Source organism: Veronia nyctiphanis, from assembly GCF_004116385.1.
GTDB lineage: Bacteria > Pseudomonadota > Gammaproteobacteria > Enterobacterales > Vibrionaceae > Veronia > Veronia nyctiphanis.
Genome location: NZ_PEIB01000012.1, coordinates 57,672 through 115,342, shown reverse-complemented (window position 1 = coordinate 115,342; position 57,671 = coordinate 57,672). Strand labels below are relative to the sequence as shown.

The following is a 57,671-nucleotide window of genomic DNA, read 5'->3' as shown; positions in this document are numbered from 1 at the left end:
TTGCCGCTTGAGCAACAGCCTCTCTTGGAAGTTCCTGTGTTGATGGATACGCCGCAGCCTCTTCTGCGTGAGAAGATCCGCACAGCGTTGGAAGGTAAATCGGTCAGGCTTGCCAAAATTACCCCGCATTATTCGCAACAGCGGCAGAGCACACCGCTTGATCATAAACGCCTCGATGAAGTCTCGCCGCAACAGGTCTTTCTCTATGGCTGGCAAAACAAGTTTGAAGGTGAGCCATCGGAGGCGATTTCACAAGCGTTCAACAGTTTGCTGGACAATCTGGAAAACGAGGAGCCGTCATAATGAAAATTCTGGCATTACGCGGGGAAAACCTCGCCAGTATTCAGCACCCGTTCGAGATTGATTTTGTTCACAGTGCGCTCGGTAACAGTGGCCTATTTGCGATCACCGGTAAAACGGGGGCGGGTAAATCCACCTTATTGGATGCGATTTGTCTCGCGCTGTTTGACCGCATGCCACGCCTGCAAGCCAACAAAAAGAACGATGCAGAAATTGGCCTTGGTGAGGATGCAACGCGACTGAAAGCCAATGATGTGCGCAGTATCTTGTCTCGTGGCAAAGCAGAAGGTTTTGCGGAAGTCGATTTCATGGCGACAGACGGCACGGTTTGGCGTGCACACTGGCATGTTCGCCGTGCAAGAGGTAAAGCCGACGGGAGAGTTCAACCGTCTGAACAATGGCTTGAAAGCCTTGAGTCCGGTCAGCGCTTTGCGGGCAAAAAACAGGAAGTGATGGCTGAAATCGAGCGTTTAGTTGGCCTGAGTTATGAGCAATTTAGGCGCGCGGTGATGTTGCCTCAAGGTGATTTTGCGGCATTTCTCAAAGCTGGCGCTGATGAGAGAGCGGCGCTCCTTGAGCGAATGACGGGTGGTGAGATATACAGCCGACTTTCAATGGCCGCGCATGAACGGGCCAAAGAAGAAAAAGAAAAACTGGCGACGATTCAGCGCCAAATTGGTGATATTCGTATTCTCACTGACGAAGAAAAAGAAACCTATCAAACGCAGCAGACAACAGCGGCCAGCCAGTTAGCTGAGACGGAGAGTTCACTCAAGCTGTTGGAGAGCCACGGTAAAACGGTAGCGCAGTATGAAACGCTATCGACGTCTTTGACTGAAGCAAGAGAAGGGCAGCAAGCGGCGCAACAGGCGTTGGAAGAAGCGTCTCCCCGTCGTGACGAACTTGGGCTTCTCGATAAAGTGCAGCCTGCGCGGGCTGATTTCATCCAGCTTCAACAAACGGAATTATCGCTGACACAGCTCAAGAAAATAGCCGCTGATAAAGAGTCGGCTGTGGCTGTGTTAGAAAATGACACCAAGGCTGCTGAGCAAGCGAAGGCAGCAGCAGAAAAAATGCTTGCGGAGAGTGAAATCAGCTGGGAAGACGCTGAGCCACGTATTCGTCGGGCTGCTGCGTTAGATACAGAAATTCAGGCGCTGACGTCGCAGCTGTCTCAGGTCTTGTCGCAATCGCATTCCGTGACCTCCAGTTACAATCAGGCCAACGCTGAGCACGATGACCTTGATAAACGTCAGGCTCAACTGACCAGCCAGCAACACCAAATCCAACGCGAGCTTGAACAGTACGGTGACTTTGCACAGGTCGCTGAACAATATCAGCCCCTGTTCGATAATCTTGAGCAGTATCTGGCTGCACGCGAAAACCTTGATGGTGCTGAGCGTGAAATTCGTCATCTCACGTCGCTGCAACAACAAATTACCATGCAATTGACAGAAGCTGATTGTCACCAGCTTGCCGTGACCAAAGAAAAACAGGCCGTGGAAGCGGCTCTTTCTTCTCTGCAGCCAGAGGAGCTGGAGCGTCAGCATCAGCAGGATTTAGAGCGTTTTAACGGCCTACAAATAGAGCTTGAGAAGCGCCGTCAACTGCAGATGAGTGGTCAGAAATGGCAATCGGTTCTCACTGATAAAGCCCGACTTGATGCGGATAAAACCCGATTCCAACAGGTTTTGGTCGAATCTGAACGGGCACTGAAAGAGCTGGAGCCTGTCATTGCGCAAAAGGCGGTGCAGTACGAGGAAGCGGAACATGCCTACAATCAGAGCCTCAGCATTGTAAATCTCAGTGAATTCCGTGCCGAACTGCAAGACGGTGATCCTTGTCCGCTATGTGGTTCAGAACATCACCCTTACGCAGAGAATCATCCGGTGGTAGAGGGGGTGTTACAAAGCCAACGTCACCGCCTGCAAGTTCTTCAAGAAGAACTTCGTCAGCTAGACGGTAAAAAACGTTTTGTTGCTCAGCAATACGCTGAGTCAGAGCATCACCTTTCAAAGCTGGAACAACCACTGGCTGAGCTTCATTACATTGAACAACAAATTCGGGAAAGCCTGACCTCGCCCTTGTATGAATTCGGATGTGAACATTTACTGACTGATAACCTCAATGCTGAACAGCTTTCAGATTGGTTAACTGAGATGCAGCGTCAGGGTGTCGAGCATGCCCAGAAAACGGAAGAACTCTACAAAACCATCGAATCGCGCGAGGTATCTTTCAGGCAAATTCGCCAGCAGCGTGAAAGTCTTGAATCTTTGCAGCGTTTCGAGCAGCAGCTTCAAAAGGAACGCCACGAGGTAGAGCAAAGTGAAACCCAGTGCCGGGAACGCCTCGACGCGCAACGCACATTGGCAAGCAGTGCTGGTGAGCAGGTGACGTCTCGTCATCATGCACTGAATGAATTGCTGGGCGATGATAGTTGGCAGGCGATGCTCAATCAGTATGGCGCAGAGCAATACGTGGTGACGATGAAACAGAAAATCGCCCACTTCCGCACTTTGGATGAACAACACAAAACGATTACTCAGCAACTGACCGGACTGCAACCCGAGATTGCTGCGCTTCAACAGCAGCTGTCTTCGCTCTCAGGGCAAGTCAATGAGAGCAATAAGCAGCGACAGGCGCTTCAAACCGAACTGGACGGTAAATCGTCAGAACGAAGACAATGGGTACAGGAAGAAGATTTGCAGGGCTTTGAGGCACGTTTGAAAAAGCAACGTGAAGATGCTGAATCAGAGCTCAAAGCACAGACTCAGAGATGTAATCTGCTGGCAGAGCAGCGAGCGGCAAATACCGCCTCGTTGGCTTCTGTGACTGAACAAATCAAGCAGCAAGGGCAGTCACACCGGGAAATCGTTCATCGTTGGCTTAACTGGCAAAAGTCGTTTGAATTGACTGAATCCGCGCTGATGCAGCTACTCAGCAAAACGCCTGAATGGGTTGATGAGGAACGTAAAGCGTTGGCCGGACTGGATCAAAATGTTCATGCTGCCATCACTCTGGTCGCTGAGCGTCAACAGCAACTCGTCAATTTGGAAAATGATACAACCAATCACTATGTTGGCTGACTGAAAATGGTGATTTGAACGATGCGGAAAGTGCGGATCGACAGCGGATCGATTGGCAATCAGAAAAATCAGGGTTTGAAGAGCAAATCTTCACTGCTCGTCAGGCGCTGGCTAACGGTGAAGAGGCGGAGAAGCAAGCAGGTAGCTTGCTAGAATCGCTTGAAATGCAGCAAGGGCAGACAGAACTTTGGCTCAAACTCTCTGAACTTATTGGCTCAGCCACTGGCAGTAAATTCCGTAATCTCGCTCAGTCTCTGACGCTACAGCAACTGGTGCTGGCCGCCAATGTCCATCTTCAGGATCTTGCGCCGCGTTATGCCCTGCAAACGGTACCAGGTAGCCCGCTGGCCTTGCAGGTGGTCGATCATGATATGGGGGATGAGGTTCGAAGTGTTGAGTCTCTCTCCGGCGGTGAGAGTTTCCTCGCCTCGTTGGCTTTGGCATTAGCGCTGGCTTCACTGGCTGCTGACAGCCGTCTGCTTGGCTCCCTGTTTATCGATGAAGGCTTTGGTACACTTGACCCTGACAGCCTTGAGATGGCGCTGGCGTGCCTAGATACTTTACAGGCTGATGGTCGGCAGATTGGTGTGATTTCTCACGTTGGTACCTTGGTCGAACGAATAGGTACGCAGGTGGCCGTTGAATCACTGGGCGGAGGGGTCAGTCAGGTCCGGATCCGGGAAGCTAGAATGATTGACAGCACTGTCAAATAACTGAAACGTAAAATGAGTTGCATTTATGGTCAAAAGTCACAAAAGTGTCATAATTGAATCACATAATGGCGTCCCAGATATGTTTGGCTTGTTGGGTAAAATTGAAAATGGCTAGAAGGATACTTGTCGTAGAAGACGAAGCACCAATCCGAGAGATGTTGTGTTTTGTTCTGGAACAAAAGGGATACGAAGCAGTTGAGGCTGATGACTATAACAGCGCACTTGAAAAAATCTGCGAACCTTACCCTGAACTGATTCTGATTGACTGGATGCTGCCTGGTGGCTCTGGTATTAATTTGATTAAGCACCTGAAGCGCGATGAGCTGACACGCCAGATCCCGCTTGTTATGTTGACAGCGCGCGGAGAAGAAGAAGATAAAGTTCGCGGTCTGGAAGTGGGTGCTGATGATTACATCACCAAGCCTTTCTCGCCTAAAGAGCTGATGGCGCGTCTGAAAGCGGTAATGCGCCGTGTGTCGCCGACATCACTGGATGATGTGATTGACGTACAAGGCTTGAAACTGGACCCGGTTTCTCACCGTGTAACAGCCAATGAAAGACCGCTGGACATGGGGCCGACGGAATTCAAAATGCTGCACTTCTTCATGACGCATCAGGAGCGTGTTTACAGCCGTGAACAACTGCTCAACAACGTCTGGGGTACCAATGTGTACGTTGAAGACCGAACTGTTGATGTTCACATTCGTCGACTGAGAAAAGCACTGGAAAGTGAAGGACATGATAAGCTTGTTCAAACTGTTCGCGGTGCGGGGTATCGTTTTTCTACCCGAGTATAGGTTTGCGCTCAACGTGTTTTTTGCTGCGCAAACGTTGTCGCAGCATATGGAGTAATGCATGGTCGAACGACTGACTTGGAAAAAGCTGGCTCTGGAGCTGGCTTTTTTTTATTTGCCCTGGGTAGGTATTGGCCTGCTGGTGGGGAACTTAGCCTGGTGGTTACTGCTCGCCAGTGTTGTTGTACTTTTCTGGAATTTCTATCATCAGCTGAAGCTTTCTGACTGGCTTTGGAAAGAGCGTAGTTTGACACCGCCTTCCGGCGCGGGAAGCTGGGTGCCACTATTTAGTGGCATTTACCGCCTTCAAAAACGCAACCGTCGCCGCAGACAAGACCTTGCTAACCTTATTCGCCGTTTCAGGAATGGTGCAGAATCGTTACCTGATGCCGTTGTGGTGTATGACTATGACGGATCTATAGTTTGGTGTAACAAGCTGGCAGAAGAGCTTCTGGGGCTTCGCATGCCGTCTGATGCCGGGCAGTATATCGGTAACCTTATTCGGACCCCTGAATTTATCAGCTACCTCTCTGCGTCCGATTTTGACCATGCGCTCGAAATGCGCTCGCCAGTCAATGCCGCCTCTACTCTTGAATTCCGGACCATGCCTTACGCAGAAGGCGAATACCTGATGGTTGTGCGTGATGTTACTCAGCTCAAACAGCTGGAAGGGATGCGTCGTAATTTCTTTGCCAACGTATCACATGAACTGCGCACTCCAATGACGGTGTTACGGGGTTATCTGGAAATGTCGGAAGACCCTGAGATGATGGTTGGACCGATGTGGGACAAGGCGCATGGCGTAATGACAGAGCAGCTGACGAGGATGGAATCTCTGGTTAACCAGCTGCTTACGCTATCGAAAATTGAGGCTTCCGCCAAGCTTGAACTTGACCATATTGTGGACGTTCCGGCGATGCTTGATGTGCTGCAAAAAGAAGCGCAGACACTGAGTGGAGAGCATGACCATACGCTGAACTTTGATGTCGATAACAAACTCAAAGTCTATGGTGACGATGATCAGCTGCGCAGTGCGATTTCGAATCTGGTATATAACGCGGTCAAACACACACCAGCAGGTGCTGCCGTCAATGTGAAATGGTTTGATACTGCGAACGGCCCTCGTCTTGAAGTCATTGACAGTGGTGAGGGGATTGCACCTCAGCATATTGACCGCCTGACTGAGCGTTTCTACCGCGTCGACAAAGCGCGCTCCCGTGAAACGGGGGGCAGTGGTCTGGGGCTAGCCATTGTTAAGCATGCTCTAGGGCATCACGAATCCAATCTGGAAATCACCAGTAAAGTCGGCGAGGGGAGTATGTTCTCATTTACCTTGCCGGAGCGATTAAGATGCTGAAAAGCGTCGCGTTTACACTCACTGTAGCTGCGGTGGTCTTCTCCACTGCCGTTTTTGCGCATCATAAAGATGAATACCAGCGGGTGCAGGGGCTTTACGGCAACCTATCGATTGTTGGCTCTGATACCTTGTCGAACCTGGTCATCAATTGGAGTAGCGCGTTTGAGCGTCACTATCCCAATGTGAATGTACAGATTCAGGCGTCAGGTTCTTCCACCGCAGCACCTGCTCTGATTGAGTCCACGGCACAGCTTGGCACTATGAGCCGTCCTATGCGCACGGGTGAGCGAGAAGCGTTCGAGGAACGTTATGGTTATCCTCCTGTTGAACTCAAGGTCGCGATCGATGCGATGGCGATATATGTTCATCAGGATAACCCTATTACTGGGTTAAGCCTTGCTCAGGTTGATGCCATGTTTTCAGAGACCCTGCGCTGCGGCAAAAACCGTAAGTACGAGAGCTGGGGAGAGCTTGGGATGACGGGGAGTTGGCAGCGCAGAGATATCCAGCGTTTCGGCCGTAATTCCGTGTCAGGCACTTACGGGTATTTTAAAAGTCGCGCTCTCTGTCGGGGCGACTTTCGTAATGATGTGAATGAGCAGCCGGGCTCTTCGTCGGTTGTTGAATCGGTAGCCAGTTCATTGGGTGCTATCGGTTATGCAGGGGCGGGTTACAAGACGGCGGGTGTGCGTATGGTGCCACTGGCTAAAAACCGCGGTGACAAGTTTGTGCCTGCGGGTACCCAGCATGTCACCAGCGGCGAATATCCTCTTGCTCGTTATCTATACATCTACCTGAATAAAGTCCCTGGGAAACCCTTACCACCTGTTGAGGCTGAATTTTTAAGGCTAGTTTTCTCGGCTGGTGGCCAGGCGTTGGTCCGTCAGGACGGACTGGTAGCGTTGCCAGATGCGTTGATTCATCAACAGCTTGATGAGTTAGGGTTGGAAAAGCGCACTGACTAAAACGTAAAAAGCCCGTATAACGGGCTTTTTTGTATTCTGAGTGTGCTTCAATCTTATTGATCTTTTTCGCTTTCTATATCATCCGAGATGGCTTCTGCAATCGACAGGCTCCAACCTGCTGATGTCCAGTAATCTTGTTCTGTTTCCAAATCGGCTGCCAGCAGTCTGTTGTCACTCAACCATCCTGACGGGAAGGTCAGGGTCCAGTCTTTATCATCTGCGTCCAGAGTAACGTCTGGCAGCGGTTCGTCAGTGCGTTGAACGTTCAAGACACAGGCAAGACGAATGGCTCTGATCAAGGGATGAAGCTGCTTGGGTTTGAAGAGAACCAATTCCGGCATTTCATGAAGTTTAAGCGACTTGCGGTGGAAGCGTGTTAATGATACCAGAACCGTCTGCTGTTCCTGATTAAAGCCGGGGAGGTTAGTATTCTGCAGGATATACGCGGAATGCTTGTGGAAACCGGAATGAGAGATACTCAGTCCGACTTCATGCAACAACGCAGCCCAGTTAAGCAGAACGCCGAGCTCAGCTTTCTTGGTACTTGGGTTGGGTTCGCATTGGGCGTAAAGGTCTGATGCCATGAGTTGAACTCTTGCGGCATGTTCCAGATCGACATGATATCTGGATGCCAGATCGCCCGCTGTGCGTCCACGAATATCAGAGTGCTGGAACCTGTCTTCCATTTCGTAGAGCAAGCCCTCTCGCAATGCTGCATCCGAGAACACCATCTTTTCAATTTTCAGCGCTCTAAACACACCAGATAAAATGGCCACGCCCGCAGCGAAAACAGGAATGCGTTCTTCAGGTAATCCCGGCAATTTAATCTCATCGACGTATTTGAATACCAATAACTTCTCGATGATCAGTTCTAGTCGCTTTTTGGTTATTTCACCGTCGTCAAAACCCATGGAGATAATGACTTCTTTGATGGCTTTGATGGTACCTGATGAGCCAACTGCTGAATCCCAGCCTTTTTTGATGTAATTCTGAGCGATGCTCTCGAGCTTACCTTCTGCTGATAACTCAGCAGCGGCGAAGTTTTTCGGCGTTATTTTTCCCTTCTGGAAATAGCGTTGGTTGTAACTGACGCATCCCATGTGTTTACTGGTGAGCTGTGACGGTTCAAACTCACTGCCAATGACTAGCTCGGTACTGCCCCCGCCGATATCGACGATCAGTCTTTTCCCCTCGCCGGGTTGAGTGTGGCTGACGCCGAGATAGATCAGGCGAGCTTCTTCTTCACCGGGGATCACTTCAATCGGATAAGGGAAGACGGTTTCAGCACGTTTAAGAAATACGTGCGCATTGGCAGCTTGCCGCAGAGTGTGGGTAGCCGCCACTCGCACATTTTCAGGGTCGAACCCTTTCAGGCGCTCTGAAAACATGGCAAGGCATTCCACACCGCGGGTAATAGAAGCGTTATCGAGGTTATTTTGTGCGTCGAGCCCGGCGCCAAGCCGGACTCGTTGTTTGTGTCTGCTTACAATTTGCAGTCCTTGCCCGACGACACGGGCAACCACCATATGAAAGCTGTTGGAACCCAGATCTATCGCTGCGATTTCACGGGGACGTTCAGTTGTCGTCGTTTCGATCATTTCTTTGCTTTTCCACCAGACGTTTTTCTTGTCTCTCTACATGTCTAAGGTAATCGTAAATTTCGATCTGTGAACGAATTTTTTTGCGATTTCCGCGTTTAACGTAGTTATTTGACATGTCTTTGTCGAGAACGCGAGCTTTGGCACGATCGGCAAACTGCAATTCAAGAATGTCCATGATCCTGTCTTTTAGACGCTCATCGCGAATTGGTGTGGCAACTTCGATACGATTATCGATGTTTCGCGTCATCCAGTCGGCAGAAGAAATATATATATCCCTCTCGCCGCCATTTTCAAAAGCGAATACTCGCGGGTGCTCCAAAAAGCGGTCAACAATACTGATGGCTTTGATGTTCTGACTGACGCCTTTGATCCCCGGTACCAATGAACACATACCGCGAATAATCATCCGAATTTTCACCCCCTCACTACTGGCTTTATAAAGCATCGAAACCAGCCCTTTATCGACGAGGTTATTTACTTTGAGAGTAATTCCTGCTTTACGCTTGGCTTTTGCATGTTCAATTTCACGCTCAATCAGTTTGTAGATGCGTGTGCGAGCGTTGCGTGGAGAGACCAACAGGTGTCGGAATTTAGCCGGTTTATACGGATTTTCGATGAAATCGAAGACCTGACGAACTTCAGATGTGATGGGCTGTTCTGCGGTAAATAGCGAGAAATCAGTGTAGATACGTGCGGTTTTCTCGTGAAAGTTACCTGTGCCTATGTGTGCGTATTCGCGCACACCGCCTTCTTCACGTCGAGTGATCAAGCAAAGCTTAGAGTGGATCTTTAAGCCCGGAGCACCGAAAACTACCTTGACGCCAGCATCAGTCAGGACGCGCGCCCACTCAATATTCGCTTCTTCATCGAAACGAGCCTGCAGTTCAACGACAACAGTGACGCGTTTTCCGTTATTCGCCGCGTCGATCATCGAGTTAATGATCCGGCTGTTTTTCGCGACACGATATATATTGATTCGAATACTTCGTACTTTGGGATCAAACGACGCCTGACGCACGAATTCAGTCATATGTCTGAAGGTATGATACGGGTAGTAAAGCAATACATCACGATTTCGTATCGCATCAAAGGCGTTATCGTAGAGCTGGAAGTCAGCGGACTCGATTGGCGGTAGCGATGGATTTTCGAGGTAACGCATCCCGACATTCGGGAAGCCAATAAAGTCACGGAAATTATGGTAGCGAGCACCCGGGAGTACACTGTCGTAGTCGGAAATTTTGAGCATTTTTGTCAGCTTTGTGATCATATCTTTCGGCATGTCACGCTGATAAACAAAACGCACCGGGAGTGCAGTTAGGCGCTGGTCAAGGCTGTCTGACATGTTTTCAAGCAGACTATGATCAACTTCATTCGTCAGGTCATATTCTGCGTCACGCGTCATTTTCATCGCATAGGCTTCAACGGTGTCATAGTCAAAGAAGCCGCGGAAAATTTCATCTAGGCAGAGGCGAATAATGTTGTCGAGCAAAATGATGGTTTTTCTACGGCGGCGTCCTTTAGGCTCTGGCACTTTGATGAACCGTTCAACATCATCCGTTGGGATTTCGATAAGCGCGTATTTGGGCGCTTCACCTTCTTTTTTCAGGGTAACGGTGAGATATGAATTCGCATCTTTAAGGAAAGACAGCACGTCCATATCGTCAGTCAGCATGATCGGCGTGATATGTGGCAAAAGCTCACTGCGGAAGAACTTTTTGAGCCAGGTTTGCTGATATTCAGTTAGCTGACGTTCATTCACTAAGAAGATATGTCGTCGGGCCATTTCGAGCAGTATTTCATTATACAGATGATCAAAATCCTGATTTAACTTGAGGATCTTTTCCTGAACTTTGGCCAGAAGTTCTTTCGCGGAGTTGTCACCACCCTGCGCTTCGTTGATGATGATGCGGCGCTTTATATCAGCAAATCTGACTTGATAAAACTCATCAAGGTTACTTGAGAATATTCCTAAAAACCGTACCCGCTCGATAATAGGTACGGTTCTGTCTGCGGCTTCTTGCAGTACCCGTTCGTTAAAAGATAACCAGCTTAATTCTTTATCGATATAGTACTTGTCGACGCTCATTGTTTTTTGTTTTTCCTAATCACTGACTTTCTTCTTGGTCAAACTCCACGATCAGATCGTCTGACAGTGCCTCAAGTGCTTCTTGTAAGTCACTTTCTGATACCGATGTCGGCATCGTCAGTTTGAACTGTGCAAGGAAAATCATGGTACCTGCATTCGCGGCGCTCTGCGCGTGGGTTTCCATTTTGCTGATATTGATGCCAAACGTTGCCAAGGCTCTGCTCACTTCCTGAACAATACCCGGGCGGTCGTTTCCTGTAACAGATAACGAACAGGCTTGATGCATGGTAGAAGATTGCTCTGCACCTTCACTGATCATTACGTCGAGACCATCGATTTGTGAGAGAGCGTCACAAAGAGGATTAAATTGGTTTTCAGATACCTGAACCAAAATAATACCGGTGAACATACCAGCGAGGTTCGACAAGCTACTTGCTTGCCAGCTGGCGTGGTGAACAAAAATGACATTGGAGATCTGGTCTACCAAACCGGCCCGATCGGGACCTATAAATGTTACAACCAGTTGTTTCATCGCTAACCTCGGACAGTGTTGTTGGGGGGAGGTTTATTATTGAAGTCCCTCAAATCCCTGTCTACTACTGCATGATAAAGGAGCATTAAACTGTGTCTTCCATCAACGTCGGGAGGTTAGTAAGTGTGCATTTCATTTTTATTACAATTGACAGAAATAATAAAAAAATGAGCGCTGTAACATATATGTCATCAAAAAGTCATATTATGATCGGCTGAGAAAATGTGCTGAGGTATGAATGGCTGACGCCGCAGAGTTAACAAATCAGGGAGATGTGGTAAGACAAATTAAGGACAGAGCGACCAGTGTGACCGTGAAGATGGGCGGTACATTTGTCCTTGCCTTATTGTTGCTTATTTTCGTGTACCTGTTTGCCGTGACGATGCCGTTGCTCAAATCTGCCTCTGTGGAACAAAAACTTGCGTACAGTTTATCTCTTCCGGGTGAGACTGTGCATGTCGGTGTTGAGAACAATCAAAAGTATGTTTACCGATACAGCGCTCAGGGGCAGCTTGCTGTTTTTGATCCTTTCTCTCCGTCAACCACTCGGCAAGAAATTACATTAACAGACACGCCATCGAGCTTTTACAGCTTGCCCGGTAAACATCACATCACCGCCTATGGGCAGACAGATGGACGTGTTGTGTTTCACCAGCTGTCATCATCGATGAACTCTCCGAGCTTTCGTCCTGATATTAGTGCCTTTTTTCCTGATACTTCGTTAGAAGAAGGGCTCCCTGTTTCTGCCCTCACTTTTGGCCTTGAACAAAATGTACTCACTGTTGCGGGACAGGTTGGCAGCCACATTGTGATTGTTCGCATGATAAGCGTCGCGAGGTTTTGAAAAGTACGCTTGCTGCAGCCGGTGTAAAGCAATTTGTCATTACACCTGATGGCAGCGTGCTGTTTGTTTTGCGTAACAATACTATCGAGCGTTATCAAATTTCAGATACACAGGTAAAGCGCACTGATAGTGTACCTGTTGATGGTTTTACTGGCAGTGAACCCGTCAGTATCGCTTTGCTGCCCGGTGCGAGCTCCGTTATTGTCACGTCAAAAGATGGTCAGGTCAGCCAGTGGTTTCAAGTATTGAAAGAAGGAACGCGAGATTTAGCCCTAATCCGAACGTTTAACGCCGACGGTAGTATTGCTGCGCTTCAGTCTGAGGTACATAGAAAGTCACTTGTGGTGCTCAATGATAAGGGAACATTGACGCTGTGGAACGCGACCAGCGAGAAAACGGATCACTTTGCACTGCCTTCTCTGGCCGGCGTCACTCATATTGGCCTGTCTGCATCGTCGAAAACCTTGGTGAGTGAAAAAAATGGGCAATGGGAACTGTTTGCCGTTAACAACCCCCACCCAGAAGTCAGTATGCGCTCGCTTTGGCAAAAAGTATGGTATGAGAATTACCCAGAACCTGCTTTCGTTTGGCAATCGACGACGGCAGACGATGACGTTGAAGTAAAGTTAAGTGTTATCCCAATGTTCTTTGGGACCATCAAGGTTGTCTTGTTCTCAATGTTTATCGCTATCCCTTTGGCTATCGGTGGCGCGATATATACGGCATACCTGATGCCTCGGGGGTACGAAAGGCCATCAAGCCAACTATTGAGCTGATGGAGGCGCTGCCTACTGTCATTCTTGGCTTCCTTGCGGGTCTATGGTTGGCACCCATTGTTGAGCAAAACCTTATTGGGGTGTTGCTACTGTTTCCTCTCTTGCCTCTGGTATTTGTCAGCATCGGGGCTTTTTGGGGGGCAATGCCAAAAACATTGCGCAAGAAGATGGGGCTCGGCGGGCATGTGTTTCTGCTGCTTCCTGTCATTGCATTAACAGGACTTCTTGCCTTCAAGTGCGGCACGTTTATCGAACACCATTATCTGCAAAGCGATGCGAGCACCTTTGTCACGCTCTCCCTAGGTATCAACTTTGATCAGCGGAACGCGCTGGTTGTTGGTATTGCAATGGCGTTTGCCATTGTTCCGACGATTTACACGATTGCAGAAGACGCTATCTACTCTGTGCCTAGGCACCTTACTAATGGTTCGCTGGCCTTAGGGGCAACGCATTGGCAGACATTGAGAAATGTGGTGTTACTTGCAGCAAGCCCCGGTATTTTTGCGGCGATTATGATGGGGGTTGGCCGAGCGGTGGGCGAGACCATGATTGTCTTGATGGCGACGGGCAATAACCCGGTAATGAATTTGAATGTATTTGAAGGCCTGCGTTCACTTGCTGCCAATATTGCGATAGAAATGCCGGAATCCGAAGTAGGCAGCTCTCACTTCAGAGTTCTTTTTCTGACTGCGTTTGCGCTGTTTGCGTTTACGTTTTTGTTTAACACGATTGCTGAAATTGTCCGCCAGCGTATGCGGGAGAAGTACAGTGCGCTCTGAGACGGATAAGGTGTTATGAATATTGGCAGGGGAGTGACGTCGACCCCTTGGGTATGGTTGACAGGTGGCATGATAAGCCTCTGTATATTTGCCGTACTTGGCGTTTCATTGCTGATTGGTTGGCAAGGTTTACATTATTTCTGGCCGAATATTGTTTACAAGTTCGAAGTCAGAAATCAGTCAGGCGGCACGGATACGTTTTATGGCGAGATTTATCAGGAATCAGATGTCGCTACCCGTCAACTCATTGAGGCTGGAGTCGATGTAGCAAAGCCAGAGGCGCCGACACAGGCTCGCTATTTAATACGAATTGGTCACCGTGAAAGTGAACAACACGATTTTCTCTCCGTTCTGGCTCAGGATGTGAGCAGCATAAGAGCGCCCGCACAACTTGCAGTGATTGAACGCTCACGAGGTGGGGTGATGTACGGTCAGCCTGTCAGTTTTCTTAATGATGGGGCTCTTCATACTCGGGTGTTTGATAACGATGAATTGCACAATATCCTAGCTATTACGCACCTGCAACTTGATACGATTCGGCATATCGAGAAAAACCAGATTGGTAAAGTTAACTATCAGCTGGAGCAACTCCGGTTGAAGCAACGAAGCGTTGAGCAAAAAGGCCAGCAGCCACCCGTTGAACTTTTGGCAGAAAAGACGCGCCTTGATGAGGAATATGCTGAACTCGAGAGGCGTTTACTCGAAGCGCGCAAGGTACTGAAAGATGACCGTCTCAACGTAAAAGTTCGCACCGGTGCAATGATACAAGTGCCGATGGCTAACATTGTCGACGTTTGGTACCCCAATAATATGTCTGCCCCAGAAAAGCTTCTTCACTGGATGAAGCAGGTCAAACGGTTCATCATTGGTGAGTCGCGGGAGGCAAACTCTGAAGGCGGTGTGTTTCCGGCCATTTTTGGTACGGTATTAATGGTACTGTTGATGTCTATTTTGGTGATGCCTCTCGGTGTGCTTACGGCGGTTTACCTTCATGAATATGCAGCAAAGAACCGGTTTACAACGACCATTCGTATCGCGATAGCTAACCTTGCGGGAGTCCCCTCGGTTGTCTACGGCGTGTTTGGTCTCGGTTTCTTTGTGTATTTTATCGGCGGCAGCATAGATAGCCTGTTTTATTCTGAGTCGTTACCTGCGCCGACATTTGGTACGCCAGGCATTTTGTGGTCTTCTTTAACACTGGCATTGCTGACGCTGCCCGTGGTTATCGTCTCCACAGAAGAAGCTTGTCGCGTATTCCCACGCCGGTTCGCCACGGTTCTATGGCTTTGGGTGCAACAAAATCCGAAACGCTTTTCAGGATTGTTTTGCCGATGGCAACGCCCGCGATGATGACCGGATTGATTCTGGCCGTTGCCCGTGCAGCGGGTGAGGTCGCCCCATTAATGCTGGTGGGCGTGGTGAAGATCGCGCCGAACTTACCGCTGGATGCAAACTTTCCTTACCTACATTTGGAAAGAAAGTTCATGCACCTTGGATACCATATTTATGATGTTGGCTTTCAAAGCCCGAATATTGAGTCGGCAAGACCGCTGGTTTACGCCACATCATTTTTACTTTTGACAGTCGTAGTGAGTCTGAATCTTTTTGCTGTTGCTATACGCAACCAGCTGAGAGACAAGTACCGTGCACTGGAGCAAGATATTTAGCAGGACAACTGAGATGATTTCGTTTGATGCCAGTGCAGGCTTTCCTAAACCTATTAACCTTTCGTCACTGCCGGATGAGCAGACGGCATTGGTCATCAAAAATCTCAACCTGTTCTATGATGGCACACAGGCGTTGTCTAATATCAACATGCGCATTCCGAAAGGAAAAGTCACCTCTTTTATCGGTCCTTCCGGCTGCGGTAAATCAACATTGTTACGATGTATTAACCGGATGAATGATTTGGTTGACGGTTGTCAGGTGGAAGGTGAGATACTGCTGAATGGTAAAAATATTTACGATGACAATATTAATGTGCCTGCCTTAAGGCGTCAGGTGGGCATGGTGTTTCAGCGACCGAATCCTTTTCCTAAAACCATCTACGAAAATGTTATTTATGGGTTAAGGCTTCAGGGTATCAGTAACCCACGGGTATTAGATGATGCAGCTGAGCGATCGCTTCGTGCTGCAGCGCTCTGGGATGAAGTAAAAGATAGGCTAAATGATAATGCGTTCGGCCTTTCTGGCGGTCAGCAACAGCGGTTAGTGATAGCCAGAGCCATTGCCATAGAACCTCAAATACTGCTGTTGGATGAGCCACATCAGCGTTGGACCCGATTTCAACACTGACCATTGAAGAGCTGATCAATGAGCTAAAACATAAGTACACTGTGGTTATCGTGACACACAACATGCAGCAAGCCGCGCGCGTGTCAGATCAAACCGCGTTTATTAACTTGGGGAAGGTGGTGGAGTATGCAGATACGGATACCTTGTTTACGACACCAAGGCACAAACAAACAGAAGATTACATAACAGGACGATATGGATAGGGGCAAACACACCATGAGCAATAGCAATATCAGCCGACATATTTCAGGACAGTTCAATATCGAGCTTGAAGCGATTCGAACACATGTACTGGCAATGGGCGGGCTGGTTGAACGACAGCTCTCTGATGCGTTGCATGCTGTCCACTATCAGGATTTAGAGCTGGCCAAGCATGTGATCAAAGAAGATCACAAAGTGAACTCGATGGAAATCGCGATTGATGAAGCCTGCACTCGAATCATCGCCAAGCGCCAGCCAACCGCGGGTGATTTAAGGCTGGTAATGGCAATCATCAAGACCATTACCGATCTCGAGCGCATTGGTGATGTGGCAGACAGTATTGCCCGAACCACACTTGAGAACTATTCGACTCAGCAGCAACCTTTTCTGGTTTGCTTGAGGCGCTGGGTCGAAAAGCGGCAAAGATGCTGCATGATGTACTAGACGCCTTTGCAAGAATGGACGTCGATGCCGCGATGAAGGTCTATCGCTCAGATGATGATTTAGATAAAGAGTACGAAGCGATTCTTCGTCAGCTGATGACGTACATGATGGAAGACCCGCGCTCTATTCCTAATGTGCTCAAGGTGATGTGGTCAGCAAGGTCGATAGAGCGTGTTGGTGATCGTTGCCAGAACATTTGTGAATACATCATTTACTTTGTGAAGGGCAAAGATGTTCGACACACCAACCAGGAAGAAATGGAAAAGCTGCTCAAATAAGTTTCACAAATAGTTTTTTCCTGTTGATCTCATGGCACCCACACGGCAGATAAACGTAAAAAAGCCCGCATTGCGGGCTTTTTGATATTTCGCTCAGATACCTAAGTATCGTCGGCAATTACAGGTCGTCAGTATGCTCGCTCAGGAACGCAGCAACACCTTTAGGTGACGCGTCCATACCTGCTTTACCTTCTTCCCATTGTGCTGGGCAAACTTCACCGTGCTTCTCGTGGAAGTTCAGTGCATCAACCATGCGCAGCATCTCGTCGATGTTACGGCCAAGAGGCAGGTCGTTAACAACTTGGTGACGTACGTCGCCGTTTGCGTCGATCAGGAAAGAACCACGGAAAGCAACGCCATCTGCTGGGTGCTCAACGTCGTATGCTTTACAGATTTCGTGCTTAACGTCAGCAACCAATGGATACTGAACCTGACCGATACCGCCGTCTTCAACAGCAGTGTTACGCCATGCGTTGTGAGAGAACTGAGAATCGATAGAAACACCGATAACTTCTACGCCTTTCTCTTTGAAGTCAGCATAACGCTTGTCGAAAGCGATCAGCTCAGAAGGACATACGAAAGTGAAATCCAGTGGGTAGAAGAAAACTACTGCTTTCTTGCCTTCAGTGAAAGTTTTGAAGTTGAAGTTATCAACGATTTCACCATTGCCCAGGACTGCCGCTGCAGTGAAGTCTGGGGCTTGACGGCCAACTAGTACCATTTCTCAGCTCCTAAGTGTAGAAAAAACAGGCAGAATTGCCTAAGTCCATAGTTATTCGCGACAAACTATAATGGAATTGCTAAATTGAAAAAAGTGGAATTAATAGATTAATGTAATCGGAAATAGCGATGACCAAGTTTCCATCTCTCAAGCAGTTACACTATCTTGTCACCCTTTACGAAACACGGCATTTTGGCGAGGCGGCCAAGCAATGTTTCGTCAGCCAATCAACATTGAGTTCAGGTATTCAAAACCTCGAAGATTTAATCGGTACTCGCCTAATAGAAAGAGACAACAAAACGTTAGTTTTTTCGGCTATCGGCGAGGATGTCGTTAAACGAAGCCGAGAGATCTTAGCGCGGAGTCAGGACTTACTTGAAATCACCAAAATTAGTGAACTTCCAATGCACGGTAATTTGAGGCTGGGTTGTATTCCGACCATCGCGCCCTTTTTATTGTCTGATTTGGTCCAGCGGGTCAATACAAGTTTCCCTGAACTTAACCTCTTGCTTCGTGAAGACACAACGGCAAACTTATTGAGCGCCTTAAAGCATGGCGATCTCGATATTCTCATTCTGGCGTTACCGATGGACATTGGTGCAATGGCCAGCCGGAAAGTAGGGCGTGACCAGTTTCGGATGGTGTTGAGCCGAAGTGAGGCGGAGAAATTGCGTTTACCCATGAGGTATCGGGATTTACCTGATGAATCCGTGTTTCTTTTGGATCGGGAACATTGCTTGACGGACCATGCTGTTTCAGCTTGTAAGCTCACCAGTAACGAGAAAATAAATCCCTTTGCCGCCACAAGCCTTCATACGTTAGTGCAGATGGTTGCGAATGGATTAGGAACAACATTTATCCCGCAAATGGCGATAGACCATGGCTTATTAGACAACCTTGATTTGGTCGTTTTAGACCCACCGGGTAAAGAGGCTTATCGTGAAATTGGCCTTGTCTGGCGGCCCACATCAAGTCGAAGAGGGACATTTGAAGCACTTGCTAAGGTAGTTGAAGAGCTCTTGTGACCCACTATTTCACTCATAATCCACAAGTTGGTTTTTTATTCTGTTTTCAAGTCTTATTTGTAGAATTAATCACTTATTTTTCATCAAATAACTACGTCGTACCTGAAAGCAAATTCGGTTATCTGGCTACAAATGTCATGATGAGCTTTCTTTGTATGAAAATGCACTTTTTGATTTATTTTAATGTGAAAAATTCATTTTAAATACATCATTATCAATGACTTATTATTATTTTGTGATTTTACTCCCAGTTTTAAACGCCTTTGTATGGGTGTTTTTTTACCGCTCAAAATGTAATTTAATTACGTAATGACTTACAAAAACACCTTTTTATCGCTAAAAATGCCCAGTCGATATAACAATCTGAAATTCGTTTTAATTCGGCGTTTTGAGTTATTACTCTAATTACATTTAAGTTATTGATTTTAAATTATTATAGAGCGTGTTGTTATTTTGTATTTAATTTTTTTTTTGTTGATCTCTTGCTAAAATTACGGCAGTTTACTAATTAATCAGCTAGGCGGGTAAGGCACTCTTTGCCTAGCTAAAAACAATAAATGTCGTGATTAAGTTACATTTGGTCAAGGAGAGAAAATGATGGGTACACAGCCAGTATCTTCCCGTCACGCTTTGCAGTTAGATCCGGAAATCACCAAAAATCATCAAGATGTTTTAAGTGAAGAAGCGCTGATATTTTTAAGTGCATTGGTTGAAAAGTTTGCCGACCGTGTACCTGGACTACTTGCAGATCGTGTCGAAAAACAGAAAAAATTTGATCAAGGTGAGTTACCTGATTTTCTGCCTGACACAGCATCAGTGCGCGAGGGCGACTGGAAAATACGCGGTATTCCCGATGATCTGCTTGATCGTCGCCTCGAAATTACCGGCCCGCCAGATCGCAAGATGGTCATCAACGCGCTGAACGCTAACGTCAAAGTATTCATGGCCGATTTTGAAGACTCTTTTTCTCCGACTTGGAGCGGTGTTCTCGACGGTCAGCGTAACTTGACAGATGCAATCAACAGAACGATCACCTTCACCAACCCTCAAAACGGAAAGCACTACGAGCTGAACGAAAATCCAGCGACGTTAATTTGCCGTGTTCGTGGTTTGCATTTAACGGAGAAGCACGTTGAATGGCAGGGTAAAGCAATCCCTGGTGCACTTTTCGACTTTGCACTTTATTTCTTCCGCAACCACAGAACATTACTTGAGAATGGTTCAGGCCCTTACTTCTATGTGCCAAAACTTCAGGCATATCAAGAAGCGGCATGGTGGGGTGAGGTATTTAGTTTTGCTGAAGATCATTTCGACCTTTCTCGCGGAACCATCAAAGCAACGGTACTGATTGAAACGTTGCCTGCAGTGTTCCAGATGAACGAGATCCTGCATGCAATGAAAGACCACATTGTCGCGTTGAACTGTGGTCGCTGGGATTACATCTTCAGTTATATCAAAACATTGCGCAACCATCCTGACCGTATCTTGCCTGACCGTCAGGTTGTGACAATGGAGAAGCCGTTTCTTAATGCGTATTCGAGACTTCTCGTAAGAACGTGTCACCAGCGCGGTGCGATGGCAATGGGTGGTATGGCAGCATTTATTCCTGCCAAAGACCCAGAGCAGAACGCGATAGTGTTGGAAAAGATCAAGAATGATAAGTCTCTTGAAGCGAATAACGGGCACGACGGTACATGGGTTGCTCATCCGGGTCTTGCTGGAACAGCGAAAGAGGTCTTTGATGCTGCATTGGGTGACCGTATCAACCAAATGGACATTTCACGTTCTGACGATGCACCTATCACCGCGGCCGAGCTTATCGAACCGTGCGAAGGTGATAGAACGGAAGATGGTATGCGCCATAACATCCGTGTTGCTGTTCAGTACATTGAAGCGTGGATTTCAGGCAATGGCTGTGTACCAATTTACGGCCTGATGGAAGATGCTGCGACAGCTGAAATCTCCCGCGCCTCTATCTGGCAGTGGATCAAGCACGGTAAGTCGTTGAGCAACGGCAAGACAGTCACTGCAGAATTTTTCCGCGAGTGCCTAGCTGAAGAAATGCTGGTACTCAAAGATGAACTGGGTGCTGAAAGATATAACGGCGGCAAGTACGAGCAGGCCGCTGCGATGATGGAAACACTGACCACCAGTGAACACTTAACCGATTTTCTGACCCTACCGGGTTATGAATTGCTTGATTAACAGAAGCCTCTGGGATTTTTAATCTTTTGATTGACGGGCACTTTGTGCAAGAGTCATTTAGTTAAAAGGGAAAACACATGACTAACTACAGAACAACAATTGACGAAGCAACAAACCTGATCCAGCGCGAAGGTAGCGCTTGGAATGCCATTAACCCTGAGTATGTTGCTCGCATGAAGCTGCAGAACCGTTTTCAAACGGGTCTGGACATTGCGAAATACACGGCAAAAATCATGCGTGAAGACATGGATAACTATGATGCCGATTCTTCTCAGTACACACAGTCTCTCGGCTGCTGGCATGGTTTTATCGGCCAACAAAAGCTGATTTCTATCAAGAAGCACTTGTTGTCAACTAAGCGTCGTTACCTGTACCTCTCTGGTTGGATGGTTGCGGCTCTGCGTAGTGAGTTTGGTCCTCTTCCTGACCAGTCAATGCACGAGAAAACATCTGTTGCAAGCCTGATTGCTGAGCTTTACACCTTCCTACGTCAAGCGGATGCGCGTGAGCTGGGCGGTCTGTTTCGTGAACTGGATAAGGCTCCTGAGTCTGAAAAAGCAGCAATCCAAGAGAAAATCGACAACTTTGAAACGCACGTTGTGCCAATCATCGCTGATATTGATGCGGGCTTCGGTAACGAAGAAGCGACGTATCTGATGGCGAAACAAATGATTGAAGCGGGTGCATGTTGTATTCAGATTGAAAACCAAGTTTCTGACGTTAAACAATGTGGTCACCAAGATGGTAAAGTTACCGTTCCTCACATTGAATTCCTGTCAAAAATCAACGCTATCCGTTACGCATTCCTTGAGCTGGGTGTTGATGACGGTGTTATCGTTGCACGTACGGACTCATTGGGTGCAGGTCTGACTCAGAAAATTGCTGTAACCAACGAGCCAGGCGATTTGGGTGACCAGTACAACAGCTTCCTTGAAGTGGAAGAAATGGATGCTGACAAACTGCAGAATGGTGACGTTGTATTCAAGCAAAACGGCAAACTTGTTAAGCCTGCGCGTCTGCCTAACGGTCTGTTCCAATTCCGTCAAGGTACAGGTGAAGAGCGTTGTGTTCTTGACTGTATCACGTCTTTGCAAAACGGTGCTGACCTGCTGTGGATTGAAACTGAAAAACCGCACGTTTCGCAAATCGGCGGCATGGTAAACGAAATCCGTAAAGTGATTCCAAACGCTAAGCTGGTTTACAACAACTCACCATCGTTCAACTGGACTTTGAACTTCCGTCAGCAAGTATTCGATGCAATGCAAGCAGCGGGTGAAGATGTATCAGCGTATGACAGAGCTAACCTGATGAGCACTGATTACGATGAGACTGAACTGGCGAAGCAAGCTGATGAGAAAATCCGTACTTTCCAAGCGGATGCATCTCGTGAAGCGGGTATCTTCCACCACCTCATCACGTTACCTACTTACCACACAGCGGCACTGTCTACTGACAACCTTGCGAAAGGCTACTTTGGCGATGAAGGTATGCTGGCTTATGTTGGTGGTGTTCAGCGTAAAGAAATCCGTCAGGGTATCGCAACGGTTAAACACCAAAACATGGCTGGTTCAGACATGGGTGATGACCACAAAGAATACTTCTCTGGTGACCAGGCGCTGAAAGCGGCGGGTGAAGACAATACGATGAACCAGTTCGGTTAATCGTTAACGGTAAAAATAATAAAAACAACTACGGGAAGACATTGGGCTGCTGGTGCAGCCCTTTTTTATTGCCGTTCTACTCTGTATCCGCCACAAGTCATGTTCTGGTTTCATTAAACGCCAATGCAGCGTGTTGAACCTGTTTGTAAATACCTGAAAACTGCTCGTGGAACAGTTCGTAATGCACATTGATCTCAGCCGCACAATCACGTAATGGTGCCATTCTAGGACTTCGGTGCGACATTCTCTCTAAAACCAGCGCGATGGTTTCTCGTTTACGGTAAGACAACAACCAATCGTTCTGCCACATTCTTTCTGCAGTGGTCAGATAGGAAGTCGGTAGCTGCGGAATGTGTTGTTTTTCCTCATTACACCGCACTCTGCAGTTTTCAACAAATTGCTCAAGATCTAATGAGTGATAATTGTCCCAATCTATGGCGAGAATATGGTCCCAGAAAATATCCAACGCGATGGCACTGAAACGGTATAGATCTTTGGAAAAGTGTTGCCTGCAGTATTTTGTTTCCGGCAGGTTATCGATGAATCTGTCGACAAACCGGTGAAGGTAGATAGCGTTAACCGTTTTTTCAGGAAACTTACCTTCAGGTTTACCACGAATGAAATCGGCAGCTAAGTTGCCTGTTAATTCACTCTCACACAGTTGTGCGATATGAAGGTGGGCAAGATAGTTCATGTTATTGTCTCGTAAAAGAAACAGTTGAGGTATGCCGTTGTCTGCATCATATACCCGATATCCAAGTTGCCATATATCGCTCATTTTTTGGTGATTCATTTACTCTATAGCCTGTGACTGAGAATGCCAATGCCCTTGCGTTTCATGTGTTTGTTAATTTTTCTTGTAACTGGGTCGGCGACAGCTGACATGTCGCTGCGTGTGATAAATGGGGATGATGCAAACCTGGACGACGCGCCCTGGCAAGCAGCAGTGTTTGTCGATAATGGCTTTGCGTGTGGCGCTGTGGTTATCGCTCCTTCTTGGGTTGCAACCGCAGCGCATTGTTTATTTGATAGAAACGGTTATCCACTGTCTCTTAGCCCCGAACGTGTGAAAATTGTCACGAAAACAGATAGCGTCAAAAGAAGCGTTTACAACATCCCTCAAGAGAAGGTTGTCGGGGTCGAGCGAATGTTAGTTCACCCTGAATACACTGAAAAGACCTTTAAAGCCGACCTTGCCGTCGTCAAACTATCACGTTCAGTCTCATCCCCTGCCGTTGTTATTGCGGACAGTAGGGTGCAGCAGCGTATGGAGAGTGTTGCTGGAGACCGGGAAGACATGAGTTTGCAGCTAACAGGCTGGGGGAGCATCCGAGCCACGGGTGAGGGTATCTCAAACCGTCTACAGAAAGCCCACCTTTCACTGGTGTCAGACCTAAGCTGTGCAACCGCTTGGGGAACGACCCTTCGTGATGTTGCTGGATATCAGCAAGCTTACGTGTGCACTAACTCGTCTCGGTTTAGTACATGCTTTGGTGATTCTGGAGGCCCTTTGGTATGGACTGATCCAGATAGAGTGTCTGATGCCGATAGGGGGAAGACGTTGGTTGGTATTGTGAGCTTCAGCGCCGGGCAATTATGCGGGCAAGGTGTAGCACCTGATGTTTTTACTCAGGCGTCAACGTATTCGGGGTGGATGGAAAACTGTGTGGCCGGAAAGTCATGTGATTTTAAAGTTGCTTCCCCGAACTTAAACTCGCAACAAGTAGGGACTCAAAATACTAACTCCAGTGGTGGCGCATGGTTTTTCTTGCCTATGCTGCTGCTGAATCTCTGGCGCCGATAACATTGTTTACGTCTGTCTAAAGCCTTCGTCGAGATCGCAGTGGTCTGTGAATCTCGATATCATCTCCATTTGATGTTGCTTCAAACCAATCATTACATGCCATGTCTTGCCTAATAAATAATATGATCTTTATCAATAAAAAAAAAACTGATTCAGTGATCATGTGTCACAAATGAACTTAAGTCCAACTAATAATACAGATGTTTTAATATTGTAACCACAAGCGTTATTTTGATTGTGTGGTACAAAGTATGAATGTCTTAAAGTTGTCTGGTTTTCTGGCTTTTCTTCCTGCTGTATTTGCTCATTTCGGTGCATCTGCTGAGTCGCTGAACAACAGTAAATATGAAGGTTTTTCTGCGGCTCCCCGCATTGTTGCGGGTCAAAAAGTAGAGATCAACGAAGCCCCTTGGCAGGCTTACGTCGTCGCGGGCAAGAGTTACTGTGGCGGTATTGTGATCGCACAAAATTACATTCTTACTGCCGCCCACTGTATCGATGCTGTTCACGGTGATGGTGATATCACTCGCCATGCAAACAGTAAAATTAAAGTCTTTGCTGGCTTTACCTATCGCGGCTCTGTCAATTTTAATGCTGAAGCCATGTTGGTAGAAGATGCGATTATCTATCCTCATTACAATGATAAAAATCTTCGTGGTGATTTAGCGCTCATTAAGTTGGCATCACCATTACCAGAGCGCGTTAAGCCGATTACGTTAATTCAACCTTCACAACAGGCTGATCTTGACAATGAGTTCTCTAGCGGCCGACAACTGAACCTCTATGTTTCGGGGTGGGGGCGAACAGGCACAAACTCACGTAACGATGGTCACCTATACAGCACACATTTAACGGGCATCGCTGATAGCCAGTGCCAATGGATGGGAGAAGGGTTTCCGGGGTATGCGCATATTTGTGCCAGTAATCCTTTTCGGGCTACGGGGACATGCAGTGGTGACTCCGGCGGTCCACTTGTCTGGCAAGATCCCAATCATGCAGGTGACAGTGATAAAGGTTACCGTGCCGTAGGCATCGTGAGTTTCGGTACCAGCGAAGGATGTGGTCTCACCTACCGTGAGGATGTGTTCACCCAAATCAGTACCTACTTTTCGTGGATTAATGACCAAATTGAAGGTGGCTATCAAGACCCGATGTCGACATTCGCTGTTGATATTTTTAATGTCGCGGAGAGAAATTACCCAGCAACACCTTTATCTGTTAAACCAGAGCAGGCTCAAGCGGCGGGCGGGAGTTTAAACTGGTTCAGCCTGTTTGCATTATTACTTTTTCTGCCTTGCCTTAAACGTCACCGTAAATTGACGTTCTAACACATCCCCCTCGGCCCCCTAAGCTTGATATTGTGGCGGTTACGCCTATACTGTCGAGCTGCTTTATAGGGGGCTTTTTTAATGCAAGTATCCGATTTTCATTTCGACCTTCCAGATGAACTTATCGCGCGATATCCGCAACCAGACCGAACGGCCAGTCGTTTGTTACAGCTTAACGGTAATGACGGCACACTGAACCACGGCCAGTTCACTGATATTCTTGAGCTAGTCCAACCGGGCGACCTGATGGTGTTTAACAACACCCGTGTTATTCCTGCCCGCGTGTTTGGCCGCAAAGCGTCAGGTGGTAAGCTGGAGGTGCTCGTTGAGCGGGTGCTGGATGAGCGAACAATTCTTGCTCATGTCAGGTCCTCTAAAGCCCCTAAGCCAGGAACAGAACTTTTCCTCGGCGAAAATGATGAGTTTGCTGCTGAAATGGTGGCGCGCCATGATGCCCTGTTCGAAATTCGCTTCAAAGGCGACATGGCGGTGTTAGAAATCCTCAACGAAGTTGGCCACATGCCGCTCCCGCCTTATATTGACCGTCCGGATGAAGACTCAGACAAAGAGCGCTACCAGACCGTATATAACGAAAAACCAGGTGCCGTAGCGGCACCAACGGCAGGGCTTCATTTTGATGACAGTATTCTCGCTGCCCTGAAAGAGAAAGGTATCGACACAGCGTTCGTCACCTTGCATGTTGGTGCAGGTACTTTCCAGCCTGTTCGTGTCGACAACATACTCGATCACGTTATGCATGCAGAATATGCAGAAGTCCCTCAAGATGTGGTTGATGCAATCACAGCGACCCGAGCCCGTGGTGGGCGTGTCATTGCTGTAGGTACAACGTCTGTTCGCTCACTAGAAAGTGCGGCGCAGAAAGCGAAAGAGCAAGGCACAGAGCTGCAACCCTTCTTCGACGACACCCAAATTTTCATCTACCCGGGTTATCAGTGGCAGCTGGTAGATTGTTTGGTAACAAACTTTCATTTGCCAGAATCAACCTTAATTATGCTGGTAAGCTCGTTCGCGGGTTATGACCATGTAATGAAAGCGTATAAAGAAGCGGTATCTGAGCAGTATCGTTTTTTCAGTTACGGTGATGCGATGTTCGTCACCCGCAAGGATGCGTAATTTCTGTCAGTTAACCCTTGCAGTGACAACTGCAACATAGTCAGGCAGCGGTATGCTGAGCCTGAACATTTGCCAGACTGTTTCTCTGGCGCTTTGGAGGCATTGTGAAATACGAGTTAATTAAAACAGACGGTCGCGCGCGTCGTGGTCGTTTAGAGTTTGAACGTGGAACCGTTGAAACCCCGGCGTTTATGCCAGTGGGTACCTACGGTACGGTGAAAGGAATGACACCGGAAGAAGTCAAAGAGACAGGTGCTCAGATCCTTTTGGGGAATACCTTCCACCTGTGGCTCCGTCCGGGCCAGGAAGTGATGAAGATGCATGGTGACCTGCATGATTTTATGAACTGGCAGGGACCTATACTGACCGATTCTGGCGGCTTTCAGGTGTTCAGCTGGGTGATATACGCAAAATCACCGAAGAGGGTGTGCATTTTCGTAACCCTGTGAACGGCGACAAGATTTTCATGGATGCCGAGAAATCGATGGAAATCCAGAAAGACCTGGGGTCAGACGTCGTGATGATATTCGACGAGTGCACGCCTTACCCGGCAACACATGAAGAAGCGCAAAAGTCGATGGAAATGAGTCTTCGCTGGGCAAAACGCAGCCGAGACCACCACGACAAGCTTGAAAACAAAAACGCGCTGTTTGGCATTGTGCAGGGTTCGGTGTATGAAGACCTGCGTGATGTCTCGGTTAAAGGTCTGACAGAGATCGGCTTTGACGGGTATGCTGTCGGTGGTCTTGCTGTCGGTGAACCGAAAGAAGATATGCACCGTGTTTTGGAGCATACCTGTCCACAACTGCCTGAAGATAAGCCAAGATACCTGATGGGTGTCGGTAAACCCGAGGATTTGGTTGAGGGTGTCCGTCGCGGTGTCGATATGTTCGATTGCGTGATGCCAACGCGTAATGCGCGTAACGGCCACTTATTCGTAAGCGATGGTGTGATCAAGATCCGTAATGCGAAGCACAAAAGTGATACAAGTCCACTGGATCCAGAGTGTGACTGTTACACTTGCCGAAACTACAGCAAGGCATACTTGCATCACCTTGATCGCTGTAATGAAATTCTCGGTGCCCGACTGAACACGATCCATAATCTACGACATTATCAGTTGTTGATGGAAGGTTTGCGTAAGGCCATTGACGAAGGTAAATTGGATGCCTTTGTAGAAGATTTCTATGCGCGCCGTGGTCGGGAAGTACCACCGCTTAAAGAAGATTAATTTTAATAACGTAAATACAAACGAGGACGTAAACGAATGTTTATCTCACCAGCTTACGCAGCAGGCGAAGCAGCTCCGCAGGGCGGCGGTCTCCAGCTTTTCATCATGTTAGGTCTGTTTGCTGTCATTTTCTATTTCATGATCTATCGCCCTCAGGCGAAGCGCGTGAAAGAGCATAAAGATCTGATGGCTTCTATGGGCAAAGGGGATGAAGTTCTTACTGGTGGTGGTCTGGTTGGTAAAATCACCAAAATTTCAGAAGACAACGACTTCATCGTGATCGCTCTTAACGATAACAATGAAGTGACTATCAAAAAGGATTTTGTGACAGCTGTACTGCCAAAAGGCACAATGAAGTCACTGTAATTTCGCAACCATAAAGGATCAAAGCTGTGCTGAACCGATATCCTTTGTGGAAGTACATCATGGTTGCGCTGGTCATTTTTGTCGGCGCACTTTATGCACTTCCCAATATATACGGCGAAGATCCAGCGGTGCAAATCTCCGGGGCACGTGGTGCCTCGGTAGATCTCTCAACTCTGGACTCTGTCACCGAAACCCTCGATAAGAGCGGCCTCACCTACAAATCTATCGCGCTTGAAAACAATACTGTTCTCGTTCGCTTCAAAGATACCGATACGCAAATCGAAGCCCGTGACGTACTCAACCGTCAGTTGGGGAAAGGCGCTATTGTTGCGTTAAACCTTGCAGCCTCTACACCAGAATGGCTAGAAGCTTTGGGCGGTAACCCGATGAAGCTTGGTCTTGACCTTCGTGGTGGTATTCATTTCTTGATGGAAGTGGATATGGATGCTGCGATGGAAAAGCTGCTGAGCCAACAGGAAGATGTCTTCCGTACTGAGCTTCGTGAAGCGAAAATTCGTTATCGCGGTATTCGCCTCACTAAAGATCAGACAATCGAAGTGGTGCTGCGTAAAGCTGAGGATGTTGCTAAGGCTGAGCAAGAGCTGGCGAAACTTTATCCAGATATGGTTTTCCGTGTTGATGAGGCAGCCAAGCAACTGACGGCAGTCTTCACTGAAGAGCGTGTTAAAGAGCTCCGTAATGATGCTGTAACGCAGAACATCACCATTCTCCGTAACCGTGTGAATGAGTTGGGTGTTGCCGAACCGCTGGTTCAACGTCAGGGCGCGACGCGAATCGTCGTTCAGCTTCCTGGTGTTCAGGACACGGCGCAGGCGAAAGAGATTCTTGGTGCGACTGCATCACTGGAATTCCGTGAAGTCGATTCGAATGCCGATCTGGCGGCCGCTGCGGCGGGTCGTATACCGCCGGGCAGTGAAGTGAAGTATACCCGTGATGGTCAGCCAGCTGTGCTGAAAAAACGCATCATTCTTGGTGGTACTCACATCACAGGTGCAACGTCTAGTCGTGATGAATACGGTCGACCACAAGTCAACATTGACCTTGATAGTGAAGGTGGCAGCAAGATGGGTGCCTTCAGTAAAAACAATGTTGGTAAGCTGATGGCGACACTGTTTATCGAATATAAAGATGCTGGTAAGCGCGATGCGAACGGCAAAGTGATTTTGACCAAGCATGAGGAAGTGATTAACCAAGCGACGATTCAGTCGGCGCTGGGGCGTTCATTCCGCATCACAGGTATTGATTCACAGGCCGAAGCGCACAATCTTGCGATCTTGCTGCGTGCAGGTGCATTGATTGCGCCTATCTCGATTGTCGAAGAGCGTACCATTGGTCCTTCAATGGGGCAGCAGAACATCGATATGGGTATCACAGCATGTATCTCGGGCCTTGTGGCAGTGATGCTGTTCACGCTTGTTTACTACCGTCGTTTTGGTATTTTCGCCAATCTGGCATTGATGGCGAACATCGTCCTTATCATCGGTATCATGTCGCTGATTCCGGGCGCAACCATGACGCTGCCGGGTATTGCGGGTATTGTTCTGACAGTGGGTATGGCTGTTGATGCTAACGTGCTTATCTTTGAGCGGATCCGTGAGGAACTCCGCGAAGGGCGTAACCCGCAACAAGCGATTGATCAGGCTATAGCAATGCATTCAGTACCATTGCCGATGCCAATATCACGACCTTGATCACTGCGATTATTCTGTTTGCAGTGGGTACGGGCGCGATTAAAGGCTTCGCGGTGACCCTGTCTATCGGTATTTTGACATCGATGTTCACAGCGATTGTGGGTACCCGCGCACTGGTTAATCTGGTGTATGGCGGCAAACGCATCAATAAGCTGTCGATTTAGGAGTAGATTGAATGTTTCAGTTATTAAAAGATGACATCTCAATCGGCTTCATGAGATGGTCAAAAGGTGCTTTCTTACTGTCGACAGTGCTGATTTTGGCATCAATTGCAATCGTCTCAACCAAGTCACTCAACTGGGGGCTCGACTTTACAGGCGGCACTCTGATTGAGGTTGGGTTCGAGCAGCCAGCAGATTTGCCACTGATTCGTGAGGCGCTGGAGGCAAAAGGTTTTGGTGATGCCGTTGCTCAAAACTTCGGTACCGCGACGGATGTGTCTGTTCGTCTTCGTCCACGTGATGATGTCAAAGGTGAAGAACTGGGCACCCAGATCATTGCGGCAATTAAAGAAGGCACAGGTCAGAATGTTGAAATGCGCCGGATTGAGTTTGTTGGACCGAATGTCGGTGATGAACTGGCCGAAGCGGGTGGATTGGCCATCCTGGTTTCGCTTATCTGTATCCTGTTGTACGTGTCTATTCGTTTTGAATGGCGTCTGGCAGCGGGTGCGGTATTGTCGTTGACTCACGATGTCATCATTACCATTGGTATCTTTTCGCTGTTTCAGATTGAGGTTGACCTGACGATCGTCGCTGCTTTGTTGACGGTAGTTGGTTACTCGTTGAATGATACCATCGTTGTATTTGACCGAATTCGTGAGAATTTCCGTAAGATGCGTAAAGGCACACCGTCGGAGATTATGGATGCATCCATCTCTCAGACGCTAAGCCGTACGTTAATCACCTCAGGGACAACATTGTTTGTTGTTATTGCACTGTTCACGCAGGGCGGCGCAATGATACATGGCTTTGCGGCAGCACTGCTTATAGGCATCACTGTCGGTACTTATTCATCTATTTATGTTGCTTCTGCACTGGCGCTCAAACTGGGTATTACCCGTGAGCACCTGCTGGTACCAGAGGTAACGAAAGAAGGTGAAGAGTTTGATGCAATGCCATAGAAGGTACTGTACAAGCATAAAAAAGCGGCCATTTGGCCGCTTTTTTGTTATCTACACTGCTGTAATTATAGCAGAACAGAAGGGATTATTTCATCATCGCTTCGTTGGCATTTTCACGAATCTTACCAAGAATGCCTTTGAGTACTTTCGGGCCAGCAGCAACAATATTACCGGATTGCATATAATCCGTTGCGCCAGAGAAATCAGTACAAAGTGCGCCGGCTTCACGGGCAATCAGTTCGCCTGCAGCCATATCCCAAGGTTTCAGACCAAGTTCGAAGAAGCCATCAACACGTCCTGCTGCCACGTAGCAAAGGTCCAGAGCTGCTGAGCCAGTGCGACGGAAGTCAGCACAGTCAACGAAAAGTGCGCTAACAATTTTCACATAGCTCTCTGAATGTTGTTTCGCTTTGAACGGGAAGCCAGTTGCCAGAATGGTACCACTGAGGTCTTTGTTCACGCTTACACGGATACGTCTGCTGTTCAGTTGCGCACCAGCGCCACGTTGAGCACTGAAAAGCTCGTTGCGGATTGGATCGTAAACACAAGCAATCTCTGTGCGGCCCTTGATACGAAGCGCAATAGAGACAGAAAAATGAGGGAGACCTTTTACAAAGTTAGTGGTGCCATCCAGTGGGTCGATGATCCATTGATAATCGGCATCTTTACCCTCAACAATACCTGTTTCTTCTGCGACGATATTGTGTTCTGGGTAAGATTTTTTGATCACGTCAATAATAATCTGTTCAGCGCCTTGATCGATGTTAGTAACAAAGTCGTTAGTCCCTTTCTGAGACGTTTCAACGTTATCAGTGTTTTCAACAGATTTTGCGATAAAGTCGCCTGCCTTTCGCGCAGCGCGAATGGCAATGTTTAGCATTGGATGCATACAAATTTCCCAACGGATGTTAAAGAACGAAAAGCGGGGTGAGTATAGGGAAACTAGACACAAAAGGGAAGCGATTATTTTTTGCTCAGTTGTTGGCCTGAGCGCGGTCAAAATCAGACAAAAGTTTCACCGTTATGATAACATTCTGCCGTTTTTAATCCTGCCTCGTTAACTGGCACACAACTCTGGTTTAGCAATGTTAGAAAATATCCGAATTGTTATGGTCGGAACCACGCATTCCGGCAATATCGGCTCCGCTGCCCGTGCGATGAAAGTCATGGGCCTTAAGAACATGGTTCTGGTCGCGCCTGAATGTAAAGTAGATGGTCAGGCAATAGCGTTAGCGGCTGGTGCAAGTGATATAGCTAACAATGCGCGCACTGTGGAAACACTTGAAGAGGCCGTATCGGACTGCGGTTTAGTGATTGGAACCAGCGCGAGAAGCCGGACGTTGGATTGGCCGATGCTAAACTCCCGAGAATGCGGAGAGAAAGCGGTCGCTGAAGCGGGTACACACCCTGTCGCCATTGTATTTGGCCGTGAAAGAACTGGTCTGACAAACGAAGAATTACAATGTTGCAATTATCATGTAGCTATTGAAGCCAACCCAGAATACAGTTCGCTAAATCTTGCTATGGCAGTTCAGTTATTAAGCTACGAAGTCCGCATGGCATGGTTAGACAGTCAAGCCTACAAAGGGGAAGTCAAAGAGCAGCCTTACCCGTTAGCTGAAGATCTAGAGCGCTTTTACAACCATCTTGATGACGTGTTAAATAAAACTGGCTTTATTAATAAGCAACATCCGGGCATGGTAATGGCAAAGCTTCGCAGACTATTTAATAGAGCTCGTCCTGAGAGTCAGGAACTGAATATTTTACGCGGTGTACTCTCTTCTGTTGATAAGCTTCTTAACGCGAAGAAACAAGATTAAAACTTGACTGTTTTAGTCAGGTAAATACTTGACCAAAAAAGTCGGGTATGTCAGACTTATTACATATTTATTCCTGCGGGTACTGTAATATGAGACTGACTTCGAAAGGCAGGTATGCCGTTACTGCGATGCTTGATGTTGCTTTGCATTCTGACCTCGGCCCGGTGCCGCTGGCAGATATCTCCGAGCGTCAGGGTATCTCCCTTTCTTATTTGGAGCAGTTGTTCTCGCGCCTTCGCAAAGCTGGATTAGTGTCCAGTGTTCGAGGTCCCGGAGGTGGTTACCGCCTAGGGCTTGAGGCAGATGAGATAGCAGTAGGCATGGTCATTGCTGCGGTTGATGAATCTGTTGATGCAACTAAGTGTCAAGGCAAATCTGATTGCCAAGGCGGCTCGCGCTGTCTGACACATACCTTATGGCGTGATTTGAGCGCAAGGATCAGCAGCTTTTTAAATGACATCACGCTCGGTGAGCTGATGAGAGATAATGAAGTCAAACAGGTCGCAGGACGCCAGGATATGTCACTGGAAAGCGCGTCTTCTGTTAGACATGGTTTTAGCTCCAACGGCAGCGAAGAAAACCAAATACTCGGTGTAGATTTTCGCTCCTGAATAAATGTCGTGACGGAGTCATTGGAGAAACAAATGAAATTGCCTATTTATTTAGATTATTCTGCAACCTGCCCAGTTGATAAGCGTGTGGCAGAGAAAATGCTTCAGTACATGACAATGGACGGATGCTTCGGTAACCCTGCGTCACGCTCACATCGCTTTGGCTGGCAAGCTGAAGAAGCGGTTGATACAGCGCGTGAACACATTGCTAATTACCTGAATGGTGACCCACGTGAAATCGTGTTCACTTCAGGTGCTACTGAGTCAAATAATTTGGCGATTAAAGGCGTGGCCAACTTTTACGGTAAAAAAGGCAAGCACATCATTACGTGCAAAACAGAACATAAAGCAGTTCTTGACCCTTGCCGTCAATTGGAGCGCGAAGGCTTCGAGGTAACTTACCTGGAGCCAGAAACAAACGGTATCATTGACATGAATAAACTGGCTGATGCAATTCGTGAAGACACGATACTTGTATCAGTAATGCATGTTAACAACGAAATCGGTGTGATTCAGGATATCGCTGCAATCGGTGAACTGTGCCGTGAGCGAAAAGTGATTTTCCATGTTGATGCTGCACAATCAGTTGGCAAGGTGCCACTGGACGTGAAAGAAATCAAAGTTGACCTCATTTCAATGAGCGCACACAAATTCTACGGCCCGAAAGGTATTGGCGCTTTGTATGTTCGCCGTAAACCGCGTATCCGTCTTGAAGCACAGATGCATGGTGGCGGTCATGAGCGTGGGATGCGTTCAGGCACATTGCCGACTCACCAAATCGTAGGCATGGGTGAGGCAATGCGTATCGCGAAAGAAGAGCTTGAAAAAGATCAGGCGCATTCATTGGCTCTACGTACTCGTTTTTACGAAGGTGTGAAAGATCTTGAAGCTGTATATGTCAATGGTGATCTGGAACAGCGCGTCGCAGGTAATCTGAATATCAGCTTTGCATTTGTTGAAGGCGAATCGCTGCTGATGGCATTAAAAGATCTTGCTGTGTCTTCTGGCTCGGCATGTACATCTGCTAGCCTTGAGCCATCATATGTACTACGTGCACTTGGTTTGGAAGATGAACTGGCGCACAGCTCTATTCGCTTCTCCTTTGGTCGCTTCACCACGGAAGAAGAAGTGGACTATGCCATCGAGCAAGTTCGCACTGCAGTTGTTAAGCTGCGTGACATGTCGCCACTTTGGGATATGTACAAAGAAGGTATTGATTTAAGTACTGTTGAGTGGGCACACCACTAATCAGTTGTAGGACTTCGAGGACAAGAGCATGGCTTACAGCAATAAAGTTATCGACCATTATGAGAATCCACGTAACGTTGGTGGATTTGACAAAAACGATCCTAACGTTGGTAGCGGCATGGTAGGTGCGCCAGCGTGTGGTGACGTGATGAAGCTACAAATCAAGGTGAATGAAGAAGGCATCATTGAAGATGCGAAGTTCAAAACTTATGGTTGTGGCTCTGCTATCGCGTCAAGCTCACTGGTTACTGAGTGGGTAAAAGGTAAATCAATCGATGAAGCAGCAGCAATCAAAAATGCTGAAATTGCTGAAGAACTTGAGTTACCACCTGTAAAGGTTCACTGCTCAATCCTGGCTGAAGATGCTATCAAAGCAGCAGTCAGTGATTACAAAAACAAGCACAAGGCATAAGAGCGTAAAGAGGTTGTTGTAACTATGGCCATTACTATGACAGACGCTGCTGCGTCTCGTGTTAAAGCATTTCTCGATAACCGAGGTAAAGGTATTGGGTTGCGTCTCGGAGTAAGAACGTCCGGCTGCTCTGGTATGGCTTACGTGCTCGAATTCGTTGATGATCTTCAACAAGGAGATGAGGTTTTCGAGCATGATGGCGTGAAAGTAATTATTGACCCAAAGAGCCTCGTTTACCTTGATGGCACTGAATTAGATTTTGCCAAAGAGGGACTTAACGAAGGCTTTAAATTCAACAACCCGAACGTATCCAGTGAGTGCGGTTGTGGCGAGAGCTTTAACGTCTAACTCGTGAGATGAAATGAATCATTTCGAACTATTCGGGCTACCATGTCAGTTTGAGCTGGATGGTAGCTCTCTTTCTTCGGACTTCCGCGAACTTCAGCGCAGGTTCCATCCTGATAGGTTTGTTACGGCCTCGGAGCAAGAGCGTTTGATGGCGGTGCAAAAAGCTGCTCAAATAAATGACGCTTATCATACCCTTAATGATCCAGTCCGTCGGGCTGAATACATCCTTTCTCTAAACGGTGTAGAGCTGAAAGACGAACAGCAGACAATGCAGGATCCTGCATTTTTGATGCAACAAATGGAGCTTCGCGAAGAGCTGGAAGATATTCCACATGCGTCAGATCCTGATTCAGAGTTGTTTGATTTCGACGCTAAGGTGTCTGAACTTCATCGTGACCTTCTGTCAGAGCTTTCAAACGTATTAGTTGAGCAAGACTGGCAGGTCGCCGCAAATGGCGTTCGCAAACTCAAGTTTGTGGTAAAACTTCAACAAGAGATTGAACGAATCGAAGACCAGCTGCTCGGATGAAGTAGCTGGGTAAAACAGGATTTATCATGGCACTGTTACAAATAGCAGAACCCGGTCAAAGCGCTGCGCCACATGAACATAAATTGCTGTCGGCATAGATCTGGGTACAACAAACACCTTAGTCGCTGCGGTGCAAAGTGGTACGGCACGTACATTGACCGACGAAAACGGCGCATCGTTGATCCCCTCGATTGTTCATTACGCAGAAGACGATGTGCTCGTTGGCGAGTCTGCTCGTGCTCATACCGAAACGGACAGTGCAAATACCATTATATCGGTAAAACGTATGATGGGGCGTTCACTGGAGGATGTTCAGGCGCGTTATAAAAACCTGCCTTACAACCTGTTAGCATCCGAAAATGGACTTCCGCTGATAGAGACAAAAGCAGGGGTGAAAAACCCAATTCAGGTTTCTGCAGATATCCTGAAAACCGTTAATCAAAGAGCTGTTTCCTCACTAGGCGGTGAGCTGGAAGGGGTAGTTATTACCGTCCCGGCTTATTTTGATGATGCTCAGCGCGCAGGCACAAAAGATGCAGCGAATCTGGCAGGTCTTAATGTGCTTAGACTGCTTAATGAGCCAACAGCAGCAGCCATTGCGTATGGTTTGGATTCAGGCCAGGAAGGTGTCATCGCGGTTTATGACCTAGGTGGCGGCACGTTTGATATTTCAATCTTGCAACTCAGTAAAGGTGTGTTTGAAGTATTGGCTACTGGTGGTGATTCTGCATTGGGTGGTGACGATTTCGACCATCTCGTTGCTGACTGGGTGATTGAGCAGGCTGGATTCAGTGAGCTAACCGGTGACCAGTACCGTCAGGTTCTTAATACTGCTTCAGCCGCAAAAGTATCACTGAGTGACTCAGATTCAACCGACATTGACGTACTTGGTTGGCAAGGCACTTTGAGTCGAGCTCAGTTTGAAGAGCTGATCGCTTCTCTTGTGAAGAAAACTCTACTCTCTTGCCGACGTGCGCTTAAAGACGCGTCAGTAACGACTGAACAGGTACTTGACGTTGTGATGGTCGGTGGATCCACACGCGTGCCTTTGGTTCGCGAAAAAGTGGGTGAATTCTTCGGTCGTACACCGCTTACTACGATTGATCCTGATAAAGTGGTTGCCATTGGTGCGGCAACGCAAGCTGATATTCTCGTGGGTAACAAACCGGGTAACGAAATGTTACTGCTGGATGTGATCCCGCTGTCTCTTGGTATTGAAACCATGGGTGGCATGGTGGAGAAAATCATTCCACGTAATACCACGATTCCCGTTGCTCGTGCTCAAGAGTTCACCACCTTCAAAGATGGCCAGACAGGCATGAAAGTGCATGTGGTGCAGGGTGAACGTGAGATGGTTGATGACTGTCGATCTCTTGCAAACTTTAGCCTGAAAGGTATTCCTCCGATGGTTGCTGGTGCCGCGCATATTCGTGTGACGTATCAGGTCGATGCTGATGGCTTACTGTCAGTAACAGCGATGGAAAAAAGCACTGAAGTTGCAGCATCTATTCAGGTTAAACCCTCATACGGTCTGAGTGATGATGAAGTTGCTGATATGATCAAGTCGTCTTTCACTCATGCAGAAGACGATAAAAATGCCCGCTACTTAGCGGAGCAGAGAGTGGAAGCTGACAGAGTTATTGAAGGGCTATTAGTCGCCCTGCAACAGGATGGTGATGATTTACTGTCTGAAGAAGAACAAAAAATACTGGTTGTATCGATTGAAGGCCTGATCGCGCTGAGAAACGGCGATGACGGTGCAGCTATTGAGCGTGGAATAAAAGAAACAGATAAAGCGAGCCAGGAATTCGCCGCACGCCGGATGGACAAGTCTATCCGTGAGGCACTGGCAGGCCATTCGATTGATGAGGTTTAATCATGCCAAAAATTATTGTATTGCCGCACCAGGATTTGTGCCCGGAAGGCGCTGTCCTCGAGGCTAAATCTGGTGATACTGTGCTGGATGTAGCACTGAAAAATGGTATCCATATTGAACATGCCTGTGAGAAATCGTGTGCGTGCACTACCTGTCATGTCATTGTACGTGAAGGGTTTGATTCGCTCGAAGAAAGCACTGAGCTGGAAGATGACATGCTGGATAAGGCATGGGGCCTTGAGCCTGAGTCTCGACTGGGCTGTCAGGCAGAAGTAACTGACGAAGATCTGGTGGTTGAAATTCCGCGTTATACGCTCAACCATGCATCTGAAAACCATTAACATCGGAGAATCACTATGAGCCTCACATGGACTGACTCACGTGACATTGCGATTGAACTTGTTGATAAGTTTCCTGACCTTGATCCGAAAACGGTAAGGTTCACCGATCTTCATCAGTGGGTCATGGAGCTCGAAGAGTTCTCAGACGACCCAAACCGCTCCAATGAAAAGATTCTGGAAGCGATTATTCTGTGCTGGATGGAAGAAATGGATTAACTCTCTGTTACAACGCTTGTTTTAGCGTTTATTTACAGGCAGAGTAATCAGCAATTACCGAAGCGGGCTATATGCCCGCTTTATTATACATATAGGATGATCGGTATCTCACGTTATTGAACTTGGTACTGTCGATCAATGGCTTGCCACAGTGTGAACCGAGTGGCGGGATATAAAAGGAGTTCTTCATGACCGAAAAGATGTCTGTCTCACTGTCAACTGAACCAGCAGCTGCCCACTGGGGCGCAAATGCGATTCTGTCTTTTTCTGGTAAAGGTGCCACGATTCATGTTGATGAAAGCAATGCACTGAATATTATTCAACAGGCAGCGAGAAAGCTTGATAGCCAGGGAATTAAACATGTTGCCCTCAGCGGAAAAAGCTGGGATCTGGAATCTGCATGGAGTTTTTATCAGGGATATCGCAACACCAAAGGTGGTGTAACGGTTGAGCAACCAAAGCTGAAAGTGGCAGATACGAAAGAGCTCGAAGATCGTATCCGCACCATCGACTGGGTGCGCGACATTATTAACGAAACAGCGGAAGAAGTGGGGCCGCAGCAACTGGCTTCTCGCGCTGCAGAATTTGTGAAATCATTGGCAGCCCAGCCTGAGAAGGTTACCTATAAGATCGTCAGTGGTAACGACTTGTTAGAGCAAGGTTGGAACGGTGTTCACGCTGTAGGCCGAGGTTCATCTCGCAAGCCAGCCATGCTTCAGCTCGACTACAACCCGACTGGCGATAGTGATGCCCCTGTTTTTGCCTGTATTGTGGGTAAAGGCATTACGTTTGATTCCGGTGGCTACAGCATCAAGCCGTCAAACTTTATGGACTCGATGAAAGCGGACATGGGTGGCGCTGCAATGGCAGCAGGTAGTCTAGGCCTGGCAATTTGTCGCGGATTGAACAAGCGGGTTAAACTCATCCTATGCTGTGCAGAAAACATGATCTCAAGCAACGCCTACAAACTCGGCGATGTGATCACCTACAAGAACGGCAAGACAGTTGAAGTGCTTAACTCTGACGCAGAAGGGCGCCTTGTACTTGCTGATGGCCTGCTTTACGCCAGCGAGCAAAAACCAGAACTTATCATCGACTGTGCCACGCTGACGGGGGCATCTAAGATGGCTCTGGGTAACGATTACCATGCCCTGTTTAGTTTCGATAATGCACTTTCGCAGCGTCTCCTTACCTCTGCAGATAAAGAAAATGAGCTATTCTGGCAACTCCCACTGGCTGATTTTCACCGTAAAATGTTGCCTTCGAATTTTGCGGACATGGCGAATGTTTCTGGCGGTCAATATATGCCAGGTGCAAGCACGGCGGCTGCATTTCTTTCCTATTTTGTTGAAGGTTACGAAAAAGGCTGGATGCACTTTGACTGTTCAGGTACCTACCGCAAGGCCGGAAACGACAAATGGTCAGTTGGCGCAACAGGAATGGGCGTAAAAACATTGGCGCGTCTGTTGGTTGACGAATCATCACGTTAAGTCAATTCTTAACTCAGTTAACGGTTCCGTCATGACTGCCTAGGGCTGTTGGCGGGACTTTGCTACTCTTGCACAGAAATTTATCGTGATGGCAGTTCTCCTGAATAATCAGTTGGGCGCCAGTACGGAAGAAAGAACACAGGAAAATAAGAATGACTTTAGAGCGTACTTTTTCAATTGTTAAGCCCGATGCTGTCGAACGCAACCTTATTGGTGCTATTTACCATAGAGTAGAGAGCGCAGGCATGCGAATTGTTGCTGCGAAGATGCTGCGTCTGACGAAAGAGCAGGCTGAAGGTTTCTATGCTGAGCACCAAGGAAAACCTTTCTTCGAGAAACTGGTTAACTTTATGATGTCTGGTCCAATCATGGTTCAGGTATTAGAAGGTGAAAACGCCATTGCACGTTACCGTGAGCTGATGGGGAAAACCAACCCTGAAGAAGCGGCGTGTGGAACGTTGAGAGCGGACTATGCTGTCAACTATACGTTTAACTCGGTACATGGTTCTGACAGCCCAGAGTCAGCTGCGCGTGAAATCAGCTACTTTTTCGCAGCTGAAGAGCTATGCGATAGATAATATTACTCAGTACCAATACCAGCGAGTATTTTTAAAAAAGGGGAGTTTTACTCCCCTTTTTGTATTTAAAGATATTTCAGGTTATAAATCCAAAGAGGCAACAGGTGGAATCCCTAAGATAAAGGCTGTACAATTTCGCGCCTTCATTCAGGCATGAAGCCAGTTTCCACCTATTTTATTTTTCACGAGGCAATCCGATGACAACGGAAAAAATTAATCTACTTGATTTTGATCGACAAGCACTCCGCGCTTTTTTTGCGGATGAGCTGGGCGAGAAAGCATTTCGCGCCGATCAGTTAATGAAGTGGATTTACCATTTTGGTTGTGATGACTTTGATCAAATGAACAACATCAATAAAAAGCTTCGTGAAAAACTCAAAGGCGTTGCTGAAATTCGCGCACCTTACGTCAGCGCAGCGCAGCATTCGTCTGATGGCACGATCAAGTGGGCAATGAAGGTCGGAAATCAGGATGTTGAAACGGTCTATATCCCGGAAGACGATAGAGCAACACTCTGTGTGTCCTCGCAAGTAGGGTGTGCGTTAGATTGTAAATTCTGTTCGACCGCACAACAGGGTTTTAACCGTAATCTGAAAGTTTCAGAAATTATTGGTCAAGTTTGGCGGGCTGCAAAAGAAATTGGTGTTGAGAAAGAAACTGGCCGTCGCCCTATTACCAATGTGGTAATGATGGGAATGGGTGAGCCCCTTTTGAACGTCAAGAACCTTTTACCCGCATTGAATCTGATGCTCGATGACTTTGGCTTTGGTTTATCGAAACGCAGAGTGACTGTCTCTACTTCCGGTGTTGTGGCAGGGCTTGACCAAATGACAGGCAATATTGATGTTGCGCTGGCGATTTCATTGCATGCGCCGACCGATGAACTTCGCAGCCAAATCATGCCAATCAACGATAAATATAATATTGAGACGTTTTTAGGTTCAGTCAGACGCTATATTGCCTCATCTAATGCCAACCGTGGCCGCGTGACCGTAGAATATATTCTCCTCGATCATGTCAATGATGACATGGAGCATGCGCGTCAGCTCGCAGAGCTGCTAAAAGATACGCCAGCGAAGATAAACCTGATTCCCTTTAACCCTTATCCTGGTTCACCATATAAAAAACCAAGTAACTCTCGCATCGATCGTTTTATGAAGACCTTGATGAAGTACGAGTATACGGTAACGGTTCGTAAGACACGTGGTGATGACATTGACGCGGCGTGTGGACAATTAGTCGGGGATGTGATTGACCGCACTAAACGGACACAAGGCAGGCTGACTGTAGAGGAACAAATCCCTGTAAAGTCAGTCTGAAAGAAAGACTGGCAGTTGTAGGGAGAGATAATGCTTCGCTTGCGGTTATGTTTTGTTCTGGTTGTGGCAGTATTGACTGGTTGCGTCACAGTTACGGAAGAGAAAAGTCCATCAGGTTCTGATACCATTCAAAAAGCGGAGTCGAGAATTGCGCTGGGCTTGGGCTATCTCAAGGCAGGCCAGTGGCAATCAGCCAGACGAAATATTGAACTTGCCGTTCAATATGCTCCGAAGTATTACCGTTCTTTGATGTCTTATGCTTATCTGTTGGAGGAAATGGATGAGCTTGATGCAGCGGAGAAACAATACAAGAAAGCGCTACGTTATTCGCCGAAAAACGGAGACGTTCAGAATAACTATGGCGTTTTTTTATGTCGTCTCGAAAGATACGACGAAGCACAGGCTGCTTTTGCTAACGCGATAGCTCAGCCATACTATTACAAAACATCAGGAAGTTACGAGAACGCAGCACTTTGCGCTTTGAAATTCGGTGATATGCAACTGGCCAGGGAGTCATTTGAAAAGGCACTGAGCCACGAACCAAATCGACCTCTTTCAACGCTGCAACTTGCGAAGCTTGAACTTGAGGATGGCGAGTACAACGAAGCAAGATCGCGTCTTTTTTACTTTCACAAACGATACGGGTATCGTGCAGATAGTTTATACCTCCTGATTAAGCTGGAATCAGCGCAAGGACATAATATGGAGGTAGCGAGATATGCAGAAGTACTCGCTGGCCAATATCCAGAATCAAAAGAATATAGGCTGTATCTAGCGAATGAATACTGAACAGACCGAGAACAACGAGATAGATTTGGATGTGTCAAACCCCGGGACGGTGTTAAAAAAAGCCCGGGAGTCGATGGGGCTTTCTGTAAAAGATGTGGCTGACAGACTGCGTCTTCGCGTAAAAGTGATAGAAGACCTCGAAAGTAACACAGATACTGATAATCAAATACCTACCTTCACGCGTGGCTATATCCGCTCATATTCCAAGCTTCTTGGATTGGATGCTGATCAACTGCTTTCTGGTTTTGTGGTCGATGACGCTGCTGAACCCGATGTTCAGCAAATGCAGAGCTTTTCCAGAAAAACCAAAATTGAAAAGTCAGATACCCACTTGATGACACTCACATGGGTCATTCTCATTGTTGTCGTCGGATTATCTGCCTACTGGTGGTGGCAAGACCAGAACAGTAAAGCAGAGCAGGCTGAGCCAGAAATTATTGACGATTCCGTATCGCAGGTCGAGCCGGATCTGACACAGTTATCTGTCACCCCTGCTGATGATACTCAGCCTGAAACGCAAGGCGAAGAAACCACTTCTCAATCTGTTGCCGAAGTAACAACAGAGCAAAATTCAACAATGGAAGATGCGACAGCTTCGGTTTCAGCTAGTTCAGACGTTTCTTCGAATGAAGAAAAAGAGAGCATCGAGACTGATGTAACTCCGTCAGTTGAGACAACGGACCCTATCAATACGGCGTCTGCAGCCACCGCGAATAATGAAAATAACGCTGTTGATTCTGCGGTTGAAACGCCAACATTGTCAAAAGTTCTGATGGCATTCAGCGCAGATTGCTGGATTGATGTTCGTGATGGCAGTGGCAAACGCCTGGCAACAGGGATAAAATCTTCCGGCGACTCGTTGGAACTTTCCGGCACGCCACCTTTTAAATTTGTCTTGGGCGCGCCGACTGCTGTTAAGCTGACCTACAAAGGTGAGTCAGTAGATATGAGCAAGTTTCCATCGGGAAAAGTGGCTAGGTTCAGCCTTCCGAAGTAATTCAGAGTAAATTGATGCAAACAGAATCTCCAATTAAGCGCCGCCAATCGACCCGAATTTATGTTGGTGATGTACCTGTCGGTGATGGAGCGCCGATTGCCGTTCAGTCTATGACCAACACGCGGACAACAGACGTAGAGGCCACTGTTGGTCAGATCAAAGCCTTAGAAAAAGTTGGTGCAGATATTGTCAGGGTTTCCGTCCCGACCATGGAAGCTGCGGAGGCGTTTAAGCAAATTCGCGCATTGACGTCGGTCCCTCTAGTGGCAGATATTCATTTTGATTACCGTATAGCTCTCAAAGTCGCAGAGTATGGCGTTGATTGCCTTCGCATAAACCCGGGTAACATTGGTAATGAACAGCGAATACGCTCAGTCGTTGACGCTGCCCGTGATAGAAACATTCCTATCCGTATTGGTGTAAATGGTGGCTCTCTAGAGCGCGATTTACAGGAAAAATACGGTGAACCCACTCCAGCAGCCCTCGTTGAATCGGCAATGCGTCATGTTGATATCCTCGATCGCCTGAACTTTGATCAGTTCAAAGTTAGCGTTAAGGCGTCTGATGTTTTTCTGGCTGTTGAATCTTACCGCCAACTGGCAAAGGAAATTGATCAGCCTCTGCACCTCGGCATTACCGAGGCGGGTGGTGCGCGTGCAGGTTCGGTGAAATCTGCAGTTGGTCTGGGTATGTTGCTGAGTGAGGGAATTGGCGACACATTACGTATTTCTCTGGCAGCTGACCCCGTAGAAGAAATCAAAGTGGGATTCGATATCCTTAAATCGTTGAGAATACGTTCTCGTGGCGTGAATTTCATCGCTTGCCCGACGTGCTCCCGCCAGGAGTTTGATGTCATTGGTACCGTCAACGAGCTTGAACAACGTTTAGAAGATGTTGTTGTTCCCATGGACGTCTCTGTCATTGGCTGCGTTGTTAATGGACCAGGCGAAGCGAAGTGTCTCATATTGGTGTCGCTGGTAGCCACAAGCGCAGTGCATACTACGACGACGGAAAACGCCAGAAGGAGCGTTTTGACAACGGCAACCTGATTGATGAGCTGGAAGCCAAGATCAGAGCCAAAGCGGCGATGCTGGATACAGCTAACCGTATTGATATATCCGAAAAGTAGGAATATCCCAAATACTATCAAAGACGGTCGTCAGAGTTGACGGCCGTATTTCTTAATCATACAGATCGGTTTCGAGAGTAAACGTGGCGAAAACTATTCAAGCAATTCGGGGGATGAATGACTGTCTCCCAAGCCAAACGCCGTTATGGCAAAAAGTAGAAGCAACCCTTCGTAATGTAGCCAGTGCTTATGGTTATAGTGAAGTCCGCATGCCGATCGTAGAGTCTACCCATTTATTTTCACGCGCTATTGGTGAAGTCACCGATGTTGTCGAAAAAGAAATGTATACCTTTGACGACCGAAATGGCGATAGTCTGACACTGCGCCCTGAAGGCACAGCGGGTTGTGTGCGTGCAGGCATCGAAAATGGTCTTCTGTACAATCAAGAACAGCGTTTATGGTACATGGGGCCGATGTTCCGTCACGAGCGCCCTCAAAAAGGCCGTTATCGTCAGTTCCACCAATTTGGCGTTGAGGTATTTGGTCTGAATGGGCCTGATGTGGATGCCGAAATTATCATGCTCACATCGCGTCTTTGGCGCAAGCTGGGTATTGAGAAGCATGTGCGCCTTGAGCTGAACTCTATCGGTTCTCCGGAAGCGCGTGCAACATATCGTGAAGCACTCATTGCGTTTCTTGAGCAGCATGAATCTGTGTTGGATGAAGACTGCAAGCGCCGTATGCACACAAACCCTTTACGTGTTTTGGATACCAAAAACCCAGATATTCAGGCTGTGCTGGTGGATGCACCAAAGCTATCTGAATACCTGGATGAAGACTCACGCGCCCACTTTGCTGGTCTTTGTGCGTTGCTGGACAGTGTTGGTATCGAATATCAGGTCAATGAGCGTTTGGTTCGTGGTCTTGATTACTACAACCGTACCGTTTTTGAGTGGATCACAGAGAGTCTAGGTGCCCAGGGTACCGTCTGTGGCGGTGGCCGCTATGATGGTTTGGTTGAGCAGTTAGGCGGTAAGCCAACGCCGGGTGTTGGTTTTGGTTTGGGTATTGAGCGTCTGGTCTTGATGCTTGAAGAGCTCGAACTGGATCAAACACGTGCAGCAGTTGATGTATACGTAGTGACTGCAGGTGAGGGCACGTTAACGGCGGGTGTAACGCTTGCTGAGCAACTCAGAGAACAGGTTCCTGGTTTGCGTGTTATGACGCACTTCGGTGGCGGTAACTTTAAGAAACAGTTCAAACGTGCTGACAAAGTTGGTGCTTCTGTTGCTTTGGTTCTTGGCGAGAATGAGGTCGAGAACGGTCAGGTGACTTTCAAAGATTTGAAAGGTGGCGAGCAGCAGACCATTTCACAGGATGAAGTAGCCGGAAAACTGGCTCAATTGGTTTAAGAGGACAAAACGTGGACGTCAACACCACAGAAGAACAACAAGTCGAAGAGATTAAAAAGTGGTTTAAGGAAAACGGTAAAGCCGTGATTCTTGGAGCTGTTCTCGGTTTAGGCGGCCTATACGGCTGGCGCTATTATCAGGCCGATGTGATTTCTGGTCAGGAACAAGCATCCGACGCTTACAATCAGGTCATTTCTTCCCTCAATGAAGCGGAAGGTGAGAAAGCAGTCGAAGATTCATCAAAGCGAATGAAGGAAAAGCCTACGCAGCACTTGCTGCGCTTCAACTGGCTAAAAAGCAAGTTGAGGGTGGTGATCTGTCGGCGGCTACAGAGCAATTACGTCTTGTTCAGGCAACAGGTGACGAGGCGCTTAAAGCCGTCGCAACCTCTCGCCTTGCCCGCGTAGAAGCGGAATTGGGTAACTTTGACACCGCACTGTCAGAGCTCGATAAAGTCACTGCTGAGAGCTGGAAAGCAAATATTGCAGAACTTCGTGGCGATATCCTTGTCAGAAAAGGCGATGTTGATGCAGCGCGTGATGCGTATGCAGCATCAATTGCTGTGGCTGATAACAGCCTTGTACAGATGAAATTGGATAATCTTACCCAATAAGGTTGCTGAATGAGTAAGGGATTTAAACGTATTGCTGCAATGGCACTGTTAGCTGGTGTGCTTGCGGGTTGTGCTGGTGAGGAAGAGGCCGTTCAGATGGCTCCTTTGCCATTGGTAGACAGTCGCTTTGAGCCAACGTTACAGTGGTCTCAATCAGTCGGAGACGGTGTCGGGCGCTATTTCAGTGAGTTGGCTCCTGCGACCGCAAATGGCACTGTTTTCGCTGCAGATCGCGATGGGTCGGTGAAAGCACTCAGCGTTGAATCCGGTAAAGTACTGTGGTCTGTTAACCTTGGTGAAGATACTCCCGCACTCTTGTCCGGTGGTGTTACCGCTTCCGATGATAAGGTTTTCATTGGCTCGGAGCGCGGTATTCTTTATGCCTTAAATGCTGAGACAGGTGAATCGCTCTGGCAGGCTAATGTCGGCGGTGAGTTACTTTCTCATCCAGCGGTTGGCAATGGGCTTGTGGTTGTTAACTCGAGCGATGGCGCTTTGTCGGCGGTATCTGAATCGTCGGGTGAAGGTGTTTGGACACTGCCCAGTGATGTACCAACGCTGACTTTGCGTGGCAACAGTGCGCCGCATATTGCTCGTGATGGTGTTTTCTGGGGCTTATCAAACGGCAGAGTTGCAGCCGCCTTGGTAGAGCCGGGTCAGCTTGCATGGCAACGCTCCATTGCTGTTCCAAAAGGGGCGACAGAGATTGACCGTCTTGTTGACGTTGATGCGACACCTGTCGTAGTAGGTGATAGATTGTTTGCAATTGGTTACAATGGCCAACTTGTATCACTAGATATACGAAACGGACAGTTGAGCTGGCGTCGCAATTACAGCTCTGCCACCGATTTTAAGGTGGTAGGTAACCGTATCTTCTTGATCACAGCGAAAGATCACATTGTTGCAGTCGATGCCCGAAGCGGAACAGAACTTTGGAAGAACGCTGCGCTGGAATACCGATTACTGACTGCGCCCGCGGTGATTGATGATTATATCGTTGTTGGCGACAGTGAAGGGTATCTGCATTGGCTCGATCCGTTTTCCGGCGACTTCGTTGCTCAGCAAAAGCTGGACAGCAGTGGTATTGCTGTTGCGCCACTAGCGCTGGAAGACGGCTATTTGACTGTGACGAGAAATGGCAATCTGAAAAAGTTTCAGACGCCGTAAAAGCCAAAAGCTCTAAGTATTGTTCGGCTCCTGGCTGTAGTGGTCAGGAGCCGATGTTATTCATAAGTAGTTAAGAATTTAGAGGTCATTATGATTCCTGTAGTTGCCCTGGTAGGGCGTCCGAATGTTGGGAAATCGACACTCTTCAACCGACTGACACGTACCCGTGATGCGTTGGTCGCCGATTTTCCGGGATTAACAAGGGATCGTAAATACGGAAAAGCCCAACAGGGTGAGCACGAATTTATCGTTATCGACACCGGCGGTATTGATGGTACCGAAGAAGGTGTCGAAACCAAGATGGCTGAACAATCGCTGGCTGCGATTGAAGAGGCTGATGTTGTCCTGTTTATGGTTGATGGGCGTTCGGGTTTGACCGTTTCTGATGAAGCGATTGCACAGCACCTTCGCTCGCGCGAAAAGACCACATTCTTGGTTGTTAACAAAGTTGACGGTATCGACCCTGATGCGGCCAGTGCGGAATTCTGGCAACTGGGTATGGACAACATGTTCCAGATTGCTGCGGCTCATGGCCGTGGTGTTGCTGCACTTATTGATCGTGCATTGAAGCCTATTGCCGATGAAATGGCAGAAGACGACAGTGATGAAGAAGGCCTGATTGATCTTACTTCAGAGCACGATGTGGATATTGATGAAGAGGCACTGACGGAAGAGCAGGCTGAAGATGCATTACTTCGTTTGCAGAACCAACCTATTAAGTTCGGTATCATCGGTCGTCCAAATGTCGGTAAGTCTACGTTAACAAACCGTATTCTCGGTGAAGACCGTGTTGTAGTTTACGATATGCCGGGTACCACACGTGACTCTATCTATATCCCTATGGAGCGTGATGGCCGTGAGTATGTGATCATTGATACAGCGGGTGTACGTCGTCGTAAACGTGTCAGTGATAAAGTCGAAAAGTTCTCTGTCATCCAGACTCTGAAAGCCATTGAAGACTCTAACGTCGTGCTTTTGGTCATTGATGCCCGAGAGAACATCTCGGACCAAGACTTGAGCCTTCTTGGCTTTGCGCTCAATGCGGGTCGTTCGATTGTCATTGTGGTTAACAAGTGGGATGGTCTAGACAGCGAAGTGAAAGATCGTGTGAAGTCTGAACTCGACCGTCGTCTTGGTTTCGTTGACTTTGCCCGTATTCACTTCATTTCGGCGCTGCACGGTACTGGTGTTGGTCACCTGTTTGAGTCTATTCAGGAAGCCTACAAATCTGCTACTCAGCGTGTCGGTACGTCAATGCTTACACGCATCATGAAAATGGCGCAGGATGACCATCAGCCTCCAATGATTCGTGGGCGGCGTGTGAAGCTCAAATATGCTCACGCGGGTGGATACAACCCACCCATCGTGGTTGTTCATGGCAATATGGTGAAAGAGCTACCTGACTCTTACAAGCGCTATCTGATGAACTACTTCCGGAAATCTCTGGAAATCATAGGTACGCCGATTCGTATCCAGTTCCAGAGCAGTGATAACCCGTTTGAGAATAAGAAAGAGAAATTAACGGTATCTCAGACCCGTCAGCGCAAGCGTATGATGGACATGGTCAAGAACCGAAAAAAATAATTCAGCATCTCAGACCCGGCTCTTAACGCCGGGTTTTTTGTTTTTATCTCGCGCAAACATCTTTTTAGAACAGTTTTTTGATGATCGACAAGTCAGAAAACCAGATTTAAGTGATGAAGGTCACTCTATTGGTGAAATCGAAAGATCTGGTTTTATGTCGATTATCAGACTCCGTAAGTTGTTGAAATTTTCCGCACACTAAGTGTCATTTCAATTTACAAAAATCTTCCATTATTATTTTAAGTTGTAATAAATAGATTTTAATCCTTTTAAAAATCCAAATGCAGAATATGTAACTTATGCTTTCGGGATATGTATTGATAAATATTCTTTTTAGGGTAGATCGCTGATCATTAGCCAATAACAGCTCGGATCGCACGATCCATCGATGATCCTATTAATGCTTGTCACATTTTTTCCTGCTGAAGACTGGATAGATAAGAACGTTATCAACCGTGTCAGTTGATAACGTTAAGCGGACTATGGAATGGCAGTATTGGTGAAATCAGAAAAAGAAATACTTTGAAACACTGCGTCAGCGCCTGGTAAAGTTACAGCACTTTGGATTTGAATTTTCCATCTGGCAAGACAGAAACCACGGTTTGTCCTTCCGATACCTCTGAGACTGAACGAATGACTTTGCTGTTTTCTGATTGTGTAACAGAGAAACCTCTGGTCAGCGTTGCCAGTGGGCTCACAGCATCCAAGGTTTCCATTTTCAGCTGGATTGCATGGCGGTGGGCCGTGAGGTTCTTTTCCATCGCATCTTTCAGACGCTGCTGAAAGAAAATCAGCTCTCGCTGTTGTCTCTGTATGCCGTGAATCGGAGAGTGGCGTTGCAATTGCTGCTGGAGATTATCCAGTGTCTGGCTAACGCGTTGTACTTTCGATTGCATGGCAATGTTCATTCTCAGTGACAGCGCATCAATCTGTTGCTGCTGGCGTTCAATTTGTTTCTTCGGGTCTTGCAATGCCAATACATGGAATAGTCTGGTGAGTGAACGAGCCTGTCCATCCAGAAAACGTTCTATTTGGTTACCGAGGGAGGCAATCCGTTGTTGGATTTGCTGTTGCCGTAAACTGGTGTCACGGCTGACCAGTTCTGCGGCTGCAGATGGGGTAGGCGCTCTGACATCAGCAACAAAATCAGCAATGGTGACGTCCACTTCGTGCCCGACGGCACTGACAATAGGTATTTGGCTGGCAGCAATGGTTCTGGCGACGATTTCCTCATTGAAGCACCATAAGTCCTCCATTGAGCCACCACCGCGCCCCACAATAAGTACATCACATTCATCACGGGAATTCGCGCGTCCTATGGCCTGCGCAATTTCAATAGCGGCTCCATCACCTTGAACGAGTGTTGGGTAAATCACCACGGGCAATGAAGGGTCGCGCCGCTTAAGCACGTTGAGTATATCGTGTAGTGCAGCACCTGTTTTAGAGGTAATGATACCCACACGTTTCGGCTGTTCAGGTAATGTGCGCTTTTGGCTGGAAGCAAAAAGCCCTTCGGCGGAAAGTTGCATTTTCAGCTTCTCAAACATCTGCTTAAGCAGGCCTTCACCTTCCGGTTGCATGCTTTCAATGATTAGCTGATAGTCGCCCCGCGGCTCGTACAGCGAGAGTCTGGCTCTCACCAATACCTGATTACCGTTGGCGGGCTTGAATGTCACACGGCGGTTATTCCCTCGAAACATTGCACACTTAACCTGTGCCTGACTATCCTTCAAAGTGAAGTACCAGTGACCTGAAGTGGGAACGGTCAGATTGGAGATTTCACCAACCAGCCACACAATACCCATTTCATTTTCCAGGACTCTGCGCACTTCTGCATTGAGGTGAGAAACCGTATATATGCGGCTGTTACTGTCAGTATTCACGAGGCTAAAAACCGAAATTTGCTGTATGATAGATGCATGTTACTTAGCTGAATTTTTTATGCCAAACGTTTTCGTAAAAATGTATAGCCAAACGTTTGCGCCATGAGTATAATGCGGCGGCAATATTTTAGACTCCTCAAACAACTTATTGGCGTGAGATATTGCGATGTTACGTATAGCTAAAGAAGCTCTGACCTTTGACGACGTTCTGCTCGTCCCTGCACACTCTACTGTTTTGCCGAACACTGCCGAGCTACGCACTCGTCTTACGAAAAATATCACGCTCAATATTCCGATGCTGTCTGCCTCTATGGATACAGTGACAGAAGCACGACTTGCGATCGCACTGGCGCAAGAGGGTGGTATTGGCTTTATCCATAAAAACATGTCAATCGAGCAACAGGCTGAACAAGTTCGACTGGTTAAAATTTTCGAAGCGGGCGTTGTTTCAAACCCGGTTACAGTGACACCTGACCAGACAATTCACGATGTAAAGGCACTGACTGAAAAGCATGGTTTTGCAGGTTTCCCTGTGGTGACATCAGCGAACGAGCTGGTGGGCATTATTACCGGTCGCGACGTGCGATTTGAAACAGACTTGAACAAGTCAGTTGAAGAAGTGATGACGTCGAAAGATCGTCTGGCAACGGTTCAGGAAGGCGCAAGCCATGCAGAAGTACAACAACTGATGCAAAAGCACCGTGTTGAAAAGATCCTTGTTGTAAATTCTGACCATCACCTTAGCGGTATGATTACTGCGAAAGATTTCCAGAAAGCAGAGCGCAAGCCGAACGCGTGTAAAGACGAACTAGGTCGTCTGCGTGTCGGTGCTGCGATTGGTGCGGGTGCAGGTAACGAGGAGCGTGTAAAAGCCTTGGTTGAAGCAGGTGTTGATGTCCTGCTTGTCGATTCATCTCATGGTCATTCAGAAGGTGTTCTGCAACGTCTACGCGAGACCCGTGAGGCCTTCCCTGACCTGCAGATCATCGGTGGTAACGTGGCAACGGCTGAAGGTGCCCGTGCGCTGATTGAAGCAGGTGTTGATGCGGTTAAAGTCGGTATTGGCCCCGGCTCAATTTGTACAACCCGTATCGTTACTGGCGTGGGTGTCCCGCAAATCACTGCTATTTCTGATGCAGCTGCAGTTGCTAACGAATACGATATTCCAGTTATTGCTGATGGTGGTATTCGCTTCTCAGGTGACATGGCAAAAGCCATTGCTGCTGGCGCATCATGCGTGATGGTTGGGTCAATGTTTGCTGGTACGGAAGAATCTCCGGGCGAAGTTGAGCTGTATCAAGGCCGCGCATACAAATCATACCGTGGCATGGGTTCACTGGGTGCAATGTCAAAAGGCTCTTCTGACCGTTACTTCCAGAGTGATAACGCTGCTGACAAGTTGGTGCCAGAAGGTATCGAAGGCCGCGTTGCTTACAAAGGCCGTCTGAAAGAGATTGTTCACCAACAAATGGGCGGTTTACGCTCATGTATGGGCCTGACTGGCTCGGCGACAATTGAAGACCTTCGTACCAAAGCGCAGTTTGTACGTATCACAGGTGCTGGCATGAGTGAATCTCACGCTCATGATGTGACCATCACCAAAGAAGCGCCTAACTACCGTCTAGGTCAATAAACACCAGCCTGACACCTTATTTCAAGGGGCGCAGCGACTGCGCCTCTTTATCAATTCTTACATTGAGAACCGCAGAAATGACCAAAAATATTCACGATCAACGAATTCTAATCCTCGATTTTGGCTCCCAGTACACGCAACTTATTGCACGTCGTATTCGAGAAATTGGTGTTTATTGTGAACTCTGGAGCTGGGATGTTGATGAGCAGGATATCCGCGACTTTAATCCCAACGGTATTATTCTCTCGGGCGGCCCTGAAAGTGTAACTGAAGATAACTCGCCACGTGCGCCAGAATATGTTTTCACAGCGGGTGTACCTGTCTTGGGTGTTTGCTATGGCATGCAAACGATGTCAGAGCAGCTGGGCGGAAAAGTATCAGACTCTGATGAGCGTGAGTTTGGTTATGCGCAGGTCACTGTTCATAAGCCGGGTAGTCTGTTTGAAGGCATCGAAGATGCACTGACCGATGATGGCAAGGCTTTGCTGGATGTCTGGATGAGCCATGGCGACAAAGTGGTTGAAATCCCATCTGACTTCCACACAGTGGCGTCAACGGATACCTGTCCGTTCGCTGCGATGGCAAATGATGAGAAGCGTTTCTATGGCGTACAATTCCACCCAGAAGTGACGCATACACGCCAAGGCCTGCGTATGCTGGAGCGTTTCGTCATTGATATCTGTGGCTGTGAGAAGCTTTGGACCTCTGCGTCAATCATTGAAAACGCGGTTGAGCGTATCAAAGAGCAAGTGGGTGACGATGAGGTGATCCTCGGTTTGTCCGGTGGTGTTGATTCATCGGTTGTTGCGATGCTCATTAACCGCGCGATTGGCGACCGTCTGACCTGTGTATTCGTCGATAACGGTCTATTACGCCTCAATGAAGCTGAGCAAGTCATGGACATGTTTGGTGACCACTTTGGTCTTAACATCATTCACGTCGACGCAGAGCAGCGATTCTTGTCTGCGCTGGAAGGTATTTCAGACCCAGAAGCCAAGCGTAAAAAAATTGGTCATGTTTTTGTTGACGTCTTTGATGAAGAGTCGAAGAAGCTGAAAAATGCAAAGTGGCTGGCGCAGGGCACCATCTATCCTGATGTGATCGAATCGGCAGCGTCAAAAACCGGTAAGGCGCATGTGATTAAATCTCACCATAATGTTGGCGGTCTGCCAGACGATATGGAAATGGGACTCGTTGAGCCACTCAAAGAGCTGTTTAAAGATGAAGTACGTAAGATTGGCCTTGAGTTAGGTCTGCCTTATAACATGCTTTACCGTCACCCATTCCCTGGTCCTGGTCTGGGCGTGCGTGTTCTAGGTGAAGTGAAAAAAGACTATTGTGACCTGCTTCGTCGTGCTGATGCTATTTTCATCGAAGAGCTTCACAATGCTGACCTTTACAACAAAGTCTCTCAGGCGTTTACCGTCTTCCTTCCTGTTCGCTCTGTAGGCGTGATGGGTGACGGCCGTAAATATGACTGGGTTGTTTCACTGCGAGCTGTTGAAACTATCGACTTCATGACTGCGCACTGGGCGCACCTGCCATACGACTTCCTTGGTAAGGTCTCTAACCGTATCATCAATGAAATCGATGGTATCAGCCGTGTGGTTTACGATATTTCAGGCAAGCCACCTGCAACGATTGAGTGGGAATAAGGTTATCTGAAGTTGCATTGGTTCTTTATGATAAGGGCCAATAACTTCATCAAAATAAAGAACGCTATAGCCGGGCAGTTAACTGTCCGGCTTTTTTGTTTCACTCTCTTACCCTTTTGCCATGAATTAAAGATTTTTGGTATTTGAAATCATCAGACCTTAGTTCTTTCTACTAGAAGGTGGATGAGCTGTGCGCTCTTACTTATGAGACGTTTCGTGCGTTGAAGAATCAGCTGAAATCAGCAGTAATAAAGAGTTAAGAGAGTGAAGACTTAACGCGTTTTGTTACGTTAAATCCAATCACCTAACCGCTATTTACTGATTCATACTGATAACCATGAAAAGGAATGACGATGTCGAAGGCCGAGGAGAGTAAAAATAATAAAAACTATAGTCCCTTTGCTAAGTGCCTGCACTGGGGATTTGTTGCCTTGTTTTTGTATGGCGTGATAAAGCAGGTAGATAACCTCAGTCAGTTGGAAGACCGAGCGCTGCTGGTGTTTGAAATGGTATTTGCTGCGCTATTCTTTGTGTTGCTTGTAGTCCGTTTTGTTTATATGAAGAAAACCCAAATATCTTCTTTACCGGAAGATACTCCTCACTGGCAACAACTGGCTGCTCAAGGCCTCCACTATGGTATGTATGCAAGCCTTACTTTGATCGCAATAAGTGGAATGGGTATTGGTGTTCTGTTTTCACAGGGATTGAAAGAGGGGCTTCTTATCCAAGGTGTGGTAGCAATTCATGAAGTATCAGTAACATCGGCGTATTTGTTAGTCGCCATCCACATTGCGGCTGCAATTTATCATCGCTTACTGAAAGATGGCGTGTGGCGCTCTATGGTGCCTGTCTGGAAAGACTAGCGTTTCACTCAACAAAAAAAGCTGCCGTTGTAAGGCCGCTTTTTTGTGATCAATGCTGTTATTGAAGTAACTTTTCTATCAGGCCAGTAGGTGTTTAGCATGGAACCTAATATGGTCATCAATAAAGCTGGAGATGAAGTAATAACTATGGTCATATCCCGGTTGTATTCTCAAGTCGACCGGATAGCTAGCTTCTTCTGCGGCTGCTTGCAAAAGCTCAGGTTTTAACTGCTCTTCAAGGAATGAATCAGCATCCCCCTGATCGATAAGCATGGGCACATGTTGTTTGGCTTGTTTGATCAGCTCGCAGCTATCATATTCTTTCCAACTTTCTTTGTCTTCGCCAAGGTAATTGGCAAAAGCTTTCTGTCCCCAAGGAACATTAATTGGGTTCACAATGGGCGCGAAAGCGGATGCGGATGTGTAGGCTTCCGGATTTTTAAGTGCAATAGTCAAGGCTCCGTGGCCGCCCATACTGTGCCCAGTAATCGCCTTCACGTGACTGACCGGGAAGTGTGCTTCAATAACAACTGGAAGCTCTTTTACGACATAGTCGTACATATGGTAGAAGCGGTTCCATGGCGCTTCTGTCGCATTGAGATAAAACCCTGCGCCGATACCAAAATCATACGCTCCCTCAGGATCATCTGGAATACTGTCACCACGTGGGCTGGTATCCGGCGCGACAATGGCAATGCCCAGCTCTGCAGCAAGACGCTGCGCGCCACCTTTTTGCATCACATTTTCGTCGGTGCAAGTGAGACCAGAGAGGTAATAAAGGACGGGTACTTTGTTGGTTTCAGAGGCTTGCGGTGGGAGGTATATAGCAAAGCGCATGTCACAGTGGAGGGTACGAGATGTGTGAACGTACTGCTTATGCCAACCGCCAAAGCTACGGTTACTGCTGATTCTTTCTAAACTCATAACTTTTTTCTCGTGTCTGGCGGAAGCGGCTGCTCCCGCCGGATATCTATGGTTTATTTATTGTAGTGGATCACAGAACGGATACTCTTGCCCTCATGCATCAGGTCGAAGGCTTCGTTGACCTTGTCCAGACCCATGGTATGAGTGATGAAGTCATCGAGCTTAAACTCTCCTGCCATGTAACGCTCTACAATTTCAGGCAGTTCTGAGCGACCTTTTACGCCACCGAACGCAGAGCCACGCCACACACGACCCGTTACCAACTGGAATGGACGGGTTGATATTTCTTGTCCAGCGCCAGCAACACCGATGATGACAGATTCTCCCCAGCCTTTGTGGCAGCATTCGAGTGCCGAACGCATCACATTGACGTTACCGATACATTCGAACGAGAAGTCTACGCCGCCATCTGTCATTTCAACAATGACGTCCTGAATCGGCTTATCGAAGTTTTTCGGATTAATGCAGTCTGTGGCGCCAAGCTTTGTCGCCAGTTCGAACTTACTTTCATTAAGGTCAATACCGATGATGCGGCTTGCGCCTGCCATGGTGGCACCAATGATAGCGGAGAGACCAATACCGCCAAGACCGAATACCGCAACGGTATCGCCTTTTTGTACTTTGGCCGTTTTAAGAACAGCACCCATGCCCGTGGTCACACCGCAGCCTAGGAGACACACCTCTTCAAGCGGAGCATCTTTGTTCACTTTGGCCAGAGAAATTTCTGGCAGTACAGTGTACTCAGAGAAGGTAGAACAACCCATGTAGTGGTAAATAGGCTGGCCGTCTTTGTAAAAACGGGTTGTACCATCAGGCATCAAACCTTTACCTTGAGTTTCACGTATGCGTTGGCAGAGATTGGTTTTTCCTGATGTACAGAATTTACACGTGCCACATTCCGGCGTGTATAGAGGAATAACGTGATCGCCAACG

General features: G+C 47.6%; 45 protein-coding genes and 8 pseudogenes (2 of these 53 cut by a window edge). 44 read left to right on the top strand and 9 right to left on the bottom strand.

Going from position 1 to position 57,671, the window contains the following annotated elements; all coding sequences use genetic code 11:
* The 6 genes from CS022_RS11635 to CS022_RS11610 all read left to right on the top strand — a co-directional run.
* Positions 1–303 carry the 3' end of an exonuclease SbcCD subunit D C-terminal domain-containing protein gene (locus CS022_RS11635; RefSeq protein WP_129122413.1) on the top strand. 939 nt of this gene lie to the left of the window's left edge, so only the last 303 of its 1,242 coding nucleotides appear in the window; its start codon lies beyond the left edge, outside the window; its stop codon occupies positions 301–303.
* A complete protein-coding gene (locus CS022_RS11630) occupies positions 303–3,386 on the top strand; it encodes an AAA family ATPase (RefSeq protein WP_129122412.1) in 3,084 nt (1,027 codons plus the stop codon). The genes CS022_RS11635 and CS022_RS11630 overlap by 1 nt, the downstream gene beginning before the upstream one ends.
* Before the next feature lie 14 nt (positions 3,387–3,400).
* On the top strand, positions 3,401–4,099 hold the full coding sequence (locus tag CS022_RS11625; protein ID WP_201746264.1) for an SbcC/MukB-like Walker B domain-containing protein: 699 nt from the start codon (positions 3,401–3,403) through the stop codon (positions 4,097–4,099).
* Positions 4,100–4,206: 107 nt separating this feature from the next.
* Positions 4,207–4,896: a phosphate regulon transcriptional regulator PhoB gene (phoB, locus tag CS022_RS11620; protein WP_129122411.1), complete on the top strand. Its 690-nt coding sequence runs from the start codon at positions 4,207–4,209 to the stop codon at positions 4,894–4,896.
* A 58-nt stretch (positions 4,897–4,954) separates the two neighbouring features.
* Positions 4,955–6,250, top strand: a complete 1,296-nt coding sequence (phoR, locus tag CS022_RS11615; RefSeq protein WP_129122410.1) for a phosphate regulon sensor histidine kinase PhoR — start codon at positions 4,955–4,957, stop codon at positions 6,248–6,250.
* Positions 6,244–7,215 carry a PstS family phosphate ABC transporter substrate-binding protein gene (locus CS022_RS11610; protein WP_129122409.1) on the top strand — a complete coding sequence of 324 codons (972 nt, stop codon included), beginning with the start codon at positions 6,244–6,246 and terminating at the stop codon, positions 7,213–7,215. The genes phoR and CS022_RS11610 overlap by 7 nt, the downstream gene beginning before the upstream one ends.
* 53 nt (positions 7,216–7,268) lie before the next feature.
* On the opposite strand, the gene ppx is transcribed toward CS022_RS11610, so the two are convergent.
* From ppx to CS022_RS11595, 3 genes are read right to left on the bottom strand one after another with little or no spacing between them, the layout of a single operon-like run.
* A complete protein-coding gene (gene ppx / locus CS022_RS11605; protein WP_129122408.1) occupies positions 7,269–8,813 on the bottom strand; it encodes an exopolyphosphatase in 1,545 nt (514 codons plus the stop codon).
* The gene (gene ppk1 / locus CS022_RS11600; protein WP_129122407.1) at positions 8,791–10,902 is read right to left on the bottom strand and encodes a polyphosphate kinase 1; all 2,112 of its coding nucleotides are present in this window, start codon (positions 10,900–10,902) and stop codon (positions 8,791–8,793) included. The genes ppx and ppk1 overlap by 23 nt, the downstream gene beginning before the upstream one ends.
* 19 nt (positions 10,903–10,921) lie before the next feature.
* Positions 10,922–11,434 (bottom strand): glycine cleavage system protein R, encoded by a 513-nt coding sequence (locus tag CS022_RS11595; protein ID WP_129122406.1) that lies wholly within the window; start codon positions 11,432–11,434, stop codon positions 10,922–10,924.
* 238 nt (positions 11,435–11,672) lie between these two features.
* On the opposite strand from CS022_RS11595, the gene CS022_RS26335 reads away from it, so the two are divergent.
* From CS022_RS26335 to phoU, 6 genes and pseudogenes are all read left to right on the top strand, one after another.
* Positions 11,673–12,278, top strand: a complete 606-nt coding sequence (locus tag CS022_RS26335; RefSeq protein WP_235869477.1) for a hypothetical protein — start codon at positions 11,673–11,675, stop codon at positions 12,276–12,278.
* The gene (locus CS022_RS26330; protein WP_235869476.1) at positions 12,275–13,054 is read left to right on the top strand and encodes a hypothetical protein; all 780 of its coding nucleotides are present in this window, start codon (positions 12,275–12,277) and stop codon (positions 13,052–13,054) included. Before CS022_RS26335 ends, CS022_RS26330 begins: the two co-directional genes overlap by 4 nt.
* Positions 13,054–13,833: an ABC transporter permease subunit gene (locus tag CS022_RS26325; RefSeq protein WP_235869475.1), complete on the top strand. Its 780-nt coding sequence runs from the start codon at positions 13,054–13,056 to the stop codon at positions 13,831–13,833. The genes CS022_RS26330 and CS022_RS26325 overlap by 1 nt, the downstream gene beginning before the upstream one ends.
* 15 nt (positions 13,834–13,848) lie before the next feature.
* Positions 13,849–15,500 (top strand): annotated as a pseudogene (gene pstA / locus CS022_RS11585) (phosphate ABC transporter permease PstA).
* Positions 15,501–15,513: 13 nt separating this feature from the next.
* A pseudogene (pstB, locus tag CS022_RS11580) lies at positions 15,514–16,331 on the top strand (phosphate ABC transporter ATP-binding protein PstB).
* 13 nt (positions 16,332–16,344) lie between these two features.
* Positions 16,345–17,051, top strand: a pseudogene (gene phoU, locus CS022_RS11575) (phosphate signaling complex protein PhoU).
* Positions 17,052–17,169: 118 nt separating this feature from the next.
* Here the strand turns inward: phoU and CS022_RS11570 are convergent.
* Positions 17,170–17,772, bottom strand: coding sequence for a peroxiredoxin C (locus CS022_RS11570; protein WP_129122405.1), 603 nt, complete (start codon positions 17,770–17,772; stop codon positions 17,170–17,172).
* A gap of 128 nt (positions 17,773–17,900) precedes the next feature.
* On the opposite strand from CS022_RS11570, the gene CS022_RS11565 reads away from it, so the two are divergent.
* The 3 genes from CS022_RS11565 (at position 17,901) to CS022_RS11555 (ending at position 22,663) form a co-directional block, all read left to right on the top strand.
* On the top strand, positions 17,901–18,797 hold the full coding sequence (locus CS022_RS11565) for a hydrogen peroxide-inducible genes activator (protein WP_129122404.1): 897 nt from the start codon (positions 17,901–17,903) through the stop codon (positions 18,795–18,797).
* Between the two features lie 597 nt (positions 18,798–19,394).
* On the top strand, positions 19,395–21,002 hold the full coding sequence (gene aceB, locus CS022_RS11560) for a malate synthase A (protein ID WP_129122430.1): 1,608 nt from the start codon (positions 19,395–19,397) through the stop codon (positions 21,000–21,002).
* A gap of 77 nt (positions 21,003–21,079) precedes the next feature.
* The gene (locus CS022_RS11555; protein WP_129122403.1) at positions 21,080–22,663 is read left to right on the top strand and encodes an isocitrate lyase; all 1,584 of its coding nucleotides are present in this window, start codon (positions 21,080–21,082) and stop codon (positions 22,661–22,663) included.
* Between the two features lie 97 nt (positions 22,664–22,760).
* Here the strand turns inward: CS022_RS11555 and CS022_RS11550 are convergent, their stop codons facing one another.
* On the bottom strand, positions 22,761–23,456 hold the full coding sequence (locus CS022_RS11550) for an acyl carrier protein phosphodiesterase (RefSeq protein ID WP_235869474.1): 696 nt from the start codon (positions 23,454–23,456) through the stop codon (positions 22,761–22,763).
* A gap of 90 nt (positions 23,457–23,546) precedes the next feature.
* Between CS022_RS11550 and CS022_RS11545 the strand changes: the two genes are divergently transcribed.
* The 7 genes and pseudogenes from CS022_RS11545 to secF all read left to right on the top strand — a co-directional run bounded on the left by CS022_RS11545 (position 23,547) and on the right by secF (position 31,361).
* Positions 23,547–24,467 (top strand): S1 family peptidase, encoded by a 921-nt coding sequence (locus CS022_RS11545; protein WP_161569612.1) that lies wholly within the window; start codon positions 23,547–23,549, stop codon positions 24,465–24,467.
* A gap of 251 nt (positions 24,468–24,718) precedes the next feature.
* Positions 24,719–25,795: a serine protease gene (locus tag CS022_RS11540; RefSeq protein WP_129122428.1), complete on the top strand. Its 1,077-nt coding sequence runs from the start codon at positions 24,719–24,721 to the stop codon at positions 25,793–25,795.
* 81 nt (positions 25,796–25,876) lie between these two features.
* Positions 25,877–26,929: a tRNA preQ1(34) S-adenosylmethionine ribosyltransferase-isomerase QueA gene (queA, locus tag CS022_RS11535; RefSeq protein ID WP_129122401.1), complete on the top strand. Its 1,053-nt coding sequence runs from the start codon at positions 25,877–25,879 to the stop codon at positions 26,927–26,929.
* A 104-nt stretch (positions 26,930–27,033) separates the two neighbouring features.
* Positions 27,034–28,160, top strand: a pseudogene (gene tgt, locus CS022_RS11530) (tRNA guanosine(34) transglycosylase Tgt).
* 36 nt (positions 28,161–28,196) lie between these two features.
* A complete protein-coding gene (gene yajC / locus CS022_RS11525) occupies positions 28,197–28,526 on the top strand; it encodes a preprotein translocase subunit YajC (protein WP_129122400.1) in 330 nt (109 codons plus the stop codon).
* 26 nt (positions 28,527–28,552) lie between these two features.
* A pseudogene (secD, locus tag CS022_RS11520) lies at positions 28,553–30,402 on the top strand (protein translocase subunit SecD).
* Positions 30,403–30,413: 11 nt separating this feature from the next.
* Positions 30,414–31,361 carry a protein translocase subunit SecF gene (gene secF / locus CS022_RS11515; RefSeq protein WP_129122399.1) on the top strand — a complete coding sequence of 316 codons (948 nt, stop codon included), beginning with the start codon at positions 30,414–30,416 and terminating at the stop codon, positions 31,359–31,361.
* A gap of 85 nt (positions 31,362–31,446) precedes the next feature.
* Here secF and suhB read toward each other — a convergent pair whose 3' ends face one another.
* Entirely contained in the window at positions 31,447–32,250 is an 804-nt protein-coding gene (gene suhB, locus CS022_RS11510; RefSeq protein WP_129122398.1) for an inositol-1-monophosphatase, read from the bottom strand.
* 196 nt (positions 32,251–32,446) lie between these two features.
* Here suhB and trmJ point away from each other — a divergent pair, with 196 nt between their 5' ends.
* The 19 genes and pseudogenes from trmJ to der all read left to right on the top strand — a co-directional run bounded on the left by trmJ (position 32,447) and on the right by der (position 49,780).
* Positions 32,447–33,181, top strand: a complete 735-nt coding sequence (trmJ, locus tag CS022_RS11505; protein WP_129122397.1) for a tRNA (cytosine(32)/uridine(32)-2'-O)-methyltransferase TrmJ — start codon at positions 32,447–32,449, stop codon at positions 33,179–33,181.
* Positions 33,182–33,270: 89 nt separating this feature from the next.
* Complete coding sequence (gene iscR / locus CS022_RS11500) at positions 33,271–33,792, top strand: Fe-S cluster assembly transcriptional regulator IscR (RefSeq protein ID WP_129122396.1); 522 nt, start codon at positions 33,271–33,273, stop codon at positions 33,790–33,792.
* 33 nt (positions 33,793–33,825) lie between these two features.
* Positions 33,826–35,040 (top strand): IscS subfamily cysteine desulfurase, encoded by a 1,215-nt coding sequence (locus tag CS022_RS11495; RefSeq protein ID WP_129122395.1) that lies wholly within the window; start codon positions 33,826–33,828, stop codon positions 35,038–35,040.
* Between the two features lie 28 nt (positions 35,041–35,068).
* Complete coding sequence (gene iscU, locus CS022_RS11490) at positions 35,069–35,452, top strand: Fe-S cluster assembly scaffold IscU (RefSeq protein ID WP_129122394.1); 384 nt, start codon at positions 35,069–35,071, stop codon at positions 35,450–35,452.
* A 24-nt stretch (positions 35,453–35,476) separates the two neighbouring features.
* The gene (gene iscA / locus CS022_RS11485; RefSeq protein WP_129122393.1) at positions 35,477–35,800 is read left to right on the top strand and encodes an iron-sulfur cluster assembly protein IscA; all 324 of its coding nucleotides are present in this window, start codon (positions 35,477–35,479) and stop codon (positions 35,798–35,800) included.
* A gap of 13 nt (positions 35,801–35,813) precedes the next feature.
* Positions 35,814–36,329 carry a co-chaperone HscB gene (gene hscB / locus CS022_RS11480; protein WP_129122392.1) on the top strand — a complete coding sequence of 172 codons (516 nt, stop codon included), beginning with the start codon at positions 35,814–35,816 and terminating at the stop codon, positions 36,327–36,329.
* A gap of 26 nt (positions 36,330–36,355) precedes the next feature.
* Positions 36,356–38,205: pseudogene (gene hscA, locus CS022_RS11475) on the top strand (Fe-S protein assembly chaperone HscA).
* A 2-nt stretch (positions 38,206–38,207) separates the two neighbouring features.
* A complete protein-coding gene (fdx, locus tag CS022_RS11470; RefSeq protein WP_129122391.1) occupies positions 38,208–38,546 on the top strand; it encodes an ISC system 2Fe-2S type ferredoxin in 339 nt (112 codons plus the stop codon).
* A 15-nt stretch (positions 38,547–38,561) separates the two neighbouring features.
* Positions 38,562–38,762 carry a Fe-S cluster assembly protein IscX gene (iscX, locus tag CS022_RS11465; RefSeq protein WP_129122390.1) on the top strand — a complete coding sequence of 67 codons (201 nt, stop codon included), beginning with the start codon at positions 38,562–38,564 and terminating at the stop codon, positions 38,760–38,762.
* A 188-nt stretch (positions 38,763–38,950) separates the two neighbouring features.
* Positions 38,951–40,252: an aminopeptidase PepB gene (pepB, locus tag CS022_RS11460; protein ID WP_129122389.1), complete on the top strand. Its 1,302-nt coding sequence runs from the start codon at positions 38,951–38,953 to the stop codon at positions 40,250–40,252.
* Positions 40,253–40,404: 152 nt separating this feature from the next.
* Positions 40,405–40,830 carry a nucleoside-diphosphate kinase gene (ndk, locus tag CS022_RS11455; protein ID WP_129122388.1) on the top strand — a complete coding sequence of 142 codons (426 nt, stop codon included), beginning with the start codon at positions 40,405–40,407 and terminating at the stop codon, positions 40,828–40,830.
* 197 nt (positions 40,831–41,027) lie between these two features.
* A complete protein-coding gene (locus tag CS022_RS11450; protein ID WP_129122387.1) occupies positions 41,028–42,149 on the top strand; it encodes a bifunctional tRNA (adenosine(37)-C2)-methyltransferase TrmG/ribosomal RNA large subunit methyltransferase RlmN in 1,122 nt (373 codons plus the stop codon).
* Between the two features lie 30 nt (positions 42,150–42,179).
* Positions 42,180–42,938, top strand: a complete 759-nt coding sequence (gene pilW, locus CS022_RS11445) for a type IV pilus biogenesis/stability protein PilW (protein WP_201746263.1) — start codon at positions 42,180–42,182, stop codon at positions 42,936–42,938.
* The gene (gene rodZ, locus CS022_RS11440) at positions 42,928–43,935 is read left to right on the top strand and encodes a cytoskeleton protein RodZ (RefSeq protein WP_129122386.1); all 1,008 of its coding nucleotides are present in this window, start codon (positions 42,928–42,930) and stop codon (positions 43,933–43,935) included. The genes pilW and rodZ overlap by 11 nt, the downstream gene beginning before the upstream one ends.
* A 14-nt stretch (positions 43,936–43,949) precedes the next feature.
* A pseudogene (gene ispG / locus CS022_RS11435) lies at positions 43,950–45,064 on the top strand (flavodoxin-dependent (E)-4-hydroxy-3-methylbut-2-enyl-diphosphate synthase).
* 83 nt (positions 45,065–45,147) lie between these two features.
* Positions 45,148–46,416, top strand: a complete 1,269-nt coding sequence (gene hisS / locus CS022_RS11430; protein ID WP_129122385.1) for a histidine--tRNA ligase — start codon at positions 45,148–45,150, stop codon at positions 46,414–46,416.
* Between the two features lie 11 nt (positions 46,417–46,427).
* Positions 46,428–47,029 (top strand): annotated as a pseudogene (locus CS022_RS11425) (YfgM family protein).
* A 9-nt stretch (positions 47,030–47,038) separates the two neighbouring features.
* On the top strand, positions 47,039–48,196 hold the full coding sequence (gene bamB / locus CS022_RS11420; RefSeq protein ID WP_129122384.1) for an outer membrane protein assembly factor BamB: 1,158 nt from the start codon (positions 47,039–47,041) through the stop codon (positions 48,194–48,196).
* Between the two features lie 90 nt (positions 48,197–48,286).
* Entirely contained in the window at positions 48,287–49,780 is a 1,494-nt protein-coding gene (gene der / locus CS022_RS11415; protein ID WP_129122383.1) for a ribosome biogenesis GTPase Der, read from the top strand.
* A 551-nt stretch (positions 49,781–50,331) separates the two neighbouring features.
* Here der and xseA read toward each other — a convergent pair.
* Complete coding sequence (xseA, locus tag CS022_RS11410; protein WP_129122382.1) at positions 50,332–51,663, bottom strand: exodeoxyribonuclease VII large subunit; 1,332 nt, start codon at positions 51,661–51,663, stop codon at positions 50,332–50,334.
* Between the two features lie 166 nt (positions 51,664–51,829).
* Here xseA and guaB point away from each other — a divergent pair, with 166 nt between their 5' ends.
* The 3 genes from guaB to CS022_RS11395 all read left to right on the top strand — a co-directional run bounded on the left by guaB (position 51,830) and on the right by CS022_RS11395 (position 55,814).
* The gene (gene guaB / locus CS022_RS11405; RefSeq protein ID WP_129122381.1) at positions 51,830–53,296 is read left to right on the top strand and encodes an IMP dehydrogenase; all 1,467 of its coding nucleotides are present in this window, start codon (positions 51,830–51,832) and stop codon (positions 53,294–53,296) included.
* 77 nt (positions 53,297–53,373) lie between these two features.
* The gene (guaA, locus tag CS022_RS11400) at positions 53,374–54,951 is read left to right on the top strand and encodes a glutamine-hydrolyzing GMP synthase (protein ID WP_129122380.1); all 1,578 of its coding nucleotides are present in this window, start codon (positions 53,374–53,376) and stop codon (positions 54,949–54,951) included.
* A gap of 353 nt (positions 54,952–55,304) precedes the next feature.
* Positions 55,305–55,814 carry a cytochrome b gene (locus CS022_RS11395; RefSeq protein WP_129122379.1) on the top strand — a complete coding sequence of 170 codons (510 nt, stop codon included), beginning with the start codon at positions 55,305–55,307 and terminating at the stop codon, positions 55,812–55,814.
* Between the two features lie 78 nt (positions 55,815–55,892).
* Here the strand turns inward: CS022_RS11395 and fghA are convergent, their stop codons facing one another.
* On the bottom strand, positions 55,893–56,738 hold the full coding sequence (fghA, locus tag CS022_RS11390) for an S-formylglutathione hydrolase (RefSeq protein WP_129122378.1): 846 nt from the start codon (positions 56,736–56,738) through the stop codon (positions 55,893–55,895).
* Positions 56,739–56,791: 53 nt separating this feature from the next.
* Positions 56,792–57,671: the 3' portion of an S-(hydroxymethyl)glutathione dehydrogenase/class III alcohol dehydrogenase gene (locus CS022_RS11385; protein WP_129122377.1), read on the bottom strand. Its footprint extends 251 nt past the window's final position; the window shows 880 of its 1,131 coding nt (coding positions 252–1,131); its start codon lies beyond the right edge, outside the window — the gene reads right to left on this strand; its stop codon occupies positions 56,792–56,794.

Excerpts from the sequence above, each read along its gene's own strand:
- guaA (WP_129122380.1), top strand. The coding sequence starts at position 53,374 with ATGACCAAAAATATTCACGATCAACGAATTCTAATCCTCGATTTTGGC.
- CS022_RS11570 (WP_129122405.1), bottom strand. The coding sequence starts at position 17,772 with ATGGTACTAGTTGGCCGTCAAGCCCCAGACTTCACTGCAGCGGCAGTC.
- CS022_RS26335 (WP_235869477.1), top strand. The coding sequence starts at position 11,673 with ATGGCTGACGCCGCAGAGTTAACAAATCAGGGAGATGTGGTAAGACAA.
- guaB (WP_129122381.1), top strand. The coding sequence starts at position 51,830 with ATGTTACGTATAGCTAAAGAAGCTCTGACCTTTGACGACGTTCTGCTC.
- phoR (WP_129122410.1), top strand. The coding sequence starts at position 4,955 with ATGGTCGAACGACTGACTTGGAAAAAGCTGGCTCTGGAGCTGGCTTTT.
- ndk (WP_129122388.1), top strand. The coding sequence starts at position 40,405 with ATGACTTTAGAGCGTACTTTTTCAATTGTTAAGCCCGATGCTGTCGAA.
- CS022_RS11555 (WP_129122403.1), top strand. The coding sequence starts at position 21,080 with ATGACTAACTACAGAACAACAATTGACGAAGCAACAAACCTGATCCAG.
- CS022_RS11495 (WP_129122395.1), top strand. The coding sequence starts at position 33,826 with ATGAAATTGCCTATTTATTTAGATTATTCTGCAACCTGCCCAGTTGAT.
- iscR (WP_129122396.1), top strand. The coding sequence starts at position 33,271 with ATGAGACTGACTTCGAAAGGCAGGTATGCCGTTACTGCGATGCTTGAT.
- CS022_RS11450 (WP_129122387.1), top strand. The coding sequence starts at position 41,028 with ATGACAACGGAAAAAATTAATCTACTTGATTTTGATCGACAAGCACTC.
- iscX (WP_129122390.1), top strand. The coding sequence starts at position 38,562 with ATGAGCCTCACATGGACTGACTCACGTGACATTGCGATTGAACTTGTT.
- iscU (WP_129122394.1), top strand. The coding sequence starts at position 35,069 with ATGGCTTACAGCAATAAAGTTATCGACCATTATGAGAATCCACGTAAC.
- secF (WP_129122399.1), top strand. The coding sequence starts at position 30,414 with ATGTTTCAGTTATTAAAAGATGACATCTCAATCGGCTTCATGAGATGG.
- CS022_RS11550 (WP_235869474.1), bottom strand. The coding sequence starts at position 23,456 with ATGAATCACCAAAAAATGAGCGATATATGGCAACTTGGATATCGGGTA.
- phoB (WP_129122411.1), top strand. The coding sequence starts at position 4,207 with ATGGCTAGAAGGATACTTGTCGTAGAAGACGAAGCACCAATCCGAGAG.
- CS022_RS11565 (WP_129122404.1), top strand. The coding sequence starts at position 17,901 with ATGACCAAGTTTCCATCTCTCAAGCAGTTACACTATCTTGTCACCCTT.
- CS022_RS11540 (WP_129122428.1), top strand. The coding sequence starts at position 24,719 with ATGAATGTCTTAAAGTTGTCTGGTTTTCTGGCTTTTCTTCCTGCTGTA.
- CS022_RS11610 (WP_129122409.1), top strand. The coding sequence starts at position 6,244 with ATGCTGAAAAGCGTCGCGTTTACACTCACTGTAGCTGCGGTGGTCTTC.
- fdx (WP_129122391.1), top strand. The coding sequence starts at position 38,208 with ATGCCAAAAATTATTGTATTGCCGCACCAGGATTTGTGCCCGGAAGGC.
- trmJ (WP_129122397.1), top strand. The coding sequence starts at position 32,447 with ATGTTAGAAAATATCCGAATTGTTATGGTCGGAACCACGCATTCCGGC.
- der (WP_129122383.1), top strand. The coding sequence starts at position 48,287 with ATGATTCCTGTAGTTGCCCTGGTAGGGCGTCCGAATGTTGGGAAATCG.
- ppk1 (WP_129122407.1), bottom strand. The coding sequence starts at position 10,902 with ATGAGCGTCGACAAGTACTATATCGATAAAGAATTAAGCTGGTTATCT.
- CS022_RS11630 (WP_129122412.1), top strand. The coding sequence starts at position 303 with ATGAAAATTCTGGCATTACGCGGGGAAAACCTCGCCAGTATTCAGCAC.
- iscA (WP_129122393.1), top strand. The coding sequence starts at position 35,477 with ATGGCCATTACTATGACAGACGCTGCTGCGTCTCGTGTTAAAGCATTT.
- rodZ (WP_129122386.1), top strand. The coding sequence starts at position 42,928 with ATGAATACTGAACAGACCGAGAACAACGAGATAGATTTGGATGTGTCA.
- hscB (WP_129122392.1), top strand. The coding sequence starts at position 35,814 with ATGAATCATTTCGAACTATTCGGGCTACCATGTCAGTTTGAGCTGGAT.
- pilW (WP_201746263.1), top strand. The coding sequence starts at position 42,180 with ATGCTTCGCTTGCGGTTATGTTTTGTTCTGGTTGTGGCAGTATTGACT.
- fghA (WP_129122378.1), bottom strand. The coding sequence starts at position 56,738 with ATGAGTTTAGAAAGAATCAGCAGTAACCGTAGCTTTGGCGGTTGGCAT.
- suhB (WP_129122398.1), bottom strand. The coding sequence starts at position 32,250 with ATGCATCCAATGCTAAACATTGCCATTCGCGCTGCGCGAAAGGCAGGC.
- CS022_RS26325 (WP_235869475.1), top strand. The coding sequence starts at position 13,054 with ATGGAGGCGCTGCCTACTGTCATTCTTGGCTTCCTTGCGGGTCTATGG.
- CS022_RS11395 (WP_129122379.1), top strand. The coding sequence starts at position 55,305 with ATGTCGAAGGCCGAGGAGAGTAAAAATAATAAAAACTATAGTCCCTTT.
- CS022_RS11545 (WP_161569612.1), top strand. The coding sequence starts at position 23,547 with ATGTCGCTGCGTGTGATAAATGGGGATGATGCAAACCTGGACGACGCG.
- pepB (WP_129122389.1), top strand. The coding sequence starts at position 38,951 with ATGACCGAAAAGATGTCTGTCTCACTGTCAACTGAACCAGCAGCTGCC.
- CS022_RS11595 (WP_129122406.1), bottom strand. The coding sequence starts at position 11,434 with ATGAAACAACTGGTTGTAACATTTATAGGTCCCGATCGGGCCGGTTTG.
- bamB (WP_129122384.1), top strand. The coding sequence starts at position 47,039 with ATGAGTAAGGGATTTAAACGTATTGCTGCAATGGCACTGTTAGCTGGT.
- aceB (WP_129122430.1), top strand. The coding sequence starts at position 19,395 with ATGGGTACACAGCCAGTATCTTCCCGTCACGCTTTGCAGTTAGATCCG.
- queA (WP_129122401.1), top strand. The coding sequence starts at position 25,877 with ATGCAAGTATCCGATTTTCATTTCGACCTTCCAGATGAACTTATCGCG.
- yajC (WP_129122400.1), top strand. The coding sequence starts at position 28,197 with ATGTTTATCTCACCAGCTTACGCAGCAGGCGAAGCAGCTCCGCAGGGC.
- ppx (WP_129122408.1), bottom strand. The coding sequence starts at position 8,813 with ATGATCGAAACGACGACAACTGAACGTCCCCGTGAAATCGCAGCGATA.